The following is a 57,671-nucleotide window of genomic DNA, read 5'->3' on the forward strand; positions in this document are numbered from 1 at the left end:
TGAATGTTTGTGTGGTAACTACATTCTACACGAGGTCGTTATGGGCTTCCTTTATATTGACTTCTAGGTGTTGCACTTAATATTACAATCCGTCACATATAAAAAGTCACGCTTTGAACAAAAAAAGATTGATTTCGATCCTTCTTATTTCGCTAGTGTCCGCGTTAACGAAAAAATTTAGAATGAAATTAATTAGGTTTAATGTATTCTCCTGTGGAAGCATTAAAGCCCGCTGCTTCCAATTTTGTTTGGTCACTATTCCAACCTATCACTATTAGAAGGGTAACATTTCTCTCTATATCTTTTCTAAGCATAAAATTATAGCCTTTAGCCCAATCTTTCCCTGGATAAATACCGCCAATTTTTATGGCTTTTTGAAGCAATTCAGGTGAATCATACTTAATATCTTTCATTTGTATAAACTCTTTTTTAGGGTAAGGAGAAGTACCATCACTCGTTAAATCATTTGTATCATCTATTTTTCCGTCATGAATGGTTACTAAAAAAGCCTTATTAGTTTCTGGCACTCCAAATAAAATATTCCAATGCTTTCTTTTGCCGTTACTTCCGATTGACTTTCCAGGCTTATCTAAATCAATATTTATTGCATCTTTTAATTGAGCATTTTTATTCCATTTCAATGCAGGTGGATAGGCTAATTCAATCGCTTGTTTTATTGATAATTCTTGCTGTTCATCGGCTTCAAATGTATCTTTTGTTAATTGTAGAGAACTAGCAGATACTATCTCAACAGCATCAATTGGAACTAATAAAAGTAAGACAACAAAAACAATTCTTTTCATTTTCTCAAGCCCTTTTTAGGTGTATTATTTCCAAAACTTATTCAAATATTCTGCGTCGTTAGTAAAAAACATTTGTCGAACAATTCCCATGGCAAAAAGGGATATACTGGATTTTATAGAATACTATGAACCAACCTAAATTTTTTAATCAGGAGTGAGGGAATTGGAAGTTACTGAAGAGCAAAAGTCATTATTCAGTAGAATTGGCTATCTCTATTTACCAGCTAATAATATCGATGAAACAATTGAATGGTATCAGAATAAGCTAGGATTTAAGCTTAAAGCACCAAAATTTCAGGATGATATTGGTTATGTGGCAGTATTAACACCGCCAGAAGGATATGTTGTATTACTCCTTGTAGAAACAAAGGATCATACAACAGCAGATTTTTTACGCGATGGTCGCCTGTATCAAACTTTTACGTTGAATTGTCCAGATCTTGAATATACACATCAATCATTAAAGGGTAACGGTATAGAAGTTACCGAGATTATGGTGCGTGGAGAAAATGCTAAATATTTTGTCTTTACCGACCCATCAGGTAATCATATCGAGGCTGCTTGGTCTGTATGGGATTAAGTGACAAAAATAGGTGCTTTAGTACAAGAAGAATGATCAGACTTTATGTTTAATCATTCGAAAAGATAGTTGCTATTCAACTAACGGTCTGTTTAGTGGAACAAGATATAAAACTTTTGATGATAAAATTAGTCAATTGTAAAGGCTGTATTCTAAAAAAATGTTGCTATATAACTCCCATGAAAGAACGTAATAATCTTTCATTTTCTGTGGTGAAATGTTGATTTTTGCGCTACATAGATGGCTAACGGGGGAGGTTAGTGGAAGAAGGGCCATTGTAATAATGTGTAGAAATAAACAAATATAACTAATTCTAAACAGGAGGTATTATGAAGGATATTAGTTTATGTGTTAAAGAGTTGGATGTCCATTATTACGAATTAGGAAAGAACACTAAACCCACAATAGTCTGTTTACACGGACTTGGAAATAGTGGGGCAGTCTTTTCTGAGTTAGCTGAATACCTAGAAGATGATTTTCATATATTATCTTTTGATAATCCAGGTCACGGAGGCACATCTCCTTTTGTAAATGAAGATGGTTATCTATTTTCAAGTCTTGCAAAATGGTATAACGATGTATTCGAACGAGTCTTAAAAGAACCCTTTTATATTTTGGGCCATTCTTGGGGAGCTGATATAGCTTTACACTATGCTAAAATGTACCCTAAAAAAATTAAAGGGGTTATCTTACTTGATGGTGGCTATACGTTTCCAGATTTCCAAGAAGATATGACCTTTTCTAAAGTATATGATGGGTGGAATGATTATATGGAGCATTCCTCGGTTTTTGACACTTGGGCTGATGTAATCGGGGAGTACCAACAATATACAGACCGATGGAATGAAAAAATTGAACAAATGGTTCAAACACTTTTTAATAAAAGAGAAAAATATGAACTTATTACTTCAAAGTTTACTGTATTATCTATTATTAAAGCATTTTTTAGAGAAAGTTTTACAACAGCTTATCCATACATAAAATCACCATTGATTCTTATCCACGCAACTCTTCCCAAAGAGTTAATAAACGCTAGAAGAACTGGAATCAACAAATTAAAACAGCATATAGAAAATGTCACCATTGTTTCAATGGAAGCAACTGATCATATGGTTCATTGGGATAACCCTAAAAAAGTAGCTAATGAAATTCATAACTGGGTATCTAAATGTTGAGCTACGTGGCGATTGCAAAAAAATATTACACCAATTGAAGTGAACGGAACCTCGGAAATTGGGGACGTTGTGGTCATTTCTTTAATAGTAGCCTCATTTCTAGCTGCATTTTTTAGCCAAAAGGGCAAGTTGAGAATTTTTTCTTTAATTGTTTCCGCCATTCCAGTGCTTTTTCTACTAGGATTGATTTTACTACCGATATTTTATTTGTTAGAGCAATAATCGGATACGTTCTTTGTAAAAAGATGGTGAAGTTATTGCACTTCAACTAACGAATGCTTTAATTATAAGAAGATTGGGGAAAAGATAAAATATTTCCGAAATAAAGGTTATCTATTTGTTGCTTGAACACCAATAAAAATTGTTAAAAAGAGTGGTGATAAAGTGGAGAATGTAAATCAAAATAAGCGTATTCTTTATGCGGTTTTCGAGCATGATATTCAATTGCCAATCCTAGATATTACTCATCCCCTTTTCAACGCAAGTATTGATGAACAGGCGTATCATTTGAGCTGTCTTAAGTCAGCCAAGAGCATTGAATCATTAAAAAAGATGCCTGGCTTTATCCGCAACATCTTTCTGACTACTCCCACAGATAAGCAGTGGGGTTCTTATGTACTTAAGAGAAGCGTTACAAAGCTCTCCACAGATGGTGTTGCCATGTCCTGTGTACAACATCTTTGATTTATCTTCTGTTCCATAAGACTTTCTTATTTACACAACCGATGTTGTACAAGAGACCAGGACTAAGATTCCTGGTCTTATTATGTTAGTCATTACTATAAGGTTATTATTATATTCAGAAAATAAAATTGACGTGAACATTTGAGCATGTTATGTTTAATACAAATTTCATAGCAATCATTACAAGTTTGAGTGAAATAAGCTTTCATTCAATTAAAAGGAAAATGGGTGTAAATCCCATGCTGTCCCGCAGCTGTAAATGAGGAGTTTTGTTTAGATTACCACTGAGTGAATACTTGGGAAGGTGAAGCAAAATCATGATTCATGAGCCAGAATGCCTGCTTGTAAGGAGATTCATTGATGATCTACGAAAGATAGGGAGATGGATAGGGGCTTACTCACAGTAAGTTATTCTGTCCTTATTCTTTTGGAATAAGGTTTTTTTTATGCCTTTTTTCACTCTGTAGATTCTTCATTTAGTGCACCACAAACAAAGATAGGAGACAGAAAATGAGATTGACAAAGTATTTACTTCCTTTCATGCTTGTTATGATGTTCAGTTTACTTACTGGCTGTACAAGCACTGAAAAGGAAGAGACAGCAACGAAACAACAGACTGACGAAAAAATGATAACGATTGGATGGCCATTAGATGTAGGTCCATTAAATCCCCATACATATTTACCAAATCAAATGACAGCACAAGCGATGGTCTATGAATCATTGGTTGAATATAACGATGACGGAACAATTACGCCGAAACTAGCAGAAAGTTGGGACATCTCAAAGGACAAAACTTCTTATGTTTTCCATTTAAGAAAAGATGTCAAGTATTCTGACGGAACGGCTTTTAATGCAGACAATGTGATTCGTAACTTTCATGCAGTTTTAGCAAATCGTGATATGCATTCTTGGATGGGCATGGTTAATCATATTAAAGAGGTTGTGAAAGTGGATGACTTTACAATTCGTTTGCAATTGGATGAACCCTATTATCCTGTCTTAAACGAACTTGCCTTCGTAAGACCTTTCCGTTTTTTAGGTGATAATGGATTCCCTAAAGGTGATGCGACAAAAGATTCAATCAAAGCACCAATTGGGACAGGCCCATGGGTATTAACAGATTACAAAAAGGATGAATATGCTTTATTTAGTCGCAACGAAAACTACTGGGGAGAAAAACCTCTTGTAGAACAAATAAAAGTAAAAATTATCCCTGATTCAGAATCTATCTCGTTAGCATTTGAAAACGAAGAATTAGATTTAATATATGGTCGTGGCATCATTAGTTTAGATAACTATACGTTTTTAAAAGATAGCGGGAAATATAAAACCGCTACGTCTGAACCTTTATCTACGCGTGCGCTACTGTTGAATACACAGTCAGGTCCGTTAGCAGAATTAAAGGTACGTCAAGCGATTCAATATGCAATCAATAAGGAACAGATGGTTGACAGTATTACACATGGTACTGAAAAAGTGGCCAATACACTATTTTGGGATGCTGTGCCTTATGCCAATATTGATTTAGCGCCAATTTTATATAATCCGAAAAAAGCGCAACAATTGCTAGATGAAGCGGGATGGACGCTTCAGAAGGGTGAAAAAATTCGCTCTAAAAACGGACAGCCACTAACATTAGATTTAATCTACATTGCGACAGATGCGATTCAAAAACCTATGGCAGAACTAATGCAAGGTGAACTTGCGAAAATAGGGGTACAATTGAATTTAGAAGGCGCAGATGTGATGGTAGGTCTGCAAAAATTAATGGATGATCAAGTTGATATTAATTTCTGGCGTACAAATGGACCACCAACAGATCCACATAGCTTTGCTAATGAATCAGCTACACCAAACGCTAATGGTGTCTATGAAGCAAAATTAGGCTTACCAAATGCCAAAGAAATCGATAATAGCATTCATCAATTATTAGTAGGTACAGATGAAAAAGAGCGAGTGCAACTTTATACGGATATTTTAACAATGTTCCATGACCAAGCACTATTCTATCCTATATCTTACGAAACAAATAACGTGATTTATCAGCCATATATGAAGGATTTTGCTCCACGTGCATCTGAATATGATATTCCATTTGCACAAATGGATAAAGAAAAATAACTGTAAAAGAGAGAGTATGTCTATCAAAGACAGCTCTCTCTTTATCATAGGATTGATTAGGAAGTGACAGCATGTATGAATCGACATGGATGTTTTGTTTAAAAAGAATTTTGACTTTACCGTTTGTACTATTGGGCGTATCCATCCTGACTTTTGTATTTATTCGTTTCGTTCCAGTAGAACCTGCTGAGGTCATTCTTAGATTGGCAAGAGTTGCACCAACAGCAGAAGCCATTCAAGCATTACGTGAAGAACTTGGAACAGACAAACCTTTTCTTATTCAATATTTACTGTGGATAAAAGGCGTTTTGCATTTAGATTTTGGTACATCTTTTGTTAGTAAATTACCAGTAGCACATGAACTTTTCGCGAAATTACCCGCTACCATTGAATTAGCAGTTGCTGCATTTGTGTTAATTTTAGGATTAAGTATACCATTAGGGATCATAAGTGCATTATATAAGCATTCCATCATCGATAAAATCATTAGACTATTGACTATCATGAGTGTATCGATTCCAACATTTTGGTTAGGTTTTTTACTATTATATATATTTAGCTTGAAATTAGGGATCTTCCCGACAAATGGAAAGGGCACACTAGTACATCTAGTTTTACCTGCACTCGCATTAGCTTTACCAACAATTGGACTGTTCGTCCAGTTTATCCGTACAACCATCATTGAGGAATTACAACAGCATTATGTTCAATATGCACAGCTAAGAGGATTAAAAAACTCTGTGATCCTCGTACGCCATGTTTTGAGAAATGCTATTATCCCGCTATCTACTGTGTTAGGTATGACGCTTGGTAATTTACTAGGTGGTGCAGTAATTGTAGAGCAGGTTTTTAGTTGGCCAGGACTTGGGAGGTATTTAATAGAATCCATTATTAACAGGGATTACCCAGTTGTACAATGCTATGTATTGATTATTGCTGTCATTTATGTGCTTGCAAATTTATGCACAGATGTATTGCATCGTCTATTGGATCCTCATCTGATGATGAAGGACAGGAGAGATTGAAGTGAGCCTATTACATAAAGAACTCAGATTATTTAGTCTAACGATACTGCTAGTCATTGGCTTGTTAGGACTGTTTGCGCCAATTTTAATGCCTCATGACCCTTTAGCAGTCGATATATCAAAGAAATTTTCAGGTCCAACATGGGACTATCCATTAGGTACAGATCATTTAGGAAGATGTGTTTTTTCACGATTGCTTTTAGGTATTCGCTATTCTTTAGGATCAGCGCTCGTCATTCAAATAGTAGCCATTCTTTTAGCGATCTTACTAGGTGCTTTTGTTGCGCTAAAACGAGGCCTGATAGATTTCCTATTTATTCGAATATGTGATATTTTATTAGCTTTTCCTACACTTGTCCTTGCATTTGGACTTTTAGGTTTATTAGGTCCTAGCTTAAAAAATGTGTTGATCGCACTTATTTTTACGCAATTTATTTATTATTCAAGATTGATAAGAAGTTTATTTATTGGAATGAACGAAAAAGATTTTATTCAAGCAGCAAGAATCAGTGGCACTTCTGGAATCAAATTAATCAAACGCCATTATATCCCCAATTTACTGCCACCTATCGTAACAATAGTCGTATTAGATATAGGAAAGGTTATTTTAGAAATTGCAGGCTTTTCCTTTATTGGACTTGGCGTGCAGGCCCCCATCCCTGAATGGGGAATGATGGTGAATGAAGGAAAACAATACATCCGTCAACATCCTGAATTAATGCTTTATCCTGGACTTGCCATCGTCCTTGTTGTGCTATTATTGAATCATTTGGCAAGTAGTTTCAAGAAGCTTGACCAGTAAAGGGGTAATTATGGAGAAAGTTTTAGAAGTGAAAGACTTAACGGTAAAAATCGGTGAGAAAAATATAGTAACCTCTATCAATTTGACAGCCTATAAAGGGCGTGTCTTAGGGATTATAGGGGAAAGTGGTAGTGGCAAGACAATGCTTTGCCGCGCTATCATGCAATCATTACCGGCTTCGGCGCAGATCACACAAGGCCAAATCATCTACCAACAAGAAAATTTATTGAATGTATCAGCTGCTAAATTGAGAGCGTATCGCGGAAGGCATCTGTCTATGATTATGCAAAATCCGTCTACAGCTTTTGATCGTATTCAAACAATCGAAAGTCATTTTCGGGAATCATTAAAAGCTCACTTTGTAATTACTAAAAAAGAAATGAGACAGATTGCCATTGATGCTATGTATAAAGTCAATTTACCCAATCCAGAAAAGCTTTTGCGCTATTATCCTTTCCAATTAAGTGGCGGAATGTTACAGCGAGTGATGATTGCTTTGTCATTGGCGATACAAGCTTCTATATATATTGCAGATGAACCAACGACAGCCCTTGACACAGTCAATCAAAAACAAGTATTAACATTATTTGATCGTATTCGTTCGGAAACAGAGGCTGCTATTATTCTTGTGACACATGATATAGGTGTTATTGCTGAACTAGCTGACGATGTGGCCGTGATGTATCAAGGTGAAATGATTGAGCACACGAATGTCTATGATTTTTTTGATGCGCCTCAGCATCCTTATACAAAGAAACTTTTACAATCAAGAATTATGTTTTAGAGGTGAAAAAATATGACGCTGCTAGAAGTGAACAATATAGAGATGCATTATGCTCACAAACCATTCATGTTCAAACGAGGACAGGAAGCTCCTGTGTTACAAAATGTAACATTTTCACTTCAGGAGGGTGAATGTTTAGGAATCGTCGGTCAAAGTGGTTCAGGCAAAAGTACATTAGGCCGCATTATTTTAGGAATTGAACGACCAACAAAAGGTGAGGTTCTATTTCAAGGAATTAATCTTTATGAAACAACAAGTAAGCACAAAAAAATAATACGTAGAGATTTACAGGCTGTCTTTCAAAATAGCTATCATTCATTTAATCCGAAGCAGACGATTTTTGAGATAGTAGAAGAACCTCTCCTAAATTTCGAACGTTTCAGCAAAACAGAGAGACAACATAAAGTAATGGAATTACTAGACTGCGTGGAGTTAGATAGAACAATCGCTCAAAAATATCCTGCGCAACTTAGTGGTGGGCAACAGCAACGTGTCAACATTGCAAGAGCTCTTGCTTTAAATCCGAAATTGATTGTATTGGATGAAGCCATTAGTAGTCTTGATATGATTTTGCAGCAGCATATTATACAATTACTACAAACTCTTCAAAAAGACATGCAACTTGCTTACATTTTCATTTCTCATGACTTACAAGCAACACGTTTTATGTCAGACCGAATCGTCGTGATGCAGCACGGTCAGCTAGTTGAGGAGATTGGGAAAGATGGTGCATTCAAGCACCCTGCATCTCTAGAACTATATAATGCTATTTTGCCATCGCATCCTCGAGAAAGAACGATAAAAAAATAAAAGTATTCATTTGTTATAATAAGGAAAAATCTTGCAAAATCACTGAAGATAATGGAGGTATAGGATGAAGAAAGGTCAAATTCGAGCAATTGCTATTTGTGTATTTAGGAAAGGCGATTCAATACTTGTCTCTGAAGGCTTCGATGAAGTAAAGGGAGATCATTACTATCGGCCAATTGGCGGAGGAATTGAATATGGGGAGACAAGTTCTCATGCAATAAAGAGAGAAGTACTTGAAGAAATCGAGGCAAATATAAAGAACTTAAACTATTTAGGTACAATTGAAAACATATTTACATATAACGGTGACCTTGGACACGAAGTAGTTTTTGTATATGATGCTGAATTTGTCGAAAAGTCCTTTTATGAAAAACCTTCTTTTTTCGGACAAGAAGATAATGGCGCAATCTTTAAATTGCTTTGGAAGCCAATTAGCGATTTTACAGATAATAAATTAAAATTAGTTCCAGACGGATTAGTCGATTTGCTTTAGATCATTAAATAAGTTAAGAGCTTTCTTACTTGTACATTGTGACTGGGTGTTATAGCTCAATTAAGGAAAATCAAGCTTTATAAAAAAAGAAACTCCATTTTGATCAATCTATTTTCAAAATAAATTTTCTATTGGTTGAGAAGTAGAGTGCTGAGGTTACACATGACACAAAAAAATCTCAATGCACACACTGATTTACAATGAATAATCCTGAATAATTTTTAAGCCAGTACAATTAGTATTGGCTTTTTTATACATATAGTGATTGGAAGTATGGGGGAGTGTGGAATGATATTGCCCAGAAGCAAAAGAACGAAAAAAAAGGCATCTCATCCATAGATGAAACACCTTTTATTGAAGTTATTGGGCTAATCGTTGAAGGAAGGTATCTAATTGTACTAGTGTGACATTGTCTTCCACCCCGAACATATTGTTACCTTTACCAATCGTAATTTTATTGGAAGAGAGAATGGCTACATAATTGTAAGCCCAATGCGTACTTGGAACATCAACAAATTGTAGTGCTGTTCCTTGTTGTTTTAAATGGTATGCTTCCACTAAAACTTTCGATAATTGACCACGTGTTATAGGAGAACCTGCATTGAATTTTCCGTTTACATCACCCGTAAAAACGCCAAGTTTTCTTAGTGCTTCCGCAGCACCTGCATATTTAGACGTAGGGCTTACATCTGGAAAACTTGAATTGGTATTACTAGTATCTAAATGTAATTGATTTGCCAGTTTAAGAGCTACCTCTCCACGCGATGCATAAACGCTAAAGTCGACGTCAGTGCCTTTTACTTCTCCCAAGTCATTTTCAGTGAAGTTTGCAATGCGTTTTGCTCCTACGTAACGAGATCCCCAGTAATAAGGATCATTAATTTTATCGATTTTAACCCCAGAACTTGTAGTAGCTGAAATAAAATTGCTGTCACCTATGTATATGCCAACATGGGAAACCCCACTTCCCGAAGTATTAAAAAATACAAGATCCCCAGTCTTCAACTGATCTTTAGCAACCGAAGTACCTTGCTGATATTGAGCTGTAGATGTACGTTGTAGTGAAATCCCTAACTTAGAAAAAACAATTTGTGTATATGCTGAACAGTCTACACCTGTTTTAATATCTGTTCCTCCATATTGATAAGGAACACCTATATATGCTTTTGCTGTACTTGTTAAATCTGCTATTGTTGCCGCTTTTGCATCATGAACACCCATACCTGTAAAGAACATAAACGATGCGAAAATGGGTAATAACCATCTTTTCTTCAATTAAACCTACTCCTTTCAAAAAGCTTTCGCAATTGAATAAAGTAAGAATAGCATGAAACAGGCACGAGTTATTTTTCAATAATATTACCGATTACCTTTAAACAGCAAAATTGAAACCTTAATTTTAACTGTGTAAAACTTCTGCAACAATCATGGGCAATTTTACTAAAAAAAGTTAGAATAATTGGATGAAAAGGGGCTAAAGTGTTAATTTAGATGTTTTATCCAATTGAAGTTTGAGTGATTCCCTCGTTATTTCACTGAAGATGGAGGCGATCTTCATAAATTTTTCGAAACATCTATTGTAAACTCATCTAGTCGATTTAATATTTTTACATCAATTCCTAGCTCTTTTTGATATTCATAAACCTGTTGGCCCTTTTCAGTTAATTTTTTAATGACTTCTCGATTATTAGCTGGATTTAAGCCTTACTTTTCAAACTTGTCGACCATTTGCAGGCTGTCTTTTAATCCGAAGCGGACGATTTTTGAGGTATTAAAAGAACCTCTCCTTAATTTCGAGCATTTTAGCAAAACAGAGAGACAACGTGACAACCTCGCAAGAGCTCTTGCTTTAAAACCATATTTGATTGTATTAGATGAAACCATTAGTCTTGATGCGATCTTGCAGAAGATATCAATCACTTCAAAAAGACATGTAGCTTGCTTACATTTTCATCTCTCATCCTCGTGAAAGACCTATGGAGTTTTTTTATTCAAAGGAAATAGATAATCAATAATATTAAATAACGAATTAATATTATTGATTTTAGGTATTATAAAAATTAATTTTATTGTTCACATTTTTAATTTTTTGTTATATAATCAAATCAACTAAAAGGAAAGGACTTAATTATGGCTTATAAAGTAATCACAAATTGTCCTGTCTGCAGTAAAACATTGAAAATTACAAAGTTACAGTGCTCTCATTGTCACACGACGATTGAAAATGAATTTGAATTATCTAAGCTGGCATCCTTATCAAAGGATCAGCTTCATTTTGTGGAAGTATTTTTAACATGTAGAGGGAATATCAAAGAAGTTGAAAAGGAACTAGGGATTTCGTATCCAACAGTACGAGGAAAGCTAACAGACATCATTTCATCCCTTGGATATGTGCAGAAGAAGAAAAATGAAGTAGACGAGAAAAAAATTGTCACTATGTTGGAAAATGGCGAAATCACACCAGAAGAAGCCATTAAACTCTTAAAGGAAGAATAAGGAGGAATTAACTATGAAAGAGGAAATCTCAAGAGTGTTAACAATGGTTCAAGAAGGTAAGATTGATGCAGATAAGGCATCGGAACTGATTCAAGTATTAAAAGAGAAAGCAGAAACAGAGGAGAACCTTTTAGAAAAACCGACTAAATACTTAGATAAAACTTTAAAAATCCGTGTTGTATCAGCTGAAAATGATAACGTTACGGTCAATTTACCTTTAAAGCTTGTCAAGGTTGTATTAATGGCTGGACACAGCATCGCAGCGAGTATTCCTCAATCGGAAAAATACGTTAAAGATATAGACATCAACCTTATTATCGAAGCAATCGAAAATGAATTAGATGGCCAAATTGTTGATATTAAATCGGCTAACGGGGATACCGTTTCGGTCATTATTGAATAGTGATTTGCTTATGATGTATGTAAAAGTGAAAGCAAAAGACGTTCGGTTCACCATTCCACTTCCATATGCTATGTTAAACATTGTTATTTCAATTTTGTCTTCAAAATTTGTTCAGCATAAAGCAAACAAATGGACAAGAGAGCACTTCGAAAGAAAAAAACTGGACTTTACCTTTCCGCTAATTGACAAAGAAACGCTAAAGCCTATTGTCAAGGAACTGAAAAATTATAAGGGAATCGTGCTAGTCGATGTCAAAGCTAAAGACGGTACTGAAGTTAAGGTTAAACTATAATTACAATACACCGTTCAACTGACTGGTATTTTGAAGAGAAAATTAGCTTGTATTTACTTTATTATAATTTGAATTGGATATGCAAAATAAAATAAAAGGATTCTTTTGATGACATACGGTACTCCGGAGGTATGAATCAAAAGAATCCTTTTTTGTATTACAGGAGGAGGTTCCGAAAAGCTTATACTTGATTAGAAAAAACAGAAAAACCCCAGTTTTATACTGGGTGACGGTTTGTCAGGTCAAGTATTTTTACTTTTCTGGGTAATCTATATTTAATGACGGTGGAATTAAACAATCTCTAGTTTTATTAAGTCGTAACAACCAAGTTGAGCTTACCCTGTGTGGAACTGACCATACATCAGAGCAACATAATGTCTACAATTTTAGAATGTGGTCAAAAAACCCCCATCAACCACTGCTATTAACAAAATAGTTAGACCATAAATTACACTTCATTCAATTATTGTGCGAACCGTAGGCTAAGGGAATATAGTGTTATTGTATTGGCTATGTCATTAAAAAATATTTCCTACTGGCAATATACAAAAAAATGTTTACAAATGCGTAATGGATTTTGTGTATCACTGGATTTGTTGCCTTGCGGTTGATTTTTTCTACTAAAATAAAATATAACTCCATTGGAATTGACGGTAAAATGCATTTTAATAATAGTATAGGGAATGAAAATGATGAAAGAAATAAGTATTGCAAAAGTTATTACAGCAAAAAGAAAAGAAAAAGGTATCACACAAGATAAACTTGCTGAGTATGTCGGTGTATCAAAGGCTTCCGTATCCAAATGGGAGACGGCTCAAAGCTATCCGGATATCACCCTGCTGCCACAATTGGCAACCTATTTTAATATAAGCATTGATGAACTCATTGGCTACCTCCCGCAAATGACAAAAAAAGATATAAAGAAAACATACCAACGGCTGGCTGAGGATTTTAGCAACAAGCCTTTTGATGATGTACTTGATCAATGCCGTGCAATTATAAAGAAATATTTCTCTTGTTTTCCTCTGCTACTGCAAATAGCTAAATTATATGTCAATCATTTTGTCCTTGCTACGGAAAGGGGAAAACAAGAAGAACTGTTACAAGAAGCCATTGATTTATGTATCCGGATTAAGAAGGAAAGTGATGATATTTGGATCGCGAAGCAGGCAAATTCATTGGAAGTACTGTGTCATATAATCTTAAATCAACCGCTGGAAGCTTTGGAATTACTTGACGAAACAATGAAGCCTCCGATTAGTGATAACTTTTTACTTTCCAAAGCCTATCAAATGACAGGAAATATAGAGAAGGCAAAGGAAGCTTTGCAAGTCAGTATGTATCAACATCTCCATGGCCTTCTTGCGCCGGCACAGTCATACTTGCTGTTGGTAGCCAATCATCCTGAAAAATTTGAGCAGGCACTTGAACGTTTTATCGAAATATCAAAAGTCTTTAAAGTAGAAAAACTGGACCCTAATTTGTTGTCGTTGCTTTATATGGCTGCGGCGCAAGGTTATATGATGCAAAAAGAAGCGGAAAAAGCATTGGAAATGCTCGAAAAATACACATACATTTGTACGAACGTCCTTTTACCGTACGAATTGAAAGGAGATTCCTTTTTTGACAGTATTGAAAACTGGCTGAAGGATTATGATATTGAAGCTCCTAGAGACGAAAAGATAGTAAAAGAAAGTATCGTACAAAGTGTTATAGAAAATCCTGCATTCTTCCCATTGCACAATGAACCGAAATTCAAAAGTATTGTTGAAAAACTAAAAGCACAAATTTGAAATGAACTATTGATAGGGCCAACTTGATGTATTCACTTACATTTTGGTTGTCAATATAAGGAGGTAAATATAATGGTTGAAGAAAAAATTGTTTTAGGTGCTGAAACAAAGTACCCACTGAATGGAATATTAACCATTCCTGATGAAACAAAAGGATTATTTCCTGCAGTTGTATTGGTTCAAGGCTCTGGTCCAAGCAACATGGATGAAAAAATCGGAAATATTTATCCTTTTAAGGATCTTGCAAATGGTTTGTCTGGAAAAGGAATTGCAGTGCTGCGATATGATAAAAGAACATTCGTATATGGTAAAAAAATGAGAAAGGATATTGGATTAACAGTGAAAGAAGAAACCATTGAGGATGCAATTCTCGCTGCGAATTTTTTGCGAAGTGATTCACGTATTGATTCAAACAAAATATTTATTATTGGTCATAGTTTAGGTGGGATGTTAGCTCCGCGAATTGATGCAGAAGGTGGTAAGTTTGCTGGAATCATTATTATGGGTGGTTCTCCACGCAAATTTGAAGAAATTCTAATGGATCAAAATAACGAAGTTTTAAATTCATTGAATAAGTTTTTGAAAGTAATTGCAAAAAAACAAATAGCAGCATTATCATCAAAGTTTAACAACATCTATAACCTAAGTGATGAAGAAGCAAAATCAACTTCAGTTTTAGGAAAATATGTTAGAGCCTACTACCTAAAAGAAATGGGCGAACATCCATCTGCCAATTATCTCAAGGAATTAAATAAACCCATATTCATTCTACAAGGAGAAAAAGATTTCCATGTATCAGTGGAAAAGGATTTTAATGGTTACAAAAGAATATTGGGAGATAGATCCAATGTAACGTATAAACTCTATCTAAACCTAAATCATGCTTTCATGCCTTTTGTTTATGGAGAGATACGAAAAGCAAAAAAAGAGTATAAAGTTGCACAACATGTCGATCAACAAGTGATCAATGATATTGCCGATTGGATTCATTCGGTATCGGAATAGTCATCAGGAGGTAAATACAATAGCTAGTTCTATTTACAAACTATAGGCACGAAATAATTTCTTAGGAGCAAACTAAATCATGAAAAAGATAATAAACTGGAAACTATTCTTCCTACTTATTGCCGTATGCGTCGTGACGGGCGTAATGGTTATATCGTTTACGTACGTGCTTGCGCCGCTGCCAGATAACGCACCTATGTAGAACATCATACCTGCGCAGATTGCACAAACACTGGTGTTAGGTGTGCTGGCAAGCTTTTTCGGATTGCTTTTGGCGCGACATATTGGATTTGGCGCACCGATTTTGGAGGGAATTACAGGCGGTGAAAAGCGGAATGGCTATCTGAAATCTATTCTCGGTGCATCTGTCTTTTGGGGCATTTTGGGCGGTGTCCTTGTCGTTTTACTGTGTATCCCGTTCTGGAATATGTCTGTTGAACTAATGAAGGCGGAAATGGCGGTGCCGGTTTGGAAATCCTCGCTTGCGATTTTCTATGGCGGTACGGCAGAAGAAATATTATTCCGGCTTTTTTTGATGACGCTTTTGGTTTGGATTGCTTCCAAAATCAAAAAGGCGAAAGATGGGGGACCAACTAAAATCGGCGTGTGGTTGGCTATTATTATAACAGGGGTTATTTTCGGCCTCGGTCATCTCGGAATCACGGGCGCGATAACCACATCACTAGCGAAGTAATCCTCCGGTGTATTAGAAGACTTTTCAGCTGGTTTTCAAGGAACTGTGATTTGTGATGGTTATTCTGCATACGGGAATCTACCTGACGTTACGTTCGCCAACTGTTAGGCGCATGTGCAGCGCTATTGGCTGAAAGCTGATAGCAAAAACGGCAAAATTGGCGTCGATTATTGTGACCAACTATATGATTTAGAACGCCAATTTAAGCATCTTTCACCAGGTAAACGCAGAAAAGCAAGGCAAAAACATTCAAAGCCGATTGTAGAGAAATTCTTAAAATGGGTGGATTAATCACCTTTCTTCGGAAAAAATGCCTTAGCCAAAGCCGCAGAATACACATTAAATCGTATCCACGGATTAAAAGCTTTTCTGTTCGACGGTAGGATTGAAATCGATAATAATCCAGCTGAAAATGCGATTCGTCCTAATGTGATTGGTCGTAAAAACTGGCTTTTCTCTGTTAGTGAAGCTGGTGATAAAGCGAATGCCATCTGTTTAAGTTTGGCTGAATCGGCAAAAGCAAACGGCATCGATTTCTATCAATACCTAGTGACGTTAATGACAGAATTGCCAAATTTACCGATTCACCAGCAGCCAGTGATTTTAAATAATTACATGCCTTGGTCGAAAAAAATCCAAGCCACATGTGCAAAATAGCCATCTATCCGAAAAAAATTAGGAAAAATGGCTATTCGTCGTGCGTACCAAGAAGGTGCGCTTATTTTTTTATATTTCGGGCTTACTAGCTAGTTATTAAAGAGCCAACAGAGCTTCTATTTCAATGTTACAAAGAAATCTTAGAATTAGTTATGTACGAAAAATTGTTTTTCTTAATTAACACTGGTATAATTTAGGTGGCTTTAATTTAGAAGAATCGTTACATTTTGGAGGGACAGTTTGTTTAAAAGAAAAATCTGGAGTAGCATTTTATGTTTCGTTTTAGCCGCCATGATTTTGACTTCATGGTCATTAAAAGAAGATAAACAAAAAGAAATTGAACCTAGAGAGAGCGTTTCACTAGAATTACCAAACTCCGCACAATTACATTTGGAAGCCAATGGTTTACTATTACAAAAAACCAAAAGCTCAAATAAATCATATATTCGTTCAACGGATCAAACAACTGTCTATAATTTATTTGAAGATGGGGAAAACATGGGCTCCATCAAGGTCACTGTTCGAGAAATCGATAATGGGGATTTCTTCATTTTCACTCAATTACAAAACAAAAGCAGCAAAGGTTATAGTGCCTCAATATCGTACCCTATCAGCGGAAATATAAAGTATGATTTAACGGATTTCGAACGCCAGGAAATTCAACATGAGCATGATCATGTATTCGGTGTAGATCCAACCACCTATCCTATCGGCCTGTTAAAAGTAAAGGAACACGAAGATTTATTGACTAATATGATGATAAGCCGAAACTACGTATCGAAAGAACTTATAACCAACTATGAGAACGGGGATAAGAGTGTGGTCCGGGAATTGACGAGTGAAAATAAGGACTTGAAATTAATGAATGATGATAATGGCCTTACTGTCACTCTTCCACTTCAATCAGAGGGAAATGATTTATCTGAAAACTGGGTGTTAATATCACAAGAGCCTCTGTTTAAAAAAGAAGAAGCGCTTAATGAATGGATAAATGAAAGTACCAAACAATACAAAGAAATGAACAAATGGTATACAGCAGAAGGACCTTATTCAAAACTCCCATGGTCGATCGAACCTGAAACAAAATTAGGATATGGGCGAAACCTAGTGAGGGTCCAAGATAAAAAAGCATTAAATTACTATGAAACTACACAGGAGCGATACTTCTACGATTTGCTATTAAATTCTGTTGCGAACTTATTTATTTTTCAAGGAGATAAAAAAGGCTTATGGGAAACGGAGTATACGAGTACGTGGTTGAAAAAAGATTACGGAATCCAAGCTCCCTATACCGATACTAGGCATAACGAGAATGTCGCGTTATTCCTAAAAAAAACAGGGAACATGCTTGACATTAAAGAACTCAAAAACTCGACCATCACCTATGCAGACTTTTTGGTCAATCAGACGAAAAACGGAAACATAATCGAAGTTCCCAAAGGTGGTTACCTTGTGACCGATTATTATTCTCCCCAGCAGACAAAGAAGACACATACATCCTTAAATCATGCTCTAGGAGAAATGAATTACTTGCTAGAATCCTATCAACAAACAAAAGAAAAATCCTATTTAGACGTGGCCAGAAATATGAGACAGGGTGTTGAAAACATCGGTGAAAAATGGTTACGAGAGAATGGGGATGTGTGGTATCAAGTGAATAGTGATTTCACCTTTGAAGGAATAGATTATCCTCTCTTAACGTTAGGAGATCTACTGAAATCACAACAATCTTGGGAAGTTGTTGGGGAAAAACGAAGTGAAATGTTTGATCAACTCATTCGTTCAAAAGCACAATACCTCGTGGAAAGTAAACAAGAAATTCTTCAATCGGTAGCTGACCTTCTCATCGACCAAGGTTTTGGGGATATTATTGAAGGTTACAATAATATTCCTAAGTTTTAATAAACTTCTTTCTCATTATGTTTCAATACTATTAAGCAAAAACAAGAACAGCCTCCTTGTTGGAACAAATCTAAAGAGCATGTTTTGAAAATATATTGTTCAAAACATGCTCTTATCTCTTCCAAGAAAGAACCTTGGAAAATTTTTTTGAATGATGGAAAAAAATTATTGCAATTATTATTTAACAAGCATAATATAAGTTAATAGTTATATAATAATTTAATCACCTGTAATTGATTGGGTGTTTTTATTTTATGTAATATATAAGCAAATGATTATACAAGGAGCTCAAACATATGGAAAATACACTAATTGAAAAACAATTAAAAGCAGCAGCTGACTTGAACCGCATTAAATTACTTGCATGTATGAAGAACGGGGAGGTTTGTGTATGTGATTTTGTGGATGTTTTAGGCATCTCACAACCAGCAGTTAGTCAGCATCTTCGAAAATTAAAGGAGGCAGGTATTATTACTGAGCGAAAAGTAGGGACTTGGAAACATTATCGTTTAGTGGAGGATCAAACGCCACTGATGAAGGGCATTTTAGAACAAATTCAACCTGTAGCTGGATGTGATTGTGGCACCGACTGTGGTTGCTAAATAGGGGGAAATGTAGATGAGTAATGAATCCTTAACGAAACAGCTTTCATTTTTAGATCGCTACCTTACTCTTTGGATTTTTGTAGCGATGGGTATTGGCGTTTTATTAAGTATCACAATGCCAAATATCGGTGAAGCATTAGAATCCATGTCGGTTGGTACAACATCGATACCGATTGCTATTGGGCTAGTAGTAATGATGTATCCGCCACTGGCAAAAGTAAAATATGAGGAAATGTGGCGTGTGTTTAAGGATTGGAAAGTTCTTTTACTGTCACTTTTCCAAAACTGGTTATTGGGTCCGTTTTTAATGTTCTTTTTAGCCATTATCTTCTTACGAGACTATCCGGAGTATATGGCTGGGCTCATTATGATTGGTTTAGCTCGATGTATTGCGATGGTTATCGTGTGGAATGATCTAGCTCGTGGAGATCGAGAATATGTAGCTGGTTTAGTTGCATTTAACTCCATTTTTCAGATCTTAACGTATTCGATTTTTGCTTACTTTTTCTTAAATGTATTACCTGGTTGGTTTGGCTTAGAGAATTTTAAAGTGTCCATTTCAATGTGGGAAATTACGAAAAGTGTTCTTATTTACTTAGGAATACCATTTGCTGCCGGAATTCTAACACGATGGATCGGTATCAAAACAAAAGGAAAGCAATGGTATGAGGAAAGATTCTTACCAAAGATTTCACCACTTACTTTAATTGCACTGCTGTTCACAATTGTGATGATGTTTGCATTGAAGGGTGAAAAATTAGTCGAACTACCACTTGATGTTGTACGAATTGCTATCCCATTATTCATTTACTTTGTTGTGATGTTTGCTGTTTCATTCTTTTCTTCTCGTAAAGCAGGTGCATCTTATCCCGTTACAGCAGCCCTGTCATTTACAGCCGCTAGTAACAACTTTGAATTAGCCATTGCTGTAGCTGTAGGTGTTTTTGGACTTCATAGTGGAGTAGCTTTTGCCGCTGTTATTGGTCCACTTGTTGAAGTACCGGTACTCATTGGACTTGTATGGGTTGCATTACGTTGGCAAAAAAAATATTTTAAAACCATTAAATTATAGAAGTACTTTTTATGACAAACACACTTTATTTCTTATGTATAGGAAATTCTTGCCGTAGTCAATTGGCTGAGGGGTGGGCAAGAAAATTATTGCCTACAGATTGGACAGTCAAAAGTGCTGGCATTGAAGCACATGGAGTAAATCCGAATGCGATCAAAGCTATGGCAGAGGTAGGAGTTGATATTTCGAATCATACATCTGATCTAATTGATTTAGAGACATTAAACAATGCAACACTAGTCGTCACTCTTTGCGGAGATGCCGCAGATAAATGTCCGATGACGCCTCCTCACGTTCGTCGTGAACATTGGGGATTTGAAGATCCAGCGAAAACGTCAGGTACAGAAGAAGAAAAGTGGGTAGTTTTCCAGAACGTACGTGATGCTATTGGCAAACGTATTGAACAATTTGTAGCTGAGGAGTCGAAATAACATGAAAAAAATTCATATTTATGAGCCAGCAATGTGCTGTTCTACGGGCTTATGTGGACCATCCATTGACCCAGAGTTATTACGTATGTCATTTGTAATGAATAATTTAAAGAAAACAGATATAGAAGCTGAACGATTTAATTTAACAAATGAACCAAATGCCTTTGTAGAAAATGAAGCCATCAATCAGCTTCTAATGGCAGAAGGAATGGATGCACTGCCTGCAACATTTTTAGATGGGGAATTACTTTGTAAAGGGAAATACCCGACAAATGAACAATTTTCACAGTGGTCAGGGCTTTCCGAAGAAGAACTATTACAAAAACCAAAAGTACGCTTATCTCTAAAAGGAGATGAGTAACTTGGAACGCTTTTCAAGATGCCATTTCCCTGACACCCCTTTCCTATTTTTTACTGGGAAAGGCGGCGTTGGAAAAACATCAGTTGCTAGTAGCCTATCAATAGCCATTGCTAATGAAGGGAAAAAGGTGCTGCTAATTAGTACGGACCCAGCATCCAACTTACAAGATATTTTCGGTCAAACACTTTCTAATACCCCGACAAAAATAGATGGTATCGATAATTTATTTGCATTAAATTTAGACCCTGAACAGGCAGCACAACATTACAAAGAGCAAATGATTGGCCCTTACAGAGGTAAATTGCCTGATGTAGTCCTTCAGAACATGGAGGAACAACTTTCGGGTGCTTGTACAGTTGAAATTGCTGCCTTTAATGAATTTGCTACACTATTGACTGATACTACAGTAATTGAAAATTTTGATACCGTTGTATTTGATACGGCACCAACAGGACATACGTTACGTTTGTTACAGCTGCCTTCTGCATGGTCTACGTTTTTAGATGACAACACTACTGGTACATCTTGCTTAGGTCCATTAAAAGGACTAGAGCCGCAACGCGAAATCTATAAAGAGGCTGTTGAGCGTTTAAAAAATGCGAATCAAACGACACTAATGCTTGTGACACGTCCTGACGGAAATCCTTTAAAAGAGGCTGCACGTGCTTCTCAAGAGCTGTTTGATATCGGTATTCAAAATCAGATTTTACTAGTGAATGGTTATATGAAAAATCTATACTCTAATGATGCAGTGGAAAAAGCATTCATTGCACGCCAAACAGAAGCATTAGAGTTGATTCCTAAAGAGTTAAAGGAATTTGAACAATACTATTTACCGTTTGTCCCATACTCATTATCAAGTATTGAGCGTATGCAAGCATGGATGACAGATCAAGATATCTTACATGAAAATGAAGCAGACAAAGGTATGACGGTCCCTGAAGTAGAAGACATGATTGCCGATTATTTAGAACGTAAGCCGAGGCTTATATTTACAATGGGTAAAGGCGGTGTCGGCAAAACAACAGTTGCTTCGTATATCGCCCTGCGCTTAGCAGAAGAAGGCATGCATGTACATTTAACTACGACTGATCCAGCAGCGCATTTAAATTGGACGTTCGGTGATGACAAAGTTAAAAATGTAACGGTAAGTCGTATTGATCCAAAAGTAGAAGTTGCAAATTATGAAGCCGAAGTGCTTGCAAAAGCAAGTGAAACGATGAATGAAGAAGGCTTAGCATTTGTCAAAGAAGACTTGGCCTCTCCTTGTACAGAGGAAATTGCCGTATTCCGAGCGTTTGCTGATGTTGTAGAAAATCATCAAGATGAAGTCATTATTATTGATACAGCACCAACTGGCCATACATTGTTGTTATTAGATGCGACAGAAGCTTATCATCGTGAAATAAGCCGTTCGCAAGGTGACATCCCTCCAGCTGTTTCAAACTTGTTACCACGATTACGTGATGCGAGTTATACAAGCGTAGCTATTGTAACACTTCCTGAAGCAACACCTGTTTTTGAAGCGACACGTTTACAGGAAGATTTACAGCGTGCTGGATTATCCGTTGATTGGTGGGTTATCAATCAGACATTTTCATCTATTGAAACAACTAGTCTAACATTAATACAAAAGCAACAAGCTGAAACAAAATGGTTAGAAGAAATCAGAACCATCAGCAACCATCAATTTGTGGCAATACCATGGGTAAAAACACCACCAGTAGGAACAAAAGGTTTACATGAACTTAAAGGAGAGACATTCAAATGAAAATGAGTCCCGAAGGTAAAAATTATTTAGAGCAAGTATTAGCTGATTCAGAGGTGAAAACACTGCGTTTCTTCGGCATTCCAGGATGCTGTGGTGTTAATTTAGGTGTGGGCTTAGAAGCACCTACAGATGAAGATACTGTAGAGACAATTGAAGGGATCGAAGTTGCCATTCATCCTGATATTGCACCTCAATTAACAGAAGTTACAATTCATGCAGAAGAAGAGAATGGTGAACTAGGTTTAGTGTTGGTAGGATATTCACCAAAATCTTGCTAAGGTGGGGTTTTAAATGACAAGAGAAGATAATATTCGTACAAATGTACGTGAAAATTATGCGAAAGTAGCCTTGAAATTAAACAGTACACAAGGATGCTGTACACCAGCCTCTAGCTGCTGTAATCCAGATGAAAATCAAAATATTTCCATCGAAGAAATTTCGCGAAAAATGGGCTATACAAAGGAAGAGCTAGCTTCTATTCCTGATGGAGCCAATATGGGCCTTAGCTGTGGTAATCCACAAGCTATCGCGGATTTGAAGCATGGAGAAACTGTTGTTGATTTAGGTTCTGGTGGTGGCTTCGATTGTTTCTTAGCTGCACCAAAGGTAGGGAGAGAAGGTCAAGTAATTGGCATTGATATGACACCTGAAATGATCTCAAAGGCACGCCGTAACGCAGAAAAACCAGGTTTTGAAAATGTAGAATTTCGTTTAGGAGAAATTGAACAGATGCCTGTTGCGGATCATACAGCTGATATTATCATCTCGAATTGTGTGATCAATCTATCACCAAACAAGCCACAGGTATTTAAAGAAGCTTACCGTATTTTAAAAACAGGTGGTCGTTTAGCGATTTCAGATGTTGTTCTAACGGCAGCCTTACCAGAGAGTTATTTAACAGATATGAGTTTGTATTCTGGATGTATATCTGGTGCTATTTCGATTGATGAATATGAAGAACTTTTAAAAGATGCTGGCTTTACAAATATCTCAATTGAACCAAAAGATGATTCAAAAGAATTTATCCGTGAATGGGAACCTAATTATGATTTAGAAAATTATATTGTCTCAGCAATTATTCAAGCGGTTAAATAGAAGGATTAATTTACGTCTAGCTTAATGCTAGACGTAAAAAATACACTATATATAAGAAAATATAATGTATGAATGAATCCGGGATGCTTTTGATATGAGTGTATGGCCACCGGGATACCGAAGAACGGCTAATTGAACGGCGAACCCTAAACGGTTTTCTTCTCTCCTTCGTTTATTTATAATTTCTAAATCTCGTTTGGAAAAAGTGTAGTAGGTTCCTAGCACCACCTCTCGTAATTTTCATAAAGTATCATCTCATTTCTGTAATTATTCAGTTAATTAGCTCAATTATATATCAATAGAGTGTACTCTATTGATACAAGTGTAGGAGACTGATAAAAACATAGTTAAGAGCGTCTCATAAGACTTGTCTCAAAAATGAGATGATATTTTGCGAAAAATCGGTTATATACGTGTCAGTTCAACTAGCCAGAATCCTTCAAGGCAATTTCAGCAACTGAACGAAATCGGAATGGATATTATTTTTGAAGAAAAAGTTTACGGAGCAACAAAAGATCGTGAGCAACTTCAAAAAATGTTAGAGGATATACAAGAAGGTGACATCATTTATGTTACGGACTTAACTCGGATTACTCGTAGTACACAAGATTTATTTGAATTAATCGATAACATACGGAGTAAAAAGGCAAATTTAAAATCCTTAAAAGATACATGGCTAGATTTATCAGAAGATAATCCCTACAGCCAATTCTTAATTACGGTTATGGCGGGCGTAAACCAATTAGAACGTGATTTTATCCGTATGCGGCAGCGTGAAGGGATTGAACTGGCTAAGAAAGAAGGAAAGTTTAAAGGTCGGTTAAAGAAGTACCATAAAAATCATGCAGGAATGAATTATGCAGTAAAGCTTTATAAAGAGGGAGATATGACTGTAAATCAAATTTGTGAAATTACTAATGTGTCTAGGGACTCATTATATAGAAAGCTATCGGAAAGGAACAGTTGATGAGTTATACCAAAAATCGGAAATATATAATAGAAAATAAATTTCATATAGAGGTGGAATTATATGCCTAAAATTGACAATATGTTAGCAATTCTATGGATGCTTCGTTCAGGTGAAAAAATTACTGCAAAACAAATTTCAGAAAAGTTAGAGATGAATATAAGGACTGTGTATCGTTATATTGATACAATTTCAACAAGTGGTGTACCTATAATTTCAGAACCAGGACATAACGGTGGATACACTTTATTGAACAATTTTATTGAGGCTCCTCTTTTTTTTGATTTTGAGGAGCAAACTTCACTATTTCACGCTGCTGTTTTTGCAGAAGAAGCCGGATATTATGGTGGTGAAGCACTAAATAGGGCTATTTCAAAACTAAGTAAATACTCAAATCAAGAGCAGGAAACAAAGATAAACCAACATGTAACTAGTCTTGAAGTAATAAGTCGATTAAGTTCACTCTCTATGGAACCTTTTTTGAAGGAGTTGGAGCAGGCCGTAGCTGACGGGTACTCAGTAAAAATTCTTTACCATAAAAGTGGCGAAAAGCAATTAAATTATAGATTGGTCGATCCGTACAGAATTATCTATTGGAATAATAAGTGGTATGTGATTGGATTTTGTCATCTTAGGAATGATATCCGTAGTTTTAGAGTAGATCGAATTGAAAGTCTAATGCTAACTGAAAATAAGTTTAACCGGCCAGAAAATTTTTCAGCACGTGACTTTTTTATAAAAAATCTTCTTCCAACTATAGAAGATAAGGAAGGGATTATTTCTTTGGTTATTAATGGGGATAAAAGTGTATTGGCTGATATTTGCCAACATTGGTTTTTAGGACATTATTTACAAGAACGGACTTCAAATCAAGCAGTTTTTCTTCTTGAAAAAGATATGATACATACATATGTACCTTATTTACTTTTACCGTACAATAAATCTATTAAAGTTATTGAGCCAATAAGTCTTAAGAAAAGACTTATTGAAGTTCTGTCGGAATTAATAAAATTTCATCAAGTATGATAACTTCCCTGACGTTAACTGTCAGGGAAGTTATCTTATAATATCTATATCAATTGTGATTGGAGTGTTATTGGATGCAAACAAAAAAAGTTTTTCTATATGTATTTAATACAATGTCGGACTGGGAATATGGATATTTAATTGCTGAACTAAACTCAGGAAGATATTTCAAAAAAGATTTAGCACCTTTAAAAGTAATTACAGTAGGAGCTAATAAAGAAATGATTACTACTATGGGAGGACTGAGCATAAAACCAGATATTTCCCTTGATGAATGTACTCTTGAGAGTAAAGATCTTTTAATTTTGCCAGGAGGGACTACTTGGAGTGAAGAAATTCATCAACCTATCTTGGAAAGAATTGGCCAAGCTTTAAAGATTGGCACTATTGTTGCTGCAATTTGTGGTGCAACTGATGCCCTAGCGAATATGGGATACTTAGATACTAGAAAGCATACAAGTAATAACTTAGAATATACTAAAATGGTATGTCCTAACTATAAAGGAGAAAAGTTCTATGAGTTGGGATCTGCGGTATCTGATGCGAATTTAGTTACTGCATCAGGAATAGCTCCTCTGGAATTTGCAATGGAGGTACTAAAAAAAATAGATGTATTTACACCAGATGCATTACATTCATGGTATAACCTAAATAAGACTCATAAACCTGAATACTTCTTCCAGTTAATGGATTCAATAAATAAATGAATGAAGTAACTGAAAAGCTCAATTTCTCTATTTTGATTTGTAGAGAAGTTGGGCTTTTTAATTTGGAATTTCCTTATCGTTGTAAATCCGCATTTTCCTGACGCTACCCCAGTAAGCAAAAGAGCTACTTATACAACTTAATAATCTTTAACTACAGCACTCCTTAGCTTAACAAGTGTAAAACCTTATTTCACCATAAATATATTCAGTATTCCGATTTGTACTTCGCAAAAAAAGGAAATAACAAAAACAAAAACAAAAAAACACCAGATAAAATCATTATCGAAAAAGTATAAGAAATGGAAGACGATAATTGAGTTAATATGATAAAGCCAAGTAACCACAATGGTAGAACTGATAACAAAGACAATATAATTCTTGAAAAGAATATTATCCTATGCTCCGTACCACATTGATTGCATTGAATAGGACTGTATGCTAAAAAAAGAGATTTTATGATTTTGCTCCATTTAAATTGAGTATTGCATTTATCGCATTTCTGTAAACTCATATATTCATCTCCTCCTATGCAAGAATCATTGCAACTATGAAAGATACTCAAAAATCTTCAAGTAAAGTACCCAGTTAGTCTAGTAATTTCTATCCGAAATTCCTATCCAAAAACAGAAGAAAAAAACTGCCTGCGCAAAGATAAAGTGCAACTTGAGTTATGACGTAGATCGAAAATTCAAGCAAAGTTAATTTTCTTTCTCTCCTAATTTTCTTAAAGTGTCTATAGTAATAGACTGAACATAGGAGTAATATTATTCCTGATACTTGGTTTATATTTTCCAATACACTAACCAAAAAATCATCTCCTCGCATTAAATCTCCTGAGAATAGTTGCATCCTTCTTATCTGCCCTGCTGTTAGTTGGAGAAGAAAAAGATTGGATCTACTCTGTAAACCCTCAATAGTTTAGCAACTCGCTTTACGCATCCTAATTTTTTAGTGTTTATAAAAAATGCTGTTCCTATTATAAATATGCCTAAACAAAGGAACATAGCAATCCATGAATATTCATCATCAAATATTGTTGTGATAACCAAAATAATAAACATAATTAGTACAAGGGTTACATATAAGCCTTAATGTATTTCATAAGTTATACCTTCGCCTTAATAGCAGTTCTTATTAAAACACAAAAACGCCCGCACTTATTCAACTAAACTGCCTGGAAATTTTGCAATTACACTTTAATAAAGAATCCATTTGAAGGATATTCCGCAAGAGAAAAGAACAGTAAATACGAGTTGTTAATTTGGTCTAAGGCAACTTATTTTTATGCTCTAAATTTATTTAGTATTGGTAAAAAAGGTTGTTGTAGACCCACTCGATATTCGTCTGATATCATAGTTGAGTATTAATTGAATGAAGTAGGTTAAGGGTATTTGAGGAGAATTTCTTCCCTCAGTTTTTTAGTTTTAAAACTCTTAATCGGAGGAGAAATAAATGGTTAGTGAAAGAGAACAAATTAGCAAAAAAGTTGCATGGATTGCACTTGTATCCAACCTAATTCTAATGATAGGTAAAATCTTCTTTGGCCTTTTTGGAAGTAGTGAGGCTGTATTTGCAGACGGCATCCACTCTGGGGCAGATGTAGTAGCTTCGATTGCTGTGCTAGCGGTTGTAGGTATCTCTAATAAACCACCTGATAAGGATCATCCCTTTGGGCATGGGAAGGCAGAGGTGATTAGTGAAGCGATCGTTGGAATTATTTTAATATTAGTTTCACTATATATATTCGTTGAAGCAATTTTAGCATTTTTTGATGAACCCGGTGTACCACAGTACAGTGCATTGATTGTAGCTATAATTTCTTACATAGCAAAAGAAATATTATATAGATACTCCATAAAACAGGGGAAAAAGTGGAATAGTAAGGCTATAATAGCGATTGCTTATGATCATAAAGGTGATATTATTGCTTCCCTTGCAGCATTTATAGGAGTCCTTTTAGCGATTATAGGAAATGCAATTGGATGGACATATTTGTTATACGCGGACGCAATCGCAAGTGCTTTAGTAGCTTATTTTATTTTTAGAATCGCAATGGAATTAGTTAAACCTTCTGTTGATATTTTAATGGAAAAAAGCGTGGGTCAGTATCTTTTAGACAGTTATGAAGCGACTATTCATGAATTTTATCAAGTAAAACGAATAGACAAAATCCGTGCAAGAGAACACGGTCACTATAAGATTCTAGACGTTCGTCTTTCACTTAATCATGATTTAACAATTAAACAAGGCCATGATATAGCTCGTGATATAAAAAATGAAATATTAAATAAATACCCCGATGTAGGGGAAGTCCTTATTCATGTAAATCCTTACTATATAGAATAGAACTTAATCAAAAGAAACTTACAAAAAACCTCACTTTCTTCAATGAAGTGAGGCTTTTTTGTGAATAAAGATAAATTCTAAATTATTTGAAGTTGTATTGACTAGGATAAAAGGTAGAAAAGGGCTTGTGTGTATTGATTTATGATACCGTTACTACCGTCTTGCCTGAATTAAGGTAAACCAATCATTTCCATTATACTTTCCGGAAACTCTATATATTGGCTGATAGAAGTCTTTCGTATCGTACATATATGAAAGCTCGATTAATTCTATTTCAAATTGATCTCCTTGTTTTATAACAAGATCTTCCTCATTCACCAGTGCATTATATTTTATTTGGGGAAATTCCCCATTTTTTATTCGCTCATACACTTCCGCAGGAGACAGTATGTTCACTTCTCGTTTAAATTGATTCTTATGTAAATTATATGCTAATGAAGAAACACTGCCATCTTGTTTAAGATCAAGCATTATATCTCCTGTCCAATAATCAGTATTTAAATAAGTACTATCCTGAAGATTCCATTCAAATTCTCCAGTATCCAATACCGTCATTTCAGCATCTTGAGGTAGTATGGCAAATTCGTCCATCATTGCCTTTGCCTTGTCAACCATTGACTCTTTCCCTGAAAAAGAAGTTTGCCCTGGCGTATTATTATTCTCTTTTAATGACCAGTCTCCCTCTGAACCTATAAACAACGTGTATTGGGACCCTGCTTTGTTTTCCAATAGAATCTCACGATCACCTCTATAGACATGTTCATTCAACTTTGATAATCCTAATTTCTGTTGCAATAGGGCTTCAACTCCATCATTTTTAATGGTTTTCCTATATACTGGGGCAACTGTAGGTAATGAGCTTAATTCCAGTGAAGTTGATACATGCACATCTGACATATTCGATTTTGTATAGGCGTTTATCGCTAGATGACCAAACTCCTGTTGGGCGTAGACAATATTCATCCCAACAAAAATCAAACCCATCAATAGAGGTATGGCAAGGTTTCCGATTAGACTTTTTATTTTTACTTTTTTGTGATGCGCAACGGAAGCCCCTAGTCTGTATAACTGGTATCCAATAATACCACCAAGTGAGTTGTTCATTAAATCATCAAGCTCAAAAATCCCGGCTCCTGAAAGTGTCTGATACGTTTCTATAGATAATGTAGCACTTATAACTACAAGAAGAAGCCACTTAATTTTTTTGAATTTAGAGTTCAATAAAGGTAAAAAAACACCTAGCGGAACAAACATTAAGATATTAAAAATACAATTTTGAAGATCACGTAAAGAGTATTTTTTCCACGCATCAATATAACCACTAAACGGCTGAAGGTTCATCTGCAGGTAATGGGAAGTGCCACGATCAAAAATAGTTAACTCAAACACAAAAATAATATACCCGATAAAGATTGCACCAAGAACAAGCTTCTTTATATGAATCTGTTTTTTTCGATTTGACGGCTGTTTTCTATAATAAAAGAAATAATATAGTGCGATAAGTATAAACTCTATTCCAATAATCATTAATACCGGCAACATAAAATACCGAACATTACTAAAAATTTCTGTCATTCCCAAGATGAGACTCTCCTAACTTATTTATTTTGATATTTTGCGTTCTACAAGAAAAAAGAGACCATTTTATATTTCATTACTATTAATTCCTTTGGCTTAATTTTAGGTAATATTGTCGACCTTTGTTATTGTAAATGGAAATTATTAATAATTAGGTAGGTTATTTATGAAGAATTTCTTAAGAACTTGCTATGCTTTGGACATTTGGGGAAGTGGTAGAAAAAGAATAACCACTCTAAATTCACGGAGGGAGCGACTATCACTGCAAGCAGTATCAGCTGCAAAGTGCTATAAATAATCTGTTTGCGGAAGGTATGAAGTATATCCTGTACAAATTCATATTCGAACGGTTGAACAATTTATTGGTCATATCTGGTTGTTTGCATATTGACAAAAAAAGTTAAGGCGTGGTTTAATTTAATTATTAAATAATTATTTAAATGTTTAAATCGTATAAGAAAGGGAGGTGATAATATGACGTTAAATCTTACATTCAAAGCACTCTCCGACCCAACCCGACGCAAAATTCTTGATCTACTCATGGATAAGGATTTAACGGCTGGGGAAATTGCCGATCATTTTCAGATGACAAAGCCTGCAATCTCTCATCATCTTAGCTTGCTCAAGCAAGGTGGATTGGTATGGGACGAAAGGCAAGGGCAGCATGTTGTTTACTCCATCAATACGTCTGTATTACAGGAAGTAATGAAGTGGTTTATGCAATTCAATAAAAGCAAGGGAAAGGGAGAGGAAAATTTATGAAAAAGTATTTGTTTTCGTTGTTAATTTTCATTATAGCTGTGATAGCAAGTATATGGAGCTACCCACAGCTTCCTGAAAATATTATTTCCGCTTCAAAGTATCAAAGTGATTCTAACGCTACTCCCAGAGAGTTTATTGTAAGCATGATTCCCGTAATGATGATTCTTATGTTTGTCTGCATGGCATTGATACAGAGGCTTGGATTGAATAAAAAAAGCCCGCGCTCTGTTGAACCGGTTAATGCGATTCTGAACGGCGTTATTCTTATCCTTCTGCCAGTTCACGGTCTGGTATTGGCCTATGGCATGGGTAATCCTTTTAACGTGGATATTATTGCTCCTCTAGTTACAGGTGCTGTGTTCATTGTGATTGGTAATTTTATTCCGAGAATGAGAGGGAATATAGGCTCCAGCCTGGCTACTTCCGTATACGATACCAATACTGGGATCGAAATTCGTAAGTCTCACCTTTTCATGGGTCGGGTATATGTAGCAGGCGGCTTCATCATGCTGGTTAGCACACTCGTGCCTGGCGGCGCCTCTTTACCGGTCTTTATTACTCTGTTGCTGCTTACTGTAATGATCTCTCTCATTGGGTATTACAAGTTGCTACGGGGATAAAGAAACCTGCTCTGTGATTATGTAAAAAGATCATGCCTTGAGTTATTTTAAAGTGTACCCTGCAGAGTAGACACAAAAAAAAGTCTACCTGCAGGGTATATTTTTGTATGAATTAGAAACACAACTAGAGGAATACAATTGGGAATGGAAAGCTATGAGGAGAAAGATTAATGCCTCATTAGGTCGGTCAACAAGATTGGTTTTAAAGTTCATTCTCTTTTTATTGAGTACATTCCGCTTTAAGTTGTAACTATTCAGTAAAGGACACGCCATAAATAAAAGGTAGCGTATGATTCCCAGTTTTTCCATGGCAACGATATTTCTAAGATTTCTTCTTTTGTAGGCTTTCGGTTCAAATTACGTAATATTTTTATCGAATTAATAAGACCCACATCATCGATAGGAAAAGCTGTCTGGAACCTGAGGCAGCGCATTAGAACATAATTGGCTGTCCAAGGACCGATTCCTCGTATTTTAATCAAGTTTTTTTCAGCATCTTTAAAGTTCATTGTCATTAATTTTTCCTTTGATAATTCTCCACTTGCCATTAATTTGGCGATTCCAATGATATATTCACTTTTCTTTACAGTCATTTTAATATGTGCTAGGTCGGGAGGTGTTAACTGTGCAATTCGTTCGTACGATGGGAACACCCAATACTTTTTGCCATTCCATTCGATAGAATCGCCAAATCCTTCTACAAATTGCTTCTTTAAGGAGTACGCGAAGGCTAAGTTAATTTGTTGCCCTAAAACTCCCCAACATAAAGCTTCAAATAAATCAGGAATGCCGACAACTCGCAATCCATAAAATTTTCGGGCAGGCATTTTAAGTAAGGGGTCTGCTTTGGCCATTTCATAAAACGGCGTTAAATCGTTATCAAGATCAAACCACTCATGAATATATTTTACAATCGCTTCCCGTTGCCACTTTTCAATAGGTCTAGAATCATTTAGGAATTGAACAACCATTTGTTTATTATTGATTACGCTTACCTGTACTAAAGAACGAATTTCCCCAATTGCTATAACTTTTGTAATGATATCGTTCTCTATTTCATACATGCATTCATTTTTTTCCCTTGTTAGATAGCCAAGGTTTGCATTCATGTCGAAAGTATCAGGTAATGTAATGACAATATCATCATTGATTTCATGCCATGTCATTTTTTCGTTCTCCTAACCTTATTATGATTTTCTAATGTAATTTTACTTTATCACATAATAATCTCTACTAATTTTGTTATCTTGCTATTACATTCTAAACACCTTATTTTTTTCTATTTATGAGGTTATAGTGTTAGTTATCAAGAATGCTAAATAGGAGTGGATAAAGATGGTCCAAGATATAAAAACACGTGTCGAAAACTTAAATTGGGATTCCATTCAAAATGAATTAGATGAGCAAGGATTTGCAAAGCTTCCAGCGATTTTAACAAAAGAGGAATGTGAATTCTTCATAGAATCGTATTGTGAGGAAGAGTCATACAGAACGACCATCAATATGACGAGATATCGCTTTGGGAATGGAGAGTACAAATATTTTTCCTATCCATTACCTGAAATCATCCAACGTTTAAGAGAGTCCTTCTATTTAGAATTGGCCAAAACAGCCAATCGATGGTTAGGTTATTTAAAGAAAACCGAACAGTTTCCAGATCATCTTCAAGATTTTCTGAACACCTGTGAAGAATATGAACAAACTAGACCGACACCTTTAATATTAAAGTATGAAACAGGCGGGTTTAATTGTTTGCATCAAGATTTATATGGCGATATATTTTTCCCGTTTCAAGTAGTATTTGTATTAAATCAACGGGATAAAGATTTTTGTGGTGGAGAATCTCTATTAGTGGAACAAATTCCTCGTGCTCAGAGTAGGGGACATGTCATTACTTTGGAACAAGGCAGTGCGCTGGTCTTTCCTACGAACCATAGACCTGTTCTAGGGAAAAAAGGATATTATAAAAATACGGTTCGTCACGGAGTAAGCACGATTACTTCTGGAGAACGATACGGTCTTGGAATCATTTTTCACGATTCTAAATAAAGTGAAACTTTGATCAGTGGGGGGTCTCTTCATCCCCCACTGATCATTAGTTAAACCAATCGGGCTTTTACGGGCTGTTCATCTCCCACCTAAACTTCTCCGATTTCTCTATGTTTTGAGGTGGGAGTCTTACAGCCCGTTAATGCGGGATAAAAATTAAACTTCAATATCTTGCTATTTCATACCCAGAATTGTACATTCTGAATTCATAGGAAGTATATTGTAAGGAGAGGTGAGATAAATGCCGGATAGTATCAATAACGGACATATAGAGAGACATGATTATCGAATTTCAAATGATGTAGAAATGATAACAGATGAAAAGTGGCAAGCAATACTAAATAATGATGCAGCGTACAATAATCAATTTTTCTACGCTGTAAAGTCGACAGGGATATTTTGTAAACCATCCTGTAAATCCCGCGTTCCGAAAAAAGAAAATGTATGTATTTTTTCAAACGCAGAACAAGCCCTCCGCGCAAATTTTCGCCCTTGTAAACGTTGCAAGCCCACTAATGAAAATCTGCCTGATAGCGAGTGGGTTAATTTAATTACTGAATACATTGATAAAAATTTCACAGAAAAATTAACGCTAGAATCGTTAGCAACTATTTGTCACGGGAGTCCGTATCATATGCATCGAACATTTAAAAAGATTAAAGGTATTACGCCGGTTGAATATATACAACAAGTTAGAGTACACGCGGCTAAAAAGTATTTGATTCAGACAAATAAAGCGATTGGAGATATCGCCATATGTGTAGGTATAGCTAACGCGCCATATTTTATTACTTTATTTAAAAAGAAAACTGGACAGACACCAGCACAATTTCGTCAAATGAGTAAAATGGAGGAAAAGTACAATGGAAACAAAGAATAAACCAACCCTTTATTGGTCTTTACTAAAGTTTAAGGATTGGAATTTTTATATTGCTTCAACTTCAAAGGGGCTTGTGTTTGTAGGTTCACAGAACAAACCATTCGAGGAATTGTTCGAATGGGCTAAGAAACGCTTTCCAGGAAGTCCTCTTGTTGAAGATGATAAAAAGCTTGAACCCTATGTCGTTGAAATCACTCAGTATCTAGAAGGAGAACGGAAAGCTTTTACTGTTCCATTTGAGTACGTAGGTTCGCAATTTCAGCTAGCAGTCTGGAATGCACTTTGTGAAATTCCTTATGGACAGATGAAATCCTATTCCGACATTGCAAATGATATAAATAAACCAGCAGCTGTTCGTGCTGTAGGAGCGGCTATTGGGGCTAATCCGGTATTAATTACTATACCGTGCCATCGTGTAATAGGAAAGAATGGCTCATTAACTGGCTATCGGGGAGGTTTAGAAATGAAGACACGGCTACTGGATCTAGAAAAGCGAGCTTCATCTAGCAATGGGTAATTATTGACGCACAATGAATGGAGGTTCCGTCATGAACAGTGAAATATTCTATAAAAATCCGAAAACCATTTTGAATAAAGGGACTGGCTTTCTTTCCGGATATACTCATTCACTAAATCCTTATACAGGCTGTTCATTTGGGTGTTCCTATTGTTATGTACGTGAAATGCCTGTATCTCTTTTTCGAGAAGGAGAATGGGGAAATTGGGTCGATGTTAAAAACGGAGCTGCAAATTTATTAAAAAAGGAGCTCCATCGCGCCAAAACCAAAGGGAATGTAACTATTTTTATGTCATCAAGTACTGACCCGTATCAACCAATAGAGCATAAGGAAAAAGTGACGCGATCTTTACTAGAAGTTATGGTAGAAAATCCCCCTGACTTCCTATTTGTACAGACGAGAAGCCCACTCGTAAGTCGAGATATCGATTTGCTGCAACATTTTAAAGATAAAGTTCGGGTAAGTATGACAGTAGAGACCGATAGAGAAGATATTCGCAAGCATTTTACGCCCTATGCTCCGCCTATTCCAGCAAGGCTTAAAACACTCCAACTGCTTGCTGAATTCGGTATTCCTACACAGGTTGCCATCGCACCCGTTTTACCAAGTAGCGAGAGATTTGCAGAAATATTGCGTCCCTTAGTTAACCGAGTATGTATCGACGATTATTTTATGGGGGACGGCAGTGGTGGTAAACGCACACACAAGATGGGCTTACAAGCGTTATATAGAAATCTGGAAATGGAAGAATGGTATCATCCATCCGTCTATCAAATGGTTTATAAACGAATGCGGCAGTATTTTTCGGAAGATGAACTTTTTATTAGCCAGAAGGGTTTCGAACCCTAGCGTTATAAATAGTAATTTTGGTATGAGGGGGAATTGAAGTGATATATATAATTAGAGACAATCGATGACAAAAATCCAGACACAAGGTAATTAACGAACTATCGCGTGTGAAACTAATATAATCGAAAGACGGGCTACACCCTGCATAGGCTTTCTCGTTCGGAAAATCTGTAATAATATAGCCATTATTTAAGTAAAGATGCCGTGGGGGATCCTCATGAAACGATTAAAGTATTAATGACGCACTTTTTAAGAAACTTCAACTAGGAACCTTCAACAAGCTTAAATTATCCTTAGCTACCACAGTTAACAACTATTCATTATCAACCTAAATTATCCCACGCATTTTAACGGTTACGATAATTTTCATAAGAGCTAACTACCCGTAATTGGGTAATTAGCTCTTATTTAAAGGGAATAAATCAATATAATCGAAAAGAATCAATTGCTTTCTTTTTCTGTTCGTACTCAACATGTGAATAGACTTGCGTTGATGTAATACTTTCATGGCCGAGTAATTCTTGTAGTATTCGTAAATCAACGTATTCTTTATTTTGGTGTAATATCAATGTTGCACAAGTATGCCTTAAGTGATGTAGCGTGAAGCGGGTAGGTGGAAGGTCTACCTTTTTCGACGCATCTTTAAAGATAACATGTAAACCCCGCGGATCTAATGCTTGACGATATTTATTTAGGAAAACAGGTTCTGATATGCTCTTAAAGAAGCTTTGTAGAATACCAGAAGCGGGATGAAGGGGCAATATACATTCTTTTTCCCTTTTCCATCAATTCGAATCGTTTCATTAACCCAATCAACTTGTTCCCAGGTTAATGAAACTAGTTCAGATCGCCTCAGACCTGTTGCTGCTAACAATTTAAACATTAAGAAAAACGTGATTAGTTGCGTTCTAAATAGTTAAATAGCTGTTGTAGATCCATCAAGGTCATATAGATTGCAAGTCGAAAAGTATAGATAGTATGGGTAGTTGACGAAGCATTCTTTCACACAATAATTTTAGTATACATAATATAAATATCTTGGTCATAACCTTCTAATTTTCGGATGGTTTCGTTCAAAAGGGGGATTATTCGAATATAATGTGCTAATACATTAGCAAACATTGTGTTAACTTTCTGTTTTGAGATTTTAAATGAGGTATGCATGACATATAAATAAAGAAATGTAGTTATTCAGTACATTTAAAGCTATCTGAAATATAAATTTTTACAGTAAGTAGAACGAAAGAGAACATTCAGTTGACCTTATTGCAAAGCTGCTTTTCATACAGCATAGAGCCAGTAATAGTACTTATTTCTCCCATCTGGAAGGGTGATGGCCAATTATGAATAGACATTCTTTTGGAGTAGACATTAAGAAAATTATATTGCTCGTTGGATGTCTTGTAATAATGATGATACTTGGTGCTTGTACAAATGAAAAAACAAGTCAGTCAGAATTTAAAAAACAATATTTTGAAGGAAAAAGTGATAATTGGTATGTAAAAATGGTAAGCGAAATGGATAGCAACAGGCGTTATATTATTTCTTATATTGGGGAAGAGAATAAACCATTAAATTTTAAATATGAAATATATGAATCTTCACACAACCCAACATTTGGCGATGGCGAATTTAAAAACCAAGAGGAATTTGAAATTCATGTAAACTGCGGTGGACCGTGTGATGCCCTTCCTAATAGCGTACCTATTCAAATTAAATGGGAAGGAGAAGAAGAAAAAGTAGTAATTCGTAATAAAAAATAGAATGTTGTCGGTAACATCGTTCGATCCTGAATTTTTTGAATTATTTAGTAAACATTACATCAAATCTCGGCAAAAACACAAGTTGGACTAATCTACCAATCTGATGGAGGAAATATCTACAAGTGTATGTACAACTGCATTATCAGTATTTAATTGACCCTAAGTTAATTCAACAAGCTCCGAACGCCGCTTACCTGTAGTTGCTAGCAACTAATCATAGCCATATTCCTAGGTGCTAAACGGCCTTCAGCTCGCTCTAAATTAGCTCATAATGATTCCTACTATCGCTAAACAAGAGATGGCCATTCGAATGATGTTACATTTGCTAGGTCTATGATTAAAATAGCAATCATGTGAACATTTAAAATAGTAAAGCCAATGATATTTTTCTCTTAAACTTATACTAAATTCCCTCCAAATATGTACTCCAATGCAATTGAGGTGGTTTTGCTTATTCGTAAAAACCTTGACGGAAAAAGAGTATCCCAAGGAAAAGCTGTGGTCGTCTTTTCCTTGGGATTTTGTATATGTTAATGGCGCAAGAAGTGAATATTAATGAAACTAATATGGGGTGGGGAAGCCATTATCAATTACGCCAAGGCGAAATTGATAAACTTAAATCATCTTTTTCAGAACTGAATATAAAAACTCAGCATCTTTTCCTACTCCACAAATAAGTGCTGATCCTCTTTGATGTTGCCACGGTAATCCTATATAATATAACCCTTGTATTGGACTTACACCTCTTTTATGAAGAGGAAAACCTTTTGCATCTGAAACTCCCTCTATGTCGATCCATTTGTAGTCAGGAACAAATCCTGTTGACCAAATAATATTTTGCACGTTTTTTTTGCTATGATCGCTAAAAGTTATCTCTCTTCCTTGTGTTTGTATGACTCTTGGTTTAATATTAATTTTTTCTTTACGAATCAGATGCTTTAATTCAAGGCTAAAAATAGGATCACTTTGTTTTCGGAACCATGATCCGCGCCTTGTATCAGTTCCTGCATATAAGAGACCAATCTTTTCTAACCAGTAAAAAATGCTTTTGCCTATAATACTAAGTGGTAAAAGTTTAAATGAATGGCTAATAGCAATGGTTACTTCACGATTTTCTGCGAGTTCAGTCGCAATTTGCGTACCAGAATTTCCTCCTCCAATCACTAGAACTGGACCATCTGGAATCATCTCCGGTGATTGATACTGGGAAGAATGAATTTGAAACACCTCTTGTGAAAGACTTTGGGAAATTGAAGGAATGAACGGTTTCTGAAAAGCACCAGATGCGATAATAACATGTTTGGAATGAAATATCCCCTTATCAGTAGTGACTTCAAATGTATTCTTTATTTTTTGTACTTTATGTACAGTTGTCTCCATTTTCACCGGTAACAAAAAACGGTTAGCATATGCTTCAAGATAATCCGCGATTTCATCTTTTGTAGGCAATGCGTTTTTATCTCCTTCTAATCTCATCCCTGGCAGTGAACTATACGATTTAGGTGTAAACAGGACCAAGGAATCATACCTTTTTCTCCATGAATCTCCAAGTCTTTTTTCTCCATCAAGTATTACAAAATTAGAGCCTCCTTGTTGCAAATAATACCCCATACTTAATCCAGCTTGCCCAGCACCAATCACAATAACATCTAACATTTCTTTATCCCACTTCCTATTTTAAATTAATATATGTTCATATATTCATATAATAACGTCATTATAACAACTCCTTCTCACACGTCAAGTAGTTTTCATCAATTATGATCAGAGTTTTTTAAATGTTTTAACACATATTAGGGACAAGTTAATGTATAAGAATGTTGCTGTATTTAATAGGTGACAGCATAAACTGCCTACTTTTTTGAAATAATTTTGATACATATATTAGTTCTATCTAATATGAATTGGAGGAGAATTTATGACACATAATTCTATCGATTTAAAAATTAAACTAATACATGATTTTCAAATAAGGTACGACTTCAAATTTTAGAATGTATTAAAGATAGGGAAAAAACCGCTTCGCAGATAAAGGCAATCATTCAAATATTTCGCAACACATAGCTTGGAGTCGAAACGAAGGAAATACTGTTATTATAGCTTGAGAAATGAGCGCATTCGAGAGTTACTTGAAATGTTTAATATCGTATTAGAAGATGTTTAATCTGATGTTGCATGTTGTGCTAAACATATAGATTAGAGGGATAGGGATGGCAGATAAATATTGTAATTCAAATAATCATGCTGATAAAAATAATCAAGAAATAAAGAGGTGTTGTGATAGTTCAAAATCAAGATTCCTGCAATACCCCTGTAGAAGCACCGACTACTTCACCAACCGTCGCTAAACAAATGTTTATTCCACTCGAAGATAATTTAGCAAACCGTATCAACCCAAAACATATAGAGACTGATAAATATCAAATGTATTATTGGATTTTTGGAATGGGCTGTACGGTATGCAGCAGAAGTTGTACTGCCATGACTTGAGAGAACAACCTTTACTTAGTGGTATAAGCATCTATGAAATTAAACAAACGACTTCTGTTCGTTAAGGAAAGGAATCGACTTTTTTAGAGGGACAGCCGAGATACATGTAATTAGGATCATAGTCTAGATTTTATTCCTATCAGTACAGTTTTAAAAAAACAGATCAAAATCTTTATATATATGCGTCAGTTTGTAGCATAGATAAATAATGTAGTATCTGCTGCTTACTGTAGGCAACATGTATATTATTTCTTTCTAGTTTGCTAGCCATAATACTTCCCTCAAAAATTGCAACAATAAAGGAGGCAACCGCCTTTGTATCGATATTAGGCTTTAACTCTCCGTTTTGAATACCTTCTTCGATAATCTCTTCAATCATTTCGAGATATGTATGGAAAACACGAAGTGCCTTTTCTCTTAATTGTGGATTGGTATCATCACTGTCTACGGCAGTATTCAGCAACGGACATCCCCCTTTTATTGGTGGATTATTTATTACATCTTCATATACATTAAAAAAAGCACCGATTTTTTCTGATACTGTATTAGTTTCGTGTAATGCTTCAGAAAAATGTTGTGAGACAGTATCAATAGCGTAATCAAACGCCTCAAAAGCAATCTCATCTTTACTTTTGAAATTGCGGTAAATTCCCCCTTTTTGCAGTCCTGTAGCCTCCATAATGTCATTCATTGAACAGCCAGCATACCCTTTCTGATTAAATAATTCTGCCGATTTTAGGATGATGTGCTTTCGTGTTTGTTCACCTTTTCGCATGATATCCTCCATTACTTATTATTGTTGAGAATTTGTAACATGTATTAGTTGTACATTAACATATAGTAAGTTATATTAAAAGAGACTGAATGGTCTCTTTATGAAATTCACTAATAGGAGCTGGTATTAGAAATACTATTTGATTAACATATAACTTTCTTACAATATCATCGATACATATCATGAAATTAATATGAAAAACAAATTTAATTAAACTAAGGAGAAATCATTATGAAAATCGCAATTATGCTTTTCGATGGAATCACAGCATTAGATGCAATTGGTCCATACGAGGTATTTGCTGCTTCAATGAACTATGAAGTGAAGTTTGTCGCTAAGAAAAAAGGGTTAATTAAACTGGACTCAAATATGGGTTATTTGCATGCAGATTACAGTTTTTCTGAAGTTACTTCAACTGATATTCTTGTTGTTCCAGGTTGCAGTCCGCCAAATTATAGAGCTCCAATGAATGACAAAGAAACGTTAAATTGGATTCGCCAAATACATGAAACTTCAAAATGGACTACGTCAGTTTGTAACGGATCTTTGATTTTGAGCGCCGCAGGCTTGTTAAATGGAACCAAAGCAACTGGTCATTGGGGATCCTTCGACCTGCTCAAATCACTTGGAACCATTCCAACCGATGAGAGAGTGGTTCGTCAGGGCAAAATCGTTACAGCAGCTGGTGTCTCCTCTGGTATTGATATGGCACTCCAATTAATAGCTTGGGAGTTAGGAGAAGATATGAGTAAAGGTGTTCAACTAATTTTGGAATACGATCCTCAACCTCCGTTTGACGCGGGTTCACCAAAGAAAGCACCTACTTTATTGGTAGAACAAATAAGAGGAATGTTACAAGAGTTTGCAAAACGGGAGCCCGATGTATAAATCACAGATAAATCAGTACCTTCTAAATAGTAGTATGAGGGGGGGATTGAGGTAAAAGGTATCTGATCATGACCACTTTCAAGTATTAATGTGAGTTAAGTCTTCAATATTATTAATTTTTGCTATAGTTTTAAAGATTAAGTATACCGGAATTGGTATGACCGAAGAAGTACAAATCGGATCTTTGAACAATTTTATAAAAGTGACCGCTCAAGTAATCGACAGAAAAAAGGTAACAGCTAGGACAGTCTATTGTCCAAAAAATCGTAGAATTACCATGGGAAAATATCTTTCTCAACCTAGTGAAGGTATGATTTTTACGGTCGCTCTTACAAATGGAGAGGAAGTAACAAATGAGAAGTAGACAAGGTTTAGTCATTAGTCTATCTGTTATTGCTGTGATGTGGATTTTGCATACAGCATCTAAGAATTTTATGGTCGACCCGACCTTCTCGACATTGCTTTTGAACAAGGAAGTAGAACTTCCAAATGTAGATTTATGGGCCGTTACGATTCAACTGCATATTGTCTTAGCAATTATTACTTTGATTACCGGTTCATTAGGTCTTTCGGAAAGTATTAGAAAGAAGAGGCCTGTGCTACACCGGTGGAATGGCCGCATCTATGTAGTAGCAATTGTATTCAATATAATTCCAGGTTATTATGTATCGTTTTATGCAAATGGGGGAGTGTGGAGTGTCATTGGCTTTTTAATCTTAAATACACTCTGGTTGCTTACGACGATAAATGGTTATCGTTTTATACGAAAAGGGCAAGTGAGACAACATCGAAATTGGGTACTAAGAAGCTTCTTTTTAACGTTTGCTAATTTAACGATTTACTTAATTATGGCGATTTTTCATTATGGTGTTGGTCTTCAATATGGTTTGTCTTATACGTTTGCAGTTTGGTCGGCCTTTATTCTTAATTTATTATTGGCAGAGCTAGTCATAAGAAAATCGAGCATCTAAGTCGTCCATTACTTATTATTAGAGTGCATCTCTCTAATTGTAAGTGCTTTATTCTAGTATTAATGAAAATTGTGAACTAGTTTAAGAAGGAAAGAATCAAAAAGCTCAGAGGAATATCCTCTAATTGTTTTTTCGAGTTATTTACATATCTTAATAGAATGTTAACTTGTGGTCGGCATCTTAAACTAAAGAGCGTTTCTGTAATAAACAGGAACGCTTTTTTAAAAGGACTAAAGTTATTTGAAAAACTGTATACCTTCAAGGGATATACTGTTTAAGTAAATGCTTATTCAAAAAAAGGGCTAAATTTTAGAATAGTGAAGGGCACCACATAAGGAGATGAGAATTAAAGAAGTAGGCAAAATAAAATGGCAAGATCGATTTATTAGGATATCTTTATTAGTTTAAAGGGTGCATTAGTTGCATAATTAAAAAAATTCCATTTTGAGGATAAACATATAAATCTAAAATGGAACAATTTATTATTTATACACCCCACATTTAAATAGATTTTTGTCTTGTATCCTCATCTATTATATAGAATTGTCCATTTTTCATAAATGAAATTAGTGAGACAAAGAATAGTAGTCACCATTTTATTGAGATCCAATTTTGAACGGCAAACATTTTGCGATTTTTCATTCAATGAAGGATGGGGATTATTCTCGATATGATATAGAAGTATGTCAACCAATAATAGTAGAAGAGGAATTAAAAGATACTAGAATAAAATTTTTTGAGGAAACAAATTATATCTATACAATACATATAGGTAATTATGACAATATTAATTATGCCTATAATGCCTTATATGACTGGGCTCATTCAAATGGATATCTTTTAGAGGGTCCTTTTATAGAAAAATATTATACAGATGAGTTTATTACATTAGATAGCGATAAATATGTCACTGAAGTAGGTATAGCTATAAAAATTGCTAATTTGAAGGATAGTTGTTGCTTATGATAGACGTGGTGAAGAAGTTTGTTGGCGTAACATCACGACCGTCTTGTATTGGCTGTCCATATTTTTTATCCAGAAAAGACTTGAGCTTCACATTGTGTGAAGCTTTATATTAATACTGATTCGTTCTAGGTGTCTTTTTAGAGTGAATTCCAGAAAAAATGCTTAGTTGATAAAATTCAAAGAATTGGAGTGCATGATTAAATAATTACAATTTTGATGCAAATGTTTACTAGAATTAGGTGAAGGACCTATGAAAAGAAGTTAGAAAAAAGGATTAGAAAGCAATAGAGAAAATATGGTATTTTGAATAAAATTTTAACTATAGGGGGCAATATGCATGTCTTTATTTTCACAAACGATAACTGACTATTGGAAGTCGCAATTTTTAAACGGAGACGTTATCTACAATGATGAAATCTTTACGGTCACCATTAACCCTGATCTGAGCGAAGACAGTCGGATCATGGTGCTGGAAACTACTGACGGCCGGATTTTGGCAGTCTTGTCGCCTGAGATGGCCGAAAAGTTAGACCTTACTAAAGGACAAGAACTGTCTGAGCTGATCTTCCGCCAGAAATTAAATGAAGCAGGAGTCACATTGCATGGCGCAGATTATCTTTTTTATTTTTCAGAAGGAGAAAAGAATGTCTTGCTGCAAGAAAGCCTAGGAGGTACATTGCGTCAATTAAAAGAGCAAGATGGTGCGATTTTCTCAGAGTTCGAGTCTTCCGCTACTGAACAAGACTTAGATGATGCTTATGTCGAGTTGGATCACTGGGCGGTATTCGGCTCTTTTGAGCAAAATCGCCTAGTATGCGCTGCCAGCATGTATCCTTGGGAAGAAGATGTGCAAATTGCGGATCTCGGCGTACTGACTCTGACACATTTTAGAGGAAAAGGTCATGCTCGCAAAGTGGTACGTTCAATCTGCAAGTACGCCTTTGAGCAGGGGTACGAACCACAGTATAGATGCCAGCTCGATAACGAAGCCTCTACATTCCTAGCTAAAGCAGCTGGTTTGACGCTGCTTGGAAAGTGGGATGTGATTTCCCCTGACTGCACTGTCGGAGAGTCCGAGTAGGATTGAAATATAAATTATTAAAAATTGGGATGAAGATGATTCAAAAGAATTTATCCGTGAATGGGAACCTAATTATGATTAAAAATTATATTTCTCAGCTATTATTCAAGCCTTACCAAAAAGAAATAGTTGTTGATGGATAAGATCAATCTCAGTTGGATAAAATATTTGTGAACTTAAAAAGTTCAAATTTCAAGGATTGGGGGACTATATATGTCATCTGAAATGGGAGAAATACATCGTACTGGTCAAGACATTAACGACGAAATAGTACATTTTGGTGGGCAAGCTGAGAGTATTTTTAGTTCATTGGCTGAACAAGGTCGACTTTCAATACAAAAGAAAGCAGACGAATTAGCTGCACAGTATCTTGAAAGTAATCCTAATCCAGACTATTATGATTGTGTTGAAATTGTAGCAGAGGGAGTTTTGACAGCAGGGAAAGAAATAAAGGCTAGCAGTGGTTCTTGGGGAGAATCAGTAGAAACAGCACTTGGTGCTGGTGTTGAAATTCCAGCAGCAAAAATAGCTTGTAAAAGAATAACGATGTTGTCTTAACATTAATTTTTGAAAAAGCGTAGGCGTAAAAAGCTTATGCTTTTTGATATTTATTGATTTCTTTTATCCTCTCCTCAATAGTAATTTTAGTTGTCTGGACATTCTTGGCCATATACAAAAGTACAGATATTATGGGGAATTGACGTATTTAAGCCCTCCTTCACGCCAAATAATTTTAGTTTACATAATATAGATACCTAATTATCGAAAGCTTCCTATAATTTATCGTTCAAAAGGGAATTATTCGTTTAAATAATACCAATTATCGTTTAATCTAGATTCTCCTTAAGACGAATAAAATATTCACCGTAACAATTAATTGCACTTCCAATTGTTAGACAAAAATGTAACCTAAGCCAGCAGATGCAGCAAGAACGCTAGAAGAGTTAGGTATAAAGGTAAGGATCAAGGATTGTATCGCAGAAGTAAAATTTAATGGCAATCAATATTTTTTCTTATCGGAAATAATTGGAGGTGATTTTGGAACTGGGCAAGATAAAGAGTACACTGACAAAAACAAAGATAGAGGAACTTATTTACCAATATAGGTAGAGGTCGAAAAAATGTTGACGATCGATGTTAAGCCGAAAGAAGTTGCTTTAAAGATTCATTCTTTATTCAAGTAGAAAACTACCTGATGCAGTGTAATGTTACTAAACAATACGAGAAAAGAAATTATAAATCACTGAGTTAAGTTGACCCTGAATGAGGGAGGATGTGACGGTCAACCAACGCCACAACCGAATAAGTACGTGCGATACACTTTGTCCAAGTAGAGATTACTTATACATAAAAACGTAGCGTCGTCACACGCTACAGCAAACTATTGAACATTATTAGGATTTAATTAACATCCATTGTAAAACAAACTCTTTGGAGAATTTTATTTTTTTGAACTACTTGATTTATTACTTTTTTCGGGAATACTTCGTTATTACTTAATATGTGAGCTAATAAGAATAAGTGTAATTCCTGTAAATAGGCAAATGATTCTCGCCACTGGAATTTTATCAGCTAGTCCAAATAATGCAATTGCTGTCGTTACGATTAAAACTGTTGGACCAACCAAAGCAAGCATTGTATTAATATAGAATGCTTTTTCTAAATTATTCAACTTTAGCATCAACAATCCAGCACTTACTTCAATACTTCCAGACAATACACGTAAAATAACCATAGCAAGAACCGATTTTTCAATAATTGTCATCATCCTATCTTTATAGAAAATTTCCGCTTATAATATAATCCCATCATTAGGATAATAATAGACTTCTGTTTTAATGAAATACTAAAATCAATATATGTATGATTCGTATCAAATATTCTTGTTATATTATGCTATATAGTGTTTATTTAATAGGTGACTTTCTAGTTAAAAGTTCAAATAATTTATTAATTGAATCAGTTTCATAAGTCCAATTTTTGTTTTTGAAAGGAAATAGTATAGGTGCATTGTTTATGATCTTGCAAAATCTAATAGAAGACTAAAGTGAAACCGAAAAATACGCTTAGTATTAAATATTGAAGAAATTAGGAAAAGCTTTAGTCTATAGTTGTAGAAAATCAAGGAGGTATTCACCCTAAATTATGTCAAATCGAGAAACATGGAAGGCTTTTATTGTGCGCTGTGAGAGTGATCGAGATGGGTAACTGTACGTGATACTGAATCTCGATTCGTCTCATAGCGTTATTTTTAATGTACATGTCTAAAATTTCTTGGCTCAATAATTTAAAAAAACTAGAAGTTCTTGTCCATACACAAACAATAGGAAAGCCTCCACTTCTTTTGTTTTAGTTTACATAAAATAAATAGTTTATTCATAATTTTTTAACGGTTGAACTACAAATTGCAGCAATTGCTGAAGATGATCAAGAGATTATGGCCATTCAGCATACGAAATATCCCGGTATTTGGCTTGCAATTTCATCCCGAATCAATCGGTACAAAAGAGGGAGACTTAATGATTCAAATATTTTAGATTCTTATTGTAAAGAAGGAGTTTAATAATAGATGTAAAACACCCTTATCTATATTTAGATAAGAGTGTTTTACGTTTGTAAGATACCAAGGTTTAAACTATTTATTTAAATTCAAAGCATTAGTTATTTGTTCTTCAATTTGAGTAACAGTTGTTAAACCTTCCAACGTTGCTTCTTCAATCGTTCTTGGTGCGAGACAATCACCAATTTGAGCTACATAAGGAGCCATGTTCTTTATTGTCTCAAACAGTTCTGTGTTTGGTATTCTTCCAACAGCTAAAATAACATGATCAGCATTTATTAATCTTTTCTCATGTGTAAATAGATTACGCATGTAAATTCCATCTTTCGAGATTCCACCAAAATCGTGATGTGTAATCATTTCGATATTTGCCTCGTATAAGTACTTCATATATTCATTTCGTAAATACTGATGTACATCTTCTGCAATATATAAACGCGCAGTAACAAGTGTTACTTGACAACCCTTTTCTGCTAAATAAAGGCTTGCCTCTAGCGCAGCCCAATCTCCTTTAAAATCAAATACTACTGCCTTTTCGTTCTTTTTAAAAATGTTTTTCTTAAATACATAATCAATTAATATCACTCTCTCATCCATTACTCCTTCGACATTAGGAATATAAGGTCGTGAACCAACTGCACAAATAATTGCATCCGCCTTAAAATCTTCAATTTCCTTTGGAGACAACTTTGTATTAAGCTTTAGTTGGATATTGGTCAATGCCAGTTGGCGTGAAAAATTATCGAGCATCGCTGAAGCCATTTCATTTCGTTGTGGGGCAAGTAGCATCAAATTAAGCGACCCACCAATACGATCCGATTGATCCACCACTGTTACATCATAACCCATAGTATCCGCAGTTATGGCTGCCTCAAGTCCACCAGGTCCAGCACCAATAATTAGTACTTTTCTAGAAGGGTTATTTTGCTGAAGAACGCGCTCAAAGAATACTTCGTTACCTACTTGTGGATTTTGAACACAACCAATTGGTAAATCTTTATGATAATGTCCAATGCATGCTTGTAGACAACCAATGCAAGCATTTATCATTTGATGTTCACCATTTTTTGCCTTATTTGGCATATCAGGATCGACAATAGTAGCACGTGTCATTCCAACCATATCCGCTCGACCACTACTAATAATTTTTTCACCTTGAATCGGGTCGACAATTCGTGAACCAACGAACACAGGGACTGCTGCTTCTAGACGTATTTTAAAGCTATCAGGGGCCAAGTAAGCCTGTTTCATCGGAGCCGGCGGAACAATGTGAGTAGAACCTGCATAAGTACTGGAATCGCCAGCAGTAATATTAATAAAATCAACACGAACTTTATCCGTCAAATACTCTGCAATTTTAATGGAGTCTTTAATAGTTAATCCATCCATTGTCATCTCATCAGAACTCATTCGAATTCCTACAGTAAAATCTTCGCCAACTTCTTCCCATATTACTTGTATTGTTTCTACTATAAAACGCATACGATTTTCAAAGCTTCCACCATATTCATCGTTGCGTTTATTGGTTTGTTCACTCCAAAATTGTGCAGGTAAATACCCATGGGAACAACAAACCTCAACACCGTGTAGTCCGCCATCCTTTGCATTGCGCGCTGACTTAGCAAAACCTGTGATCACCTCTTGAATTTCTGAGACTGACATTGGCCGTGGCATTGTGCCAAAACGCAGACTTGGGATAGAAGAGGGAGCTAGTGCAGCAGATCGATAATTACTGGACACAATTTCACGTCCACCGTGAAAAAGTTGTGCAAACACTTTCGTATCATATGGAGAAACTTTCTCTATCAACTTACGATAGATTTCTTTAATACTAGGATCAAAAGCAGCAATTGTATGTGTCGTTAAAAGACCAGACGAATGCACTGCACCAGCTTCTAAAATAATCAAACCAAGACCACCTCTTGCACGAGTAACATGATAAGCAATTAAATCATCTGTAGGAATACCGTCCAATACGTGATTTGTTTGATGTGCTGTTGATAAAATACGATTTTTGATTGTCGTATTTCCAATTTCAACAGGTGTAAATAAATATTTAAATACTGACATAGCAAATCCTCCTTCTTTTAAGCATGTGAGATAGGCCAATAATAGAAAACAAATGTGATAATTACGACAGCGATTCCACTTATGATTAAATAAGTAGGGTATCGTTTTGTAATTGCCATTTCTCGTTTCTCATTTTCTTCCATTGGTTGTTGATGAAGCATTCGTTGATATGAAACTTCTTCCTCGGTAATAACACCAAATTTAGAAACTACATACAGAGTAATAGAGCTAAGGATAAATCCTATAATTACTGGATGGAGGTAAATAGGTAACTTAATTAATGTACCGATCGCTTCTCCAGCAATTACTCCTAAAAAACCTGCAATAATGCTCCAGAAAGCACCAAGACTTGTTACAGTTTTTGAAAATACACTTGAAAAAGCAACAGGTCCCCATGATGCTGCAAAAAGAGTTGCTGCAAAATAGCCAATCCACATGACAGCAGGAGGTTGCCATATACCAATTATTAGAATGATAAGCGTCACCATAATCATTGAAATTCGACTAAAACTCAGTAGTTTCTGATCACTATATTTCTTCTTACTAAATGGTTGAATGATATCATTAGCGATACTACTACCGATAAGTTGTAAAAATGTTGCACATGATGAAAGAGCTGCTGCCATAATGCCGCTTACAATGATTACTCCAAGCCAAGAAGGGACAAGATGCATTGCTGCCCAAATAAATACTTTTTCCGTAGGGTGAATAGAGGAATTCACATTGTTGATCATCGCCATACTAGAATGTAAGAATATATAAATCGTAAAAATCGAAATAGTTGCCCAAACACCTGAACGAATGGCTACATGCTCATTTTTGGCCATTAAGTATCGACTGCTTTGCCATGGACTAATCGCTACTACAGAACCCCATACGAGTCCCATTATAACTGCCCATATTAATACATCAGTTGGCGACCCCATATAGGCGCCTGATCCGGTAACACCGTGCCAGCTAAAGATATTGGGTTTTTCTACATTATTAGCAGCTTTCATAATTGCAGCAGGGAAACCGCCAGTAGCTTTGATGATGAATGGAAAAGACACATAAGCTGCTAACGAGAAAATAAAGAACATGATCGTGTCATTAACCATTACACCTTTTGCACCTGACATTACCGTAAAGGAGGCGAAGACAATACACATAATCACAATAGCTATGGCATAAGGGATATTGAATATTTCGGACAATAGAAGAGATGAGCCTTGAGTAACTGCCACTAAGTATGCAGCAATACCAATAACTGTTGTAATCGCAGCAATTAAGCGAACTTTTCTTGAATTAAAGCGATTCCCGAAGTACTCAGGAACAGTAAGAGATTTACTTCTTCTTAAATAACGTCCAAAAAGAAAAACTCCAAATATATAACCACTTCCATTAAAAATTACTAGAATTAATAATGGAATCGGATAACCTTCATAAGAAAACCCGGCTTCCCCCATAAAAGATACAGTACTTAAAAAGGATGCCACTAACGTCCCTGTAACCATTAACGTTGATCCACTTCGACCAGATATATAAAAGTCTTCCGTATTTTTGACGTTTTTTGATAGTATTGCACCAATAGCAATATATAAAATAAACGATACAATGATCCCTATGATAAATACCATCGACTACACCGCCTTATCAACTTTTTTAGGTATAGTTGGTTGAGAAGCTAGCTGTTCCATTTTTTTTAAATAACTCCTTGTAATAAAGCCCAAAACAATAAGTGAACCTCCATAAGCTATTGTAAAAATAAATTCTCCCATTATAACCCCTCCTTTAGATAATAAATAAACCCCTTAGATAAGAAAAAGTGAAATAACGATTGTTTCCAATTCATGGTATAATTTAAGCAACACTTACAAAAATATTAAAATTTAAGTGTCGCTTAAAATATACAATATTCGAAATATTCAGTCAAGGAGGGTTTTTTATGAATAACCAATCATTAGGAGAGAATATTAGAAGAATTCGTAAAGAAAAACACTATACCATTGAAATAATCGCAAAGAAAACTGGATTAACAGCAAGCTTTATCAGCCAATTTGAGCGTGGTTTGACGGATGGCTCAGTTGCAACTATAAAAAAAATAGCAGATGCTTTAGATCTACCTGTTTCTGCACTATTTAGTGACAATGAAGTGGATCCACATATAATTGAGGATGTCTCGATCGTTCGTAAAGATAGACGAAAAAAAATGCCATATCCAAATGGAAAGTTAACGGACTACATGCTGACAACAGGAGAGGGAAAACTACAGGTTCTTTTATGTGAAGTAGAGCCGGGAGGATGCAGTGGTTCTCAGTATAATCATGCAGGTGATGAGGAATGTATTATAATTATAGAAGGGCAGATGGAAATTACCGTAGATACAAATACTTATATCTTAAATATTGGAGATACAATTAATTTTCCAAGTCATAGACACCATGCTTGGCGCAATATTGGAAAAGAAACTTTGAAGGTAATATGGATAATCACGCCTACTGGTTTCTAGGAGGGCAGACGATATAAACACCACTACCAATAATTTTCACTCAATCTACAAATAATTAAATAAAAACCAATTAAATATGATGTTGCACATTTAAAGTTCAACATCTTTGCGCAGTATAACTTCATGGATTAATGCAGAGCAAGTTACTTTAAGAAATGTGTTTTCGGTAGCTGTAGAACATACCTTCTTAACGGAAGGGATAATATGCTAAAAAACTTCCTGAGGTTGAACTAATTGAAACTAATTTGGAGCTAAATGTATCAGATAGAGGAGAAGAAGAGTTTGGTTCTACAGGTCTAAAATGATTAGTTGGTAGGGATAGTTGCTAAAGAAGTTGTGGACAACCTTAGATTTTTATAACAGTAAGATAAATTTAATTGTATAAATATTTCATACACTTCTTTCAATGCTAAAAGGGGGGAGTCCCATTCTATACCCCATTTAAACTAAATAATATTTTTTGAACCCTTGTCCCCATAGAAAAAACACCTCCAGATTGAGTATTTCAGGTTTAAATACCCGCTATTCAATGAAAGGTGTTTTTATTTGTCTCCTATAATTAGGTTAGTACGGTACGCTTTTGTAAGTGATCGAGTTTTTTATTGAATAGATATGACGAGTATCGAAAAGCTAAATATATTGTTTCTGATTTGACTTGCTATCAATTTTTATCACAATATTTCCTTATTAGTTTCGATGCTTGTGTTTGACTAATTTGTAAATCACTTGCCACTCTTCTAGAACTACCATACTTTTCATATGACTTTTTCACCATTTTTTCTTTCACAAAATCGATCGCTTCTCTCAACGTAGCAGGTGAATCTTGATGCACTTGTTCGATTTGACGGTACATTAACTCTGGTAAGTCCTCCACATCAATGACGTCATCGCTTATAATGACTAATCTTTCCATGACATTTTCGAGTTGTCGAATATTTCCTGGCCAAGAGTACTCCGTAAACAACTTTAAGCATTTTTCTGAAATAACTTTATTCGTTTCGTACATGACATTAAATTTATACAAAAATTTATACGTTAACGGAATGATATCCTCTTTTCTCTCTCTAAGTAACGGCAATTGAATATCGATCACATTTAAACGATAAAACAAATCTTCGCGGAACTGTTTTTTTTCTACCATTTCAATAAGCTTTTGATTCGTTGCTGCGATAATACGGACATTCACTTTTTTCTCTTTAGCACTACCAATCGGAATGAATATCTTATCTTGAATTACTCGAAGCAATTTTGCTTGAAGGGGTAAAGACAACTCTCCTATCTCATCTAAAAATAATGTGCCTTCTTCTGCTGATTCAATTAATCCGATTTTACCGCCCTTATTTGCACCCGTGAAAGATCCAGCACTATACCCAAATAATTCGGCTTCTAACAAATCTGCCGGAATCGCCGCACAATTAATGGTTAAGAATGGATGAGATTTACGATTGCTAGCATTATGAATATGCTGCGCAAGCACTCCCTTCCCAGTTCCTGATTCCCCTTGTATTAAGATCGTCGATTCGGTTTTTGCAACTCTCTGTGCTAATAGAAGCAATTTCTTTACCTTTTTATTATTTGTCATCATCTCCGATTCGATTATATTGGGTTCTCGATTAGGATCCATCTTATTTTGCTGCGTCAATTTTAGCATTTTATAGTTTTGCAATTCTCGGGCTGTCGTCACAATTAATTTAATTTCATTATCCTTATTTATTATAGGTATAGCAGATGTTAGCAATTCAGCACCTAAGATAGTAGTTTGTTTTATGAAGATGGGTCTTTTCTTTTCGTATACTTCAGGAAGTACAGACGGTGTCCAATACCCCTCGTTAAATAATTCATCGCTAAATCTTCCGATTACATCAGACTTCTTCAATCCGTAATGCCGCTCACATGCATTATTCACAAAAATAATTCGTCTATTTTCATCAAGAACAAAGATCTCATCCGACGAATAATCTAAAATTTGGAGCAATGCCTCCATTTCAAGATCAGTAGATAAACTAGCGAACATTTAAAAACCTCCCCCTCATTAAAATTGAGTCTAATAAAATTCAAATTGAGTCAATTTAAGTTCGTTCAATCATCAAGAGTTCACGCATTTCGATAACGAAACTAGCTAAACATCAAGCTTACTTAAAAGTGGCATGAAAATTGCTTTCTAAGTTTATGAATCGTTCATCAAGGACTTTTAAGTGAAGAGAGGATGTTGATGTGAATGAATAAATGATGTGCCTAAGTTTACTCTATAGGATATAGGAAGTAATGTAAATGTCTGATATTTATAATTACTCTAATTGCAAAAAACGGAGGTTTTTTTAATGAATGGATATTCCAAAATATATGATATTACTATAATTGGTGGAGGTCCCATTGGTTTATTCACCGCATTTTATGCTGGAATGCGACAAGCCTCCATCAATATTATTGAAAGTTTACCGCAACTTGGCGGACAGTTATCGGCACTTTATCCGGAAAAGTTTATTTATGATGTAGCAGGATTTCCTAAAGTAAGTGCGCAAAACCTTGTGAATAACCTCATCGAACAGATGAATCAGTTTAAAGTGGATCATTGTCTTGGCCAAACAGTCCAAACGATTTATAGACGCGACGATGGTGTTTTTGAACTTACGACAAATGAACAAACGCATTACTCAAAAACGATTATTATTACTGCTGGAAATGGTGCGTTCCAACCAAAAACAATGAAGTTGGAAAATGAAGAAACTTTCGTTGGAAAGAACTTGCATTATTTCGTTGACACGATTGAGAAGTTTGCTAATAAAGAAGTTGTAATATTCGGCGGCGGTGACTCTGCTGTTGATTGGGCGCTTATGTTAGAACCAATTGCAAAAAAAGTAACATTAGTTCATAGAAGAGATTCGTTTAAGGCACATGAGTATAGTGTTGATCTGTTAAAAAAATCACGTGTGGAAATCCTAACACCATATGTCCCAACAAAATTAATCGGAGACGTACAAATAGAGAAAGTCATCATTCAAAACAACAAAAGTGAAGAAACAATCGAATTAACGGTAGATGATGTTCTTGTAAACTACGGTTTCGTTTCTTCGCTAGGTCCGATAAAAAACTGGGGATTGGAGATCGAAAAAAATTCAATCGTTGTAAACTCGAAGATGGAAACAAATATTGAAGGGATCTACGCAGTAGGGGATATTTGTACGTACGAAGGAAAAGTAAAGCTAATTGTAACAGGATTTGGAGAGGCGCCGATTGCAGTCAATGAGGCGAAAATGTACGTTGATCCACAAGCAAAAAAACAAACACTTCATAGCACAAGCCTGATGGAGACAACATTTAAAGAGAAAGTAACAAACTAAAAATCATATGAGGAGGAAAAGATATGACAGTATATACGATGGTGGGCCGCGAAACATGTATAGCATGCGGCGCATGTTCTGAAAACGCTCCTCATTTATTTGACCATGATGAAGAAGGTCTTTCCTTTTCAGTACTTGATCTAAATGCTGGTAATACCGAGATCCACGAAGATTTTATAGAAGAATTAGAAATTGCAGTAGAGGAATGTCCAACAAATTCGATTAAAATCGCGACTGAACCGTTTACTATAAAAAATAAGACGTAATTTGAGTTAGGAAAAACTCACTTTCCCCATTTCTAAGCGTAAAAAAACTTCTCTGCCTTGATGCTATCGTCTTTTCGAAGTTGGTACAATAATTGCGATATAGAGCTATAGATATCAAAATGCTTTTTTTATAGGGAGGATGAAAGAACAATGACAATCAATACGTTTAGCAACAAAGCAAATGCGACTTTGTCTTACAAAAACTATGTGGAACAACAATACTTTGATGAAGAAAAAGAAAATATCTTTTCTAAAAAGTGGGTCTTCGTTGGCCATATGAGTCAATTAGAAAAAGTAGGCGATTTTTTCACTTTCGAAATTGCTGGAGAATCCATTATTGTTAGCAAAAACAACGATGGAAAAGTAAATGCCTTTTATAACATTTGCCCACACCGCGGTACACGTGTTGAAAAAAGCGCTTCCGGAAACAAAAAAGTATTTCTCTGTTCATACCATGGTTGGTCTTTCAAACTAAACGGAAAAGTAAATCGTGCACCAAATTTTGATAAAGATAGTTTAGGTGACCACAATTGCATGACACCTGTTAAGCTAGAAATTTACCAATCTCTCATTTTTGTAAACTTAGATCCAAACGCTAAATCGTTTCAATCCGAATATAGCGATCTAGTTGAAAGTCTTGATCAATATAAGTTTTTAAATGCTTTGAAGAGAATCCGAACGACTCAAAGGGTAATCGAAGCAAATTGGAAAGCAGTCGTTGACAATTATTTAGAGTGTGATCATTGTAAATTAGCGCACCCAGCATTTGCAAAAACATTTGATTTGGAAAACTACAATATCGACACGTTTAACACATACACTTGTCAATATTCTGAAATGAAACAAGGAGAAGAAGCAGATCCAGCATTTTTCTATTGGGTATGGCCTAACTTAATGATTAGCATTTATCCTGGTGAAGAAGGAAACATAACGACAAGCCAAATACTACCTATCTCACCAAACCAATCTTTGGCAATTTACAGCTACTATTTTAGTTCCGATAAAATTACGGATAAACAAGAAGAACTTATTAAATTTGTCGATCAAGTTCGTAAAGAAGACTTTGATCTCGTTGAATTATTGCAAACTGGGCTTCATACAAAGGCTTTTGATCATGGGATTTATTCACCAACTGAGCATGGCATAAAGCATTTCCACAAGCAGTACAAGGAAGCAATGGGCATTCCTGAATAATAATTTAAACTTGCTAATAAAAAGGAAAGTACATTTAAAAAAATGTTATAAATAACAGACTCTTTTAATCATTCCTAAATAATTGTAAAGAGAAAATGTAATGTAACAGGAGAAAACACATAGATGTGAGTATAAAAAACTCACTTGAGTTCTTATCTGTTCGAATACTATAAATCTTTGAATAAGTTATAAACAAAACGTTGAAGTTATGCAGTTTTTAAGAATTATGCAATACCTGCATTCTTTAGTACTAATAAACATAAATAATTTTATAAACAGTTAGGGAGGAAAGCAGATGACAGAACAGTTAAAGCTTTATATAAATGGAGAATGGATTGATTCAAGTAATCCTCAACTATTTGATGTAATTAATCCTGCAAATCAAGAAGTGATTGCTAAAGCCCCGAAAGCAACTAAAGAAGAGGTGGAACAAGCGATTAAAATTGCAAAAGCAACTTTTGAAAGTGGCGTTTGGTCTTCAAAAAATCCACAAGAAAGAGCTGCGATATTACTACAAATTGCTGACAAAATGGAAGAACATGCAGCTGAAATTGCTCAGTTAGAAACACAAAATAACGGAAAAGTGTTAAGGGAAGCAGAGGGTGATGTTGCCGACTCAATTAGCGCTTTTCGTTATTATGCAGGCCTTATTCAAAATC

Annotated in this window: 59 protein-coding genes, 2 pseudogenes and 1 riboswitch (1 of these 62 running past the window's edge); of the genes and pseudogenes, 46 read left to right on the forward strand and 15 right to left on the reverse strand. The window is 35.4% G+C overall.

Features of this window, described 5'->3' with window-relative positions; all coding sequences use genetic code 11:
• Window positions 1–188: 188 nt before the first annotated feature.
• Window positions 189–803 (reverse strand): hypothetical protein, encoded by a 615-nt coding sequence (locus tag ACQKOG_RS16830; RefSeq protein WP_370076297.1) that lies wholly within the window; start codon window positions 801–803, stop codon window positions 189–191.
• Between the two features lie 163 nt (window positions 804–966).
• On the opposite strand from ACQKOG_RS16830, the gene ACQKOG_RS16835 reads away from it, so the two are divergent.
• The 9 genes from ACQKOG_RS16835 (at window position 967) to ACQKOG_RS16875 (ending at window position 9,280) form a co-directional block, all read left to right on the forward strand.
• Window positions 967–1,383, forward strand: a complete 417-nt coding sequence (locus ACQKOG_RS16835; RefSeq protein ID WP_427447491.1) for a VOC family protein — start codon at window positions 967–969, stop codon at window positions 1,381–1,383.
• Window positions 1,384–1,712: 329 nt separating this feature from the next.
• Complete coding sequence (locus tag ACQKOG_RS16840; RefSeq protein ID WP_370076301.1) at window positions 1,713–2,558, forward strand: alpha/beta fold hydrolase; 846 nt, start codon at window positions 1,713–1,715, stop codon at window positions 2,556–2,558.
• 384 nt (window positions 2,559–2,942) lie between these two features.
• Window positions 2,943–3,242, forward strand: coding sequence for a hypothetical protein (locus ACQKOG_RS16845; protein WP_370076303.1), 300 nt, complete (start codon window positions 2,943–2,945; stop codon window positions 3,240–3,242).
• A gap of 167 nt (window positions 3,243–3,409) precedes the next feature.
• Window positions 3,410–3,602, forward strand: a riboswitch (cobalamin riboswitch).
• A 150-nt stretch (window positions 3,603–3,752) separates the two neighbouring features.
• Window positions 3,753–5,366 (forward strand): nickel ABC transporter substrate-binding protein, encoded by a 1,614-nt coding sequence (gene nikA, locus ACQKOG_RS16850; protein WP_427447494.1) that lies wholly within the window; start codon window positions 3,753–3,755, stop codon window positions 5,364–5,366.
• Window positions 5,367–5,437: 71 nt separating this feature from the next.
• The gene (gene nikB / locus ACQKOG_RS16855; protein ID WP_415730535.1) at window positions 5,438–6,391 is read left to right on the forward strand and encodes a nickel ABC transporter permease; all 954 of its coding nucleotides are present in this window, start codon (window positions 5,438–5,440) and stop codon (window positions 6,389–6,391) included.
• A gap of 1 nt (window position 6,392) precedes the next feature.
• Window positions 6,393–7,193 carry an ABC transporter permease subunit gene (locus tag ACQKOG_RS16860; RefSeq protein WP_370076309.1) on the forward strand — a complete coding sequence of 267 codons (801 nt, stop codon included), beginning with the start codon at window positions 6,393–6,395 and terminating at the stop codon, window positions 7,191–7,193.
• Between the two features lie 10 nt (window positions 7,194–7,203).
• Window positions 7,204–7,977 carry an ABC transporter ATP-binding protein gene (locus tag ACQKOG_RS16865; protein ID WP_427447497.1) on the forward strand — a complete coding sequence of 258 codons (774 nt, stop codon included), beginning with the start codon at window positions 7,204–7,206 and terminating at the stop codon, window positions 7,975–7,977.
• Window positions 7,978–7,989: 12 nt separating this feature from the next.
• On the forward strand, window positions 7,990–8,787 hold the full coding sequence (locus ACQKOG_RS16870) for an ABC transporter ATP-binding protein (RefSeq protein ID WP_427447499.1): 798 nt from the start codon (window positions 7,990–7,992) through the stop codon (window positions 8,785–8,787).
• Between the two features lie 64 nt (window positions 8,788–8,851).
• A complete protein-coding gene (locus ACQKOG_RS16875) occupies window positions 8,852–9,280 on the forward strand; it encodes an NUDIX hydrolase (protein WP_370076315.1) in 429 nt (142 codons plus the stop codon).
• 360 nt (window positions 9,281–9,640) lie between these two features.
• Here the strand turns inward: ACQKOG_RS16875 and ACQKOG_RS16880 are convergent, their stop codons facing one another.
• Window positions 9,641–10,555: an NlpC/P60 family protein gene (locus ACQKOG_RS16880; protein ID WP_370076317.1), complete on the reverse strand. Its 915-nt coding sequence runs from the start codon at window positions 10,553–10,555 to the stop codon at window positions 9,641–9,643.
• 855 nt (window positions 10,556–11,410) lie between these two features.
• Here ACQKOG_RS16880 and ACQKOG_RS16885 point away from each other — a divergent pair.
• From ACQKOG_RS16885 to ACQKOG_RS16955, 15 genes and pseudogenes are all read left to right on the forward strand, one after another.
• On the forward strand, window positions 11,411–11,776 hold the full coding sequence (locus ACQKOG_RS16885; RefSeq protein WP_402874220.1) for a DUF2089 domain-containing protein: 366 nt from the start codon (window positions 11,411–11,413) through the stop codon (window positions 11,774–11,776).
• A gap of 13 nt (window positions 11,777–11,789) precedes the next feature.
• Window positions 11,790–12,179, forward strand: a complete 390-nt coding sequence (locus tag ACQKOG_RS16890) for an SHOCT-like domain-containing protein (protein ID WP_370076321.1) — start codon at window positions 11,790–11,792, stop codon at window positions 12,177–12,179.
• 10 nt (window positions 12,180–12,189) lie between these two features.
• Window positions 12,190–12,471, forward strand: coding sequence for a hypothetical protein (locus tag ACQKOG_RS16895; protein WP_427447502.1), 282 nt, complete (start codon window positions 12,190–12,192; stop codon window positions 12,469–12,471).
• A gap of 689 nt (window positions 12,472–13,160) precedes the next feature.
• Window positions 13,161–14,264 (forward strand): helix-turn-helix domain-containing protein, encoded by a 1,104-nt coding sequence (locus tag ACQKOG_RS16900; RefSeq protein ID WP_427447504.1) that lies wholly within the window; start codon window positions 13,161–13,163, stop codon window positions 14,262–14,264.
• A 72-nt stretch (window positions 14,265–14,336) separates the two neighbouring features.
• Window positions 14,337–15,269, forward strand: a complete 933-nt coding sequence (locus tag ACQKOG_RS16905) for an alpha/beta hydrolase family protein (RefSeq protein ID WP_370076327.1) — start codon at window positions 14,337–14,339, stop codon at window positions 15,267–15,269.
• Window positions 15,270–15,513: 244 nt separating this feature from the next.
• Window positions 15,514–15,963 carry a CPBP family glutamic-type intramembrane protease gene (locus tag ACQKOG_RS16910; protein ID WP_370076329.1) on the forward strand — a complete coding sequence of 150 codons (450 nt, stop codon included), beginning with the start codon at window positions 15,514–15,516 and terminating at the stop codon, window positions 15,961–15,963.
• Window positions 15,964–15,972: 9 nt separating this feature from the next.
• Window positions 15,973–16,620: pseudogene (locus ACQKOG_RS16915) on the forward strand (IS66 family transposase); the annotation flags it as partial.
• Between the two features lie 240 nt (window positions 16,621–16,860).
• The gene (locus ACQKOG_RS16920) at window positions 16,861–18,522 is read left to right on the forward strand and encodes a hypothetical protein (RefSeq protein WP_427447507.1); all 1,662 of its coding nucleotides are present in this window, start codon (window positions 16,861–16,863) and stop codon (window positions 18,520–18,522) included.
• Between the two features lie 296 nt (window positions 18,523–18,818).
• Complete coding sequence (locus tag ACQKOG_RS16925; protein ID WP_370076333.1) at window positions 18,819–19,124, forward strand: ArsR/SmtB family transcription factor; 306 nt, start codon at window positions 18,819–18,821, stop codon at window positions 19,122–19,124.
• Window positions 19,125–19,140: 16 nt separating this feature from the next.
• Window positions 19,141–20,199 carry an ACR3 family arsenite efflux transporter gene (arsB, locus tag ACQKOG_RS16930; protein ID WP_370076335.1) on the forward strand — a complete coding sequence of 353 codons (1,059 nt, stop codon included), beginning with the start codon at window positions 19,141–19,143 and terminating at the stop codon, window positions 20,197–20,199.
• 11 nt (window positions 20,200–20,210) lie between these two features.
• On the forward strand, window positions 20,211–20,630 hold the full coding sequence (arsC, locus tag ACQKOG_RS16935; protein WP_370076337.1) for an arsenate reductase (thioredoxin): 420 nt from the start codon (window positions 20,211–20,213) through the stop codon (window positions 20,628–20,630).
• A 1-nt stretch (window position 20,631) separates the two neighbouring features.
• A complete protein-coding gene (gene arsD / locus ACQKOG_RS16940) occupies window positions 20,632–20,991 on the forward strand; it encodes an arsenite efflux transporter metallochaperone ArsD (protein ID WP_427447510.1) in 360 nt (119 codons plus the stop codon).
• Window positions 20,984–22,762, forward strand: a complete 1,779-nt coding sequence (gene arsA / locus ACQKOG_RS16945; protein WP_427447512.1) for an arsenical pump-driving ATPase — start codon at window positions 20,984–20,986, stop codon at window positions 22,760–22,762. Before arsD ends, arsA begins: the two co-directional genes overlap by 8 nt.
• Window positions 22,759–23,040 (forward strand): Fe-S cluster assembly protein HesB, encoded by a 282-nt coding sequence (locus ACQKOG_RS16950; RefSeq protein WP_402874271.1) that lies wholly within the window; start codon window positions 22,759–22,761, stop codon window positions 23,038–23,040. Before arsA ends, ACQKOG_RS16950 begins: the two co-directional genes overlap by 4 nt.
• Window positions 23,041–23,053: 13 nt before the next feature.
• The gene (locus ACQKOG_RS16955) at window positions 23,054–23,857 is read left to right on the forward strand and encodes an arsenite methyltransferase (protein ID WP_427447514.1); all 804 of its coding nucleotides are present in this window, start codon (window positions 23,054–23,056) and stop codon (window positions 23,855–23,857) included.
• Window positions 23,858–23,965: 108 nt separating this feature from the next.
• Here ACQKOG_RS16955 and ACQKOG_RS16960 read toward each other — a convergent pair.
• A pseudogene (locus ACQKOG_RS16960) lies at window positions 23,966–24,070 on the reverse strand (DUF4158 domain-containing protein); the annotation flags it as partial.
• A gap of 178 nt (window positions 24,071–24,248) precedes the next feature.
• Here ACQKOG_RS16960 and ACQKOG_RS16965 point away from each other — a divergent pair.
• From ACQKOG_RS16965 to ACQKOG_RS16975, 3 genes are all read left to right on the forward strand, one after another.
• Window positions 24,249–24,824: a recombinase family protein gene (locus ACQKOG_RS16965; protein ID WP_427447516.1), complete on the forward strand. Its 576-nt coding sequence runs from the start codon at window positions 24,249–24,251 to the stop codon at window positions 24,822–24,824.
• 63 nt (window positions 24,825–24,887) lie between these two features.
• Window positions 24,888–25,850 (forward strand): helix-turn-helix transcriptional regulator, encoded by a 963-nt coding sequence (locus tag ACQKOG_RS16970; RefSeq protein WP_370076345.1) that lies wholly within the window; start codon window positions 24,888–24,890, stop codon window positions 25,848–25,850.
• A gap of 74 nt (window positions 25,851–25,924) precedes the next feature.
• Window positions 25,925–26,557, forward strand: coding sequence for a type 1 glutamine amidotransferase family protein (locus ACQKOG_RS16975; RefSeq protein ID WP_427447519.1), 633 nt, complete (start codon window positions 25,925–25,927; stop codon window positions 26,555–26,557).
• Between the two features lie 205 nt (window positions 26,558–26,762).
• On the opposite strand, the gene ACQKOG_RS16980 is transcribed toward ACQKOG_RS16975, so the two are convergent.
• Complete coding sequence (locus ACQKOG_RS16980; protein WP_402874283.1) at window positions 26,763–27,068, reverse strand: TIGR04104 family putative zinc finger protein; 306 nt, start codon at window positions 27,066–27,068, stop codon at window positions 26,763–26,765.
• A 941-nt stretch (window positions 27,069–28,009) separates the two neighbouring features.
• Here ACQKOG_RS16980 and ACQKOG_RS16985 point away from each other — a divergent pair.
• Window positions 28,010–28,903 (forward strand): cation diffusion facilitator family transporter, encoded by an 894-nt coding sequence (locus ACQKOG_RS16985; protein WP_427447521.1) that lies wholly within the window; start codon window positions 28,010–28,012, stop codon window positions 28,901–28,903.
• Between the two features lie 153 nt (window positions 28,904–29,056).
• On the opposite strand, the gene ACQKOG_RS16990 is transcribed toward ACQKOG_RS16985, so the two are convergent.
• The gene (locus tag ACQKOG_RS16990) at window positions 29,057–30,478 is read right to left on the reverse strand and encodes a VanZ family protein (RefSeq protein WP_427447620.1); all 1,422 of its coding nucleotides are present in this window, start codon (window positions 30,476–30,478) and stop codon (window positions 29,057–29,059) included.
• A gap of 477 nt (window positions 30,479–30,955) precedes the next feature.
• Here ACQKOG_RS16990 and ACQKOG_RS16995 point away from each other — a divergent pair, with 477 nt between their 5' ends.
• Together ACQKOG_RS16995 and ACQKOG_RS17000 are read left to right on the forward strand one after the other, a co-directional pair.
• Window positions 30,956–31,243 carry an autorepressor SdpR family transcription factor gene (locus ACQKOG_RS16995; protein WP_370076355.1) on the forward strand — a complete coding sequence of 96 codons (288 nt, stop codon included), beginning with the start codon at window positions 30,956–30,958 and terminating at the stop codon, window positions 31,241–31,243.
• A complete protein-coding gene (locus ACQKOG_RS17000) occupies window positions 31,240–31,863 on the forward strand; it encodes a hypothetical protein (RefSeq protein ID WP_427447523.1) in 624 nt (207 codons plus the stop codon). The genes ACQKOG_RS16995 and ACQKOG_RS17000 overlap by 4 nt, the downstream gene beginning before the upstream one ends.
• Window positions 31,864–32,117: 254 nt before the next feature.
• Here the strand turns inward: ACQKOG_RS17000 and ACQKOG_RS17005 are convergent, their stop codons facing one another.
• The gene (locus ACQKOG_RS17005) at window positions 32,118–33,029 is read right to left on the reverse strand and encodes a DNA glycosylase (RefSeq protein WP_370076359.1); all 912 of its coding nucleotides are present in this window, start codon (window positions 33,027–33,029) and stop codon (window positions 32,118–32,120) included.
• Window positions 33,030–33,198: 169 nt separating this feature from the next.
• Between ACQKOG_RS17005 and ACQKOG_RS17010 the strand changes: the two genes are divergently transcribed.
• The 4 genes from ACQKOG_RS17010 to ACQKOG_RS17025 all read left to right on the forward strand — a co-directional run bounded on the left by ACQKOG_RS17010 (window position 33,199) and on the right by ACQKOG_RS17025 (window position 36,159).
• Window positions 33,199–33,912, forward strand: coding sequence for a 2OG-Fe(II) oxygenase (locus ACQKOG_RS17010; protein ID WP_370076361.1), 714 nt, complete (start codon window positions 33,199–33,201; stop codon window positions 33,910–33,912).
• A 241-nt stretch (window positions 33,913–34,153) separates the two neighbouring features.
• A complete protein-coding gene (locus tag ACQKOG_RS17015; RefSeq protein WP_370076363.1) occupies window positions 34,154–34,792 on the forward strand; it encodes a bifunctional transcriptional activator/DNA repair enzyme AdaA in 639 nt (212 codons plus the stop codon).
• Window positions 34,776–35,309 (forward strand): methylated-DNA--[protein]-cysteine S-methyltransferase, encoded by a 534-nt coding sequence (gene adaB / locus ACQKOG_RS17020; protein WP_370076365.1) that lies wholly within the window; start codon window positions 34,776–34,778, stop codon window positions 35,307–35,309. The genes ACQKOG_RS17015 and adaB overlap by 17 nt, the downstream gene beginning before the upstream one ends.
• Before the next feature lie 31 nt (window positions 35,310–35,340).
• Window positions 35,341–36,159, forward strand: a complete 819-nt coding sequence (locus ACQKOG_RS17025; protein ID WP_370076367.1) for an SPL family radical SAM protein — start codon at window positions 35,341–35,343, stop codon at window positions 36,157–36,159.
• 422 nt (window positions 36,160–36,581) lie between these two features.
• On the opposite strand, the gene ACQKOG_RS17030 is transcribed toward ACQKOG_RS17025, so the two are convergent.
• Both ACQKOG_RS17030 and ACQKOG_RS17035 read right to left on the reverse strand, forming a co-directional pair.
• A complete protein-coding gene (locus tag ACQKOG_RS17030) occupies window positions 36,582–36,920 on the reverse strand; it encodes a tyrosine-type recombinase/integrase (protein WP_370076369.1) in 339 nt (112 codons plus the stop codon).
• The gene (locus ACQKOG_RS17035; protein ID WP_370076371.1) at window positions 36,851–37,042 is read right to left on the reverse strand and encodes a tyrosine-type recombinase/integrase; all 192 of its coding nucleotides are present in this window, start codon (window positions 37,040–37,042) and stop codon (window positions 36,851–36,853) included. Before ACQKOG_RS17035 ends, ACQKOG_RS17030 begins: the two co-directional genes overlap by 70 nt.
• Window positions 37,043–37,502: 460 nt before the next feature.
• On the opposite strand from ACQKOG_RS17035, the gene ACQKOG_RS17040 reads away from it, so the two are divergent.
• Window positions 37,503–37,922 (forward strand): hypothetical protein, encoded by a 420-nt coding sequence (locus tag ACQKOG_RS17040; protein ID WP_370076373.1) that lies wholly within the window; start codon window positions 37,503–37,505, stop codon window positions 37,920–37,922.
• A gap of 615 nt (window positions 37,923–38,537) precedes the next feature.
• Here the strand turns inward: ACQKOG_RS17040 and ACQKOG_RS17045 are convergent.
• Both ACQKOG_RS17045 and ACQKOG_RS17050 read right to left on the reverse strand, forming a co-directional pair.
• Window positions 38,538–39,578 (reverse strand): flavin-containing monooxygenase, encoded by a 1,041-nt coding sequence (locus ACQKOG_RS17045; protein WP_427447528.1) that lies wholly within the window; start codon window positions 39,576–39,578, stop codon window positions 38,538–38,540.
• A 1,006-nt stretch (window positions 39,579–40,584) separates the two neighbouring features.
• Window positions 40,585–41,187, reverse strand: coding sequence for a TetR/AcrR family transcriptional regulator (locus ACQKOG_RS17050; protein ID WP_415730571.1), 603 nt, complete (start codon window positions 41,185–41,187; stop codon window positions 40,585–40,587).
• A gap of 231 nt (window positions 41,188–41,418) precedes the next feature.
• Here ACQKOG_RS17050 and ACQKOG_RS17055 point away from each other — a divergent pair, with 231 nt between their 5' ends.
• The 5 genes from ACQKOG_RS17055 (at window position 41,419) to ACQKOG_RS17075 (ending at window position 45,651) form a co-directional block, all read left to right on the forward strand.
• Window positions 41,419–42,075, forward strand: coding sequence for a DJ-1/PfpI family protein (locus tag ACQKOG_RS17055; RefSeq protein WP_370076377.1), 657 nt, complete (start codon window positions 41,419–41,421; stop codon window positions 42,073–42,075).
• Between the two features lie 353 nt (window positions 42,076–42,428).
• Window positions 42,429–43,046 (forward strand): DUF2306 domain-containing protein, encoded by a 618-nt coding sequence (locus tag ACQKOG_RS17060; protein ID WP_427447531.1) that lies wholly within the window; start codon window positions 42,429–42,431, stop codon window positions 43,044–43,046.
• Between the two features lie 612 nt (window positions 43,047–43,658).
• On the forward strand, window positions 43,659–44,012 hold the full coding sequence (locus ACQKOG_RS17065; protein ID WP_370076381.1) for a GyrI-like domain-containing protein: 354 nt from the start codon (window positions 43,659–43,661) through the stop codon (window positions 44,010–44,012).
• Between the two features lie 337 nt (window positions 44,013–44,349).
• On the forward strand, window positions 44,350–45,093 hold the full coding sequence (locus ACQKOG_RS17070; RefSeq protein ID WP_370076383.1) for a GNAT family N-acetyltransferase: 744 nt from the start codon (window positions 44,350–44,352) through the stop codon (window positions 45,091–45,093).
• A 213-nt stretch (window positions 45,094–45,306) separates the two neighbouring features.
• Entirely contained in the window at window positions 45,307–45,651 is a 345-nt protein-coding gene (locus ACQKOG_RS17075; protein WP_427447534.1) for a hypothetical protein, read from the forward strand.
• Window positions 45,652–46,585: 934 nt separating this feature from the next.
• On the opposite strand, the gene ACQKOG_RS17080 is transcribed toward ACQKOG_RS17075, so the two are convergent.
• Window positions 46,586–46,861 (reverse strand): YqhV family protein, encoded by a 276-nt coding sequence (locus ACQKOG_RS17080; protein WP_068984284.1) that lies wholly within the window; start codon window positions 46,859–46,861, stop codon window positions 46,586–46,588.
• A 655-nt stretch (window positions 46,862–47,516) separates the two neighbouring features.
• Here ACQKOG_RS17080 and ACQKOG_RS17085 point away from each other — a divergent pair.
• Window positions 47,517–47,630 (forward strand): glutamine amidotransferase-related protein, encoded by a 114-nt coding sequence (locus tag ACQKOG_RS17085; RefSeq protein ID WP_370076388.1) that lies wholly within the window; start codon window positions 47,517–47,519, stop codon window positions 47,628–47,630.
• Between the two features lie 98 nt (window positions 47,631–47,728).
• Here the strand turns inward: ACQKOG_RS17085 and ACQKOG_RS17090 are convergent, their stop codons facing one another.
• From ACQKOG_RS17090 to ACQKOG_RS17100, 3 genes are read right to left on the reverse strand one after another with little or no spacing between them, the layout of a single operon-like run.
• Entirely contained in the window at window positions 47,729–49,723 is a 1,995-nt protein-coding gene (locus tag ACQKOG_RS17090; RefSeq protein ID WP_427447536.1) for an FAD-dependent oxidoreductase, read from the reverse strand.
• 17 nt (window positions 49,724–49,740) lie between these two features.
• On the reverse strand, window positions 49,741–51,339 hold the full coding sequence (locus ACQKOG_RS17095; protein ID WP_370076392.1) for a sodium:solute symporter family protein: 1,599 nt from the start codon (window positions 51,337–51,339) through the stop codon (window positions 49,741–49,743).
• Window positions 51,340–51,342: 3 nt separating this feature from the next.
• Window positions 51,343–51,480: a hypothetical protein gene (locus ACQKOG_RS17100; RefSeq protein WP_370076394.1), complete on the reverse strand. Its 138-nt coding sequence runs from the start codon at window positions 51,478–51,480 to the stop codon at window positions 51,343–51,345.
• Window positions 51,481–51,647: 167 nt separating this feature from the next.
• On the opposite strand from ACQKOG_RS17100, the gene ACQKOG_RS17105 reads away from it, so the two are divergent.
• Window positions 51,648–52,211, forward strand: coding sequence for a helix-turn-helix domain-containing protein (locus tag ACQKOG_RS17105; protein ID WP_370076396.1), 564 nt, complete (start codon window positions 51,648–51,650; stop codon window positions 52,209–52,211).
• A gap of 661 nt (window positions 52,212–52,872) precedes the next feature.
• On the opposite strand, the gene ACQKOG_RS17110 is transcribed toward ACQKOG_RS17105, so the two are convergent.
• Window positions 52,873–54,225 (reverse strand): sigma-54 interaction domain-containing protein, encoded by a 1,353-nt coding sequence (locus ACQKOG_RS17110; protein WP_370076398.1) that lies wholly within the window; start codon window positions 54,223–54,225, stop codon window positions 52,873–52,875.
• Window positions 54,226–54,532: 307 nt separating this feature from the next.
• On the opposite strand from ACQKOG_RS17110, the gene ACQKOG_RS17115 reads away from it, so the two are divergent.
• From ACQKOG_RS17115 to ACQKOG_RS17130, 4 genes are all read left to right on the forward strand, one after another.
• On the forward strand, window positions 54,533–55,552 hold the full coding sequence (locus ACQKOG_RS17115) for an NAD(P)/FAD-dependent oxidoreductase (RefSeq protein ID WP_370076400.1): 1,020 nt from the start codon (window positions 54,533–54,535) through the stop codon (window positions 55,550–55,552).
• Window positions 55,553–55,575: 23 nt separating this feature from the next.
• Entirely contained in the window at window positions 55,576–55,818 is a 243-nt protein-coding gene (locus ACQKOG_RS17120) for a ferredoxin (protein WP_427447540.1), read from the forward strand.
• Window positions 55,819–55,968: 150 nt separating this feature from the next.
• A complete protein-coding gene (locus ACQKOG_RS17125) occupies window positions 55,969–57,012 on the forward strand; it encodes an aromatic ring-hydroxylating oxygenase subunit alpha (RefSeq protein WP_427447542.1) in 1,044 nt (347 codons plus the stop codon).
• Window positions 57,013–57,307: 295 nt separating this feature from the next.
• On the forward strand, window positions 57,308–57,671 hold the start of the coding sequence (locus tag ACQKOG_RS17130; protein ID WP_370076406.1) for an aldehyde dehydrogenase family protein. It continues 1,109 nt past the right edge of the window; the window shows 364 of its 1,473 coding nt (coding positions 1–364); it begins with the start codon at window positions 57,308–57,310; the stop codon falls past the right edge of the window.

This window comes from Lysinibacillus sp. NPDC093216, from assembly GCF_050280325.1.
GTDB lineage: Bacteria > Bacillota > Bacilli > Bacillales_A > Planococcaceae > Lysinibacillus.

What these genes read in the sequence shown, in the direction of transcription:
- ACQKOG_RS16830 (WP_370076297.1), bottom strand. Translation starts at nt 803, where the DNA reads ATGAAAAGAATTGTTTTTGTTGTCTTACTTTTATTAGTTCCAATTGAT.
- ACQKOG_RS16840 (WP_370076301.1), top strand. Translation starts at nt 1,713, where the DNA reads ATGAAGGATATTAGTTTATGTGTTAAAGAGTTGGATGTCCATTATTAC.
- nikA (WP_427447494.1), top strand. Translation starts at nt 3,753, where the DNA reads ATGAGATTGACAAAGTATTTACTTCCTTTCATGCTTGTTATGATGTTC.
- nikB (WP_415730535.1), top strand. Translation starts at nt 5,438, where the DNA reads ATGTATGAATCGACATGGATGTTTTGTTTAAAAAGAATTTTGACTTTA.
- ACQKOG_RS16865 (WP_427447497.1), top strand. Translation starts at nt 7,204, where the DNA reads ATGGAGAAAGTTTTAGAAGTGAAAGACTTAACGGTAAAAATCGGTGAG.
- ACQKOG_RS16870 (WP_427447499.1), top strand. Translation starts at nt 7,990, where the DNA reads ATGACGCTGCTAGAAGTGAACAATATAGAGATGCATTATGCTCACAAA.
- ACQKOG_RS16875 (WP_370076315.1), top strand. Translation starts at nt 8,852, where the DNA reads ATGAAGAAAGGTCAAATTCGAGCAATTGCTATTTGTGTATTTAGGAAA.
- ACQKOG_RS16885 (WP_402874220.1), top strand. Translation starts at nt 11,411, where the DNA reads ATGGCTTATAAAGTAATCACAAATTGTCCTGTCTGCAGTAAAACATTG.
- ACQKOG_RS16890 (WP_370076321.1), top strand. Translation starts at nt 11,790, where the DNA reads ATGAAAGAGGAAATCTCAAGAGTGTTAACAATGGTTCAAGAAGGTAAG.
- ACQKOG_RS16895 (WP_427447502.1), top strand. Translation starts at nt 12,190, where the DNA reads ATGATGTATGTAAAAGTGAAAGCAAAAGACGTTCGGTTCACCATTCCA.
- ACQKOG_RS16900 (WP_427447504.1), top strand. Translation starts at nt 13,161, where the DNA reads ATGATGAAAGAAATAAGTATTGCAAAAGTTATTACAGCAAAAAGAAAA.
- ACQKOG_RS16905 (WP_370076327.1), top strand. Translation starts at nt 14,337, where the DNA reads ATGGTTGAAGAAAAAATTGTTTTAGGTGCTGAAACAAAGTACCCACTG.
- ACQKOG_RS16925 (WP_370076333.1), top strand. Translation starts at nt 18,819, where the DNA reads ATGGAAAATACACTAATTGAAAAACAATTAAAAGCAGCAGCTGACTTG.
- arsB (WP_370076335.1), top strand. Translation starts at nt 19,141, where the DNA reads ATGAGTAATGAATCCTTAACGAAACAGCTTTCATTTTTAGATCGCTAC.
- arsC (WP_370076337.1), top strand. Translation starts at nt 20,211, where the DNA reads ATGACAAACACACTTTATTTCTTATGTATAGGAAATTCTTGCCGTAGT.
- arsD (WP_427447510.1), top strand. Translation starts at nt 20,632, where the DNA reads ATGAAAAAAATTCATATTTATGAGCCAGCAATGTGCTGTTCTACGGGC.
- arsA (WP_427447512.1), top strand. Translation starts at nt 20,984, where the DNA reads ATGAGTAACTTGGAACGCTTTTCAAGATGCCATTTCCCTGACACCCCT.
- ACQKOG_RS16950 (WP_402874271.1), top strand. Translation starts at nt 22,759, where the DNA reads ATGAAAATGAGTCCCGAAGGTAAAAATTATTTAGAGCAAGTATTAGCT.
- ACQKOG_RS16955 (WP_427447514.1), top strand. Translation starts at nt 23,054, where the DNA reads ATGACAAGAGAAGATAATATTCGTACAAATGTACGTGAAAATTATGCG.
- ACQKOG_RS16970 (WP_370076345.1), top strand. Translation starts at nt 24,888, where the DNA reads ATGCCTAAAATTGACAATATGTTAGCAATTCTATGGATGCTTCGTTCA.
- ACQKOG_RS16975 (WP_427447519.1), top strand. Translation starts at nt 25,925, where the DNA reads ATGCAAACAAAAAAAGTTTTTCTATATGTATTTAATACAATGTCGGAC.
- ACQKOG_RS16980 (WP_402874283.1), bottom strand. Translation starts at nt 27,068, where the DNA reads ATGAGTTTACAGAAATGCGATAAATGCAATACTCAATTTAAATGGAGC.
- ACQKOG_RS16985 (WP_427447521.1), top strand. Translation starts at nt 28,010, where the DNA reads ATGGTTAGTGAAAGAGAACAAATTAGCAAAAAAGTTGCATGGATTGCA.
- ACQKOG_RS16990 (WP_427447620.1), bottom strand. Translation starts at nt 30,478, where the DNA reads ATGACAGAAATTTTTAGTAATGTTCGGTATTTTATGTTGCCGGTATTA.
- ACQKOG_RS16995 (WP_370076355.1), top strand. Translation starts at nt 30,956, where the DNA reads ATGACGTTAAATCTTACATTCAAAGCACTCTCCGACCCAACCCGACGC.
- ACQKOG_RS17000 (WP_427447523.1), top strand. Translation starts at nt 31,240, where the DNA reads ATGAAAAAGTATTTGTTTTCGTTGTTAATTTTCATTATAGCTGTGATA.
- ACQKOG_RS17005 (WP_370076359.1), bottom strand. Translation starts at nt 33,029, where the DNA reads ATGACATGGCATGAAATCAATGATGATATTGTCATTACATTACCTGAT.
- ACQKOG_RS17010 (WP_370076361.1), top strand. Translation starts at nt 33,199, where the DNA reads ATGGTCCAAGATATAAAAACACGTGTCGAAAACTTAAATTGGGATTCC.
- ACQKOG_RS17015 (WP_370076363.1), top strand. Translation starts at nt 34,154, where the DNA reads ATGCCGGATAGTATCAATAACGGACATATAGAGAGACATGATTATCGA.
- adaB (WP_370076365.1), top strand. Translation starts at nt 34,776, where the DNA reads ATGGAAACAAAGAATAAACCAACCCTTTATTGGTCTTTACTAAAGTTT.
- ACQKOG_RS17025 (WP_370076367.1), top strand. Translation starts at nt 35,341, where the DNA reads ATGAACAGTGAAATATTCTATAAAAATCCGAAAACCATTTTGAATAAA.
- ACQKOG_RS17035 (WP_370076371.1), bottom strand. Translation starts at nt 37,042, where the DNA reads ATGTTTAAATTGTTAGCAGCAACAGGTCTGAGGCGATCTGAACTAGTT.
- ACQKOG_RS17040 (WP_370076373.1), top strand. Translation starts at nt 37,503, where the DNA reads ATGAATAGACATTCTTTTGGAGTAGACATTAAGAAAATTATATTGCTC.
- ACQKOG_RS17045 (WP_427447528.1), bottom strand. Translation starts at nt 39,578, where the DNA reads ATGTTAGATGTTATTGTGATTGGTGCTGGGCAAGCTGGATTAAGTATG.
- ACQKOG_RS17050 (WP_415730571.1), bottom strand. Translation starts at nt 41,187, where the DNA reads ATGCGAAAAGGTGAACAAACACGAAAGCACATCATCCTAAAATCGGCA.
- ACQKOG_RS17055 (WP_370076377.1), top strand. Translation starts at nt 41,419, where the DNA reads ATGAAAATCGCAATTATGCTTTTCGATGGAATCACAGCATTAGATGCA.
- ACQKOG_RS17060 (WP_427447531.1), top strand. Translation starts at nt 42,429, where the DNA reads ATGAGAAGTAGACAAGGTTTAGTCATTAGTCTATCTGTTATTGCTGTG.
- ACQKOG_RS17070 (WP_370076383.1), top strand. Translation starts at nt 44,350, where the DNA reads ATGTCTTTATTTTCACAAACGATAACTGACTATTGGAAGTCGCAATTT.
- ACQKOG_RS17075 (WP_427447534.1), top strand. Translation starts at nt 45,307, where the DNA reads ATGTCATCTGAAATGGGAGAAATACATCGTACTGGTCAAGACATTAAC.
- ACQKOG_RS17080 (WP_068984284.1), bottom strand. Translation starts at nt 46,861, where the DNA reads ATGATGACAATTATTGAAAAATCGGTTCTTGCTATGGTTATTTTACGT.
- ACQKOG_RS17085 (WP_370076388.1), top strand. Translation starts at nt 47,517, where the DNA reads ATGATCAAGAGATTATGGCCATTCAGCATACGAAATATCCCGGTATTT.
- ACQKOG_RS17090 (WP_427447536.1), bottom strand. Translation starts at nt 49,723, where the DNA reads ATGTCAGTATTTAAATATTTATTTACACCTGTTGAAATTGGAAATACG.
- ACQKOG_RS17095 (WP_370076392.1), bottom strand. Translation starts at nt 51,339, where the DNA reads ATGGTATTTATCATAGGGATCATTGTATCGTTTATTTTATATATTGCT.
- ACQKOG_RS17100 (WP_370076394.1), bottom strand. Translation starts at nt 51,480, where the DNA reads ATGGGAGAATTTATTTTTACAATAGCTTATGGAGGTTCACTTATTGTT.
- ACQKOG_RS17105 (WP_370076396.1), top strand. Translation starts at nt 51,648, where the DNA reads ATGAATAACCAATCATTAGGAGAGAATATTAGAAGAATTCGTAAAGAA.
- ACQKOG_RS17110 (WP_370076398.1), bottom strand. Translation starts at nt 54,225, where the DNA reads ATGTTCGCTAGTTTATCTACTGATCTTGAAATGGAGGCATTGCTCCAA.
- ACQKOG_RS17115 (WP_370076400.1), top strand. Translation starts at nt 54,533, where the DNA reads ATGAATGGATATTCCAAAATATATGATATTACTATAATTGGTGGAGGT.
- ACQKOG_RS17120 (WP_427447540.1), top strand. Translation starts at nt 55,576, where the DNA reads ATGACAGTATATACGATGGTGGGCCGCGAAACATGTATAGCATGCGGC.
- ACQKOG_RS17125 (WP_427447542.1), top strand. Translation starts at nt 55,969, where the DNA reads ATGACAATCAATACGTTTAGCAACAAAGCAAATGCGACTTTGTCTTAC.